The organism is Kitasatospora sp. MAA19 (assembly GCF_029894125.1).
In the GTDB taxonomy this organism is placed as follows: Bacteria; Actinomycetota; Actinomycetes; order Streptomycetales; family Streptomycetaceae; genus Kitasatospora.
In genome coordinates, this window is the sequence record NZ_JARXYZ010000013.1 from 111,936 (window position 1) to 167,500 (window position 55,565).

50 protein-coding genes and 2 pseudogenes are annotated in these 55,565 nt (G+C 74.3%); 21 read left to right on the plus strand and 31 right to left on the minus strand.

What is annotated here, in order from left to right:
- Position 1 precedes the first annotated feature (1 nt).
- A complete protein-coding gene (locus tag P3T27_RS21130; protein WP_280680666.1) occupies positions 2–1,666 on the plus strand; it encodes an alpha/beta hydrolase in 1,665 nt (554 codons plus the stop codon).
- A gap of 91 nt (positions 1,667–1,757) precedes the next feature.
- Here the strand turns inward: P3T27_RS21130 and P3T27_RS21135 are convergent, their stop codons facing one another.
- Together P3T27_RS21135 and P3T27_RS21140 are read right to left on the minus strand one after the other, a co-directional pair.
- Positions 1,758–2,057, minus strand: a complete 300-nt coding sequence (locus P3T27_RS21135; protein WP_280680668.1) for a hypothetical protein — start codon at positions 2,055–2,057, stop codon at positions 1,758–1,760.
- 26 nt (positions 2,058–2,083) lie between these two features.
- Positions 2,084–2,494 (minus strand): hypothetical protein, encoded by a 411-nt coding sequence (locus P3T27_RS21140; protein WP_280680670.1) that lies wholly within the window; start codon positions 2,492–2,494, stop codon positions 2,084–2,086.
- A 382-nt stretch (positions 2,495–2,876) separates the two neighbouring features.
- Here P3T27_RS21140 and P3T27_RS21145 point away from each other — a divergent pair, with 382 nt between their 5' ends.
- Together P3T27_RS21145 and P3T27_RS21150 are read left to right on the plus strand one after the other, a co-directional pair.
- Entirely contained in the window at positions 2,877–3,536 is a 660-nt protein-coding gene (locus tag P3T27_RS21145) for a hypothetical protein (protein WP_280680672.1), read from the plus strand.
- Between the two features lie 210 nt (positions 3,537–3,746).
- Positions 3,747–5,216 (plus strand): lytic murein transglycosylase, encoded by a 1,470-nt coding sequence (locus tag P3T27_RS21150; protein ID WP_280680674.1) that lies wholly within the window; start codon positions 3,747–3,749, stop codon positions 5,214–5,216.
- A 65-nt stretch (positions 5,217–5,281) separates the two neighbouring features.
- Here P3T27_RS21150 and P3T27_RS21155 read toward each other — a convergent pair whose 3' ends face one another.
- Positions 5,282–5,857, minus strand: a complete 576-nt coding sequence (locus P3T27_RS21155) for a MarR family transcriptional regulator (RefSeq protein ID WP_280680839.1) — start codon at positions 5,855–5,857, stop codon at positions 5,282–5,284.
- Positions 5,858–5,928: 71 nt separating this feature from the next.
- Between P3T27_RS21155 and P3T27_RS21160 the strand changes: the two genes are divergently transcribed.
- Both P3T27_RS21160 and P3T27_RS21165 read left to right on the plus strand, forming a co-directional pair.
- Positions 5,929–6,855: an ABC transporter ATP-binding protein gene (locus P3T27_RS21160; protein WP_280680676.1), complete on the plus strand. Its 927-nt coding sequence runs from the start codon at positions 5,929–5,931 to the stop codon at positions 6,853–6,855.
- Positions 6,852–8,516: an ABC transporter permease gene (locus P3T27_RS21165; protein WP_280680677.1), complete on the plus strand. Its 1,665-nt coding sequence runs from the start codon at positions 6,852–6,854 to the stop codon at positions 8,514–8,516. Before P3T27_RS21160 ends, P3T27_RS21165 begins: the two co-directional genes overlap by 4 nt.
- An 89-nt stretch (positions 8,517–8,605) precedes the next feature.
- On the opposite strand, the gene P3T27_RS21170 is transcribed toward P3T27_RS21165, so the two are convergent.
- Entirely contained in the window at positions 8,606–9,193 is a 588-nt protein-coding gene (locus P3T27_RS21170; RefSeq protein ID WP_280680680.1) for a TerD family protein, read from the minus strand.
- A 372-nt stretch (positions 9,194–9,565) separates the two neighbouring features.
- Between P3T27_RS21170 and P3T27_RS21175 the strand changes: the two genes are divergently transcribed.
- Complete coding sequence (locus P3T27_RS21175; RefSeq protein ID WP_280680682.1) at positions 9,566–11,890, plus strand: hypothetical protein; 2,325 nt, start codon at positions 9,566–9,568, stop codon at positions 11,888–11,890.
- Positions 11,891–12,873: 983 nt separating this feature from the next.
- Here the strand turns inward: P3T27_RS21175 and P3T27_RS21180 are convergent.
- Both P3T27_RS21180 and P3T27_RS21185 read right to left on the minus strand, forming a co-directional pair.
- Positions 12,874–13,536 carry a hypothetical protein gene (locus P3T27_RS21180; protein ID WP_280680690.1) on the minus strand — a complete coding sequence of 221 codons (663 nt, stop codon included), beginning with the start codon at positions 13,534–13,536 and terminating at the stop codon, positions 12,874–12,876.
- Positions 13,533–14,168, minus strand: coding sequence for a class I SAM-dependent methyltransferase (locus tag P3T27_RS21185; RefSeq protein ID WP_280680692.1), 636 nt, complete (start codon positions 14,166–14,168; stop codon positions 13,533–13,535). Before P3T27_RS21185 ends, P3T27_RS21180 begins: the two co-directional genes overlap by 4 nt.
- A 281-nt stretch (positions 14,169–14,449) precedes the next feature.
- On the opposite strand from P3T27_RS21185, the gene P3T27_RS41020 reads away from it, so the two are divergent.
- On the plus strand, positions 14,450–16,714 hold the full coding sequence (locus P3T27_RS41020) for a glycosyl hydrolase family 18 protein (protein WP_348534119.1): 2,265 nt from the start codon (positions 14,450–14,452) through the stop codon (positions 16,712–16,714).
- Positions 16,715–16,822: 108 nt separating this feature from the next.
- Here P3T27_RS41020 and P3T27_RS21200 read toward each other — a convergent pair whose 3' ends face one another.
- The 6 genes from P3T27_RS21200 to P3T27_RS21225 form a co-directional block, all read right to left on the minus strand.
- Positions 16,823–17,593, minus strand: a complete 771-nt coding sequence (locus P3T27_RS21200) for a DUF4239 domain-containing protein (protein ID WP_280680695.1) — start codon at positions 17,591–17,593, stop codon at positions 16,823–16,825.
- Positions 17,594–17,714: 121 nt separating this feature from the next.
- The gene (locus tag P3T27_RS21205; RefSeq protein ID WP_280680697.1) at positions 17,715–17,855 is read right to left on the minus strand and encodes a hypothetical protein; all 141 of its coding nucleotides are present in this window, start codon (positions 17,853–17,855) and stop codon (positions 17,715–17,717) included.
- A 1,122-nt stretch (positions 17,856–18,977) separates the two neighbouring features.
- A complete protein-coding gene (locus P3T27_RS21210) occupies positions 18,978–20,387 on the minus strand; it encodes a family 2B encapsulin nanocompartment shell protein (protein ID WP_280680699.1) in 1,410 nt (469 codons plus the stop codon).
- A 452-nt stretch (positions 20,388–20,839) separates the two neighbouring features.
- Complete coding sequence (locus P3T27_RS21215) at positions 20,840–21,352, minus strand: hypothetical protein (protein ID WP_280680700.1); 513 nt, start codon at positions 21,350–21,352, stop codon at positions 20,840–20,842.
- Positions 21,353–21,585: 233 nt separating this feature from the next.
- Positions 21,586–23,040: a PLP-dependent aminotransferase family protein gene (locus P3T27_RS21220; protein WP_280680702.1), complete on the minus strand. Its 1,455-nt coding sequence runs from the start codon at positions 23,038–23,040 to the stop codon at positions 21,586–21,588.
- Positions 23,041–23,139: 99 nt separating this feature from the next.
- A complete protein-coding gene (locus P3T27_RS21225; protein WP_280680704.1) occupies positions 23,140–23,661 on the minus strand; it encodes a universal stress protein in 522 nt (173 codons plus the stop codon).
- On the opposite strand from P3T27_RS21225, the pseudogene P3T27_RS21230 reads away from it, so the two are divergent.
- Both P3T27_RS21230 and P3T27_RS21235 read left to right on the plus strand, forming a co-directional pair.
- Positions 23,660–24,061: pseudogene (locus tag P3T27_RS21230) on the plus strand (transglycosylase family protein); the annotation flags it as partial. The gene P3T27_RS21225 and the pseudogene P3T27_RS21230 sit on opposite strands and share 2 nt — an antisense overlap.
- A gap of 302 nt (positions 24,062–24,363) precedes the next feature.
- Positions 24,364–24,987 (plus strand): DinB family protein, encoded by a 624-nt coding sequence (locus P3T27_RS21235; RefSeq protein WP_280680706.1) that lies wholly within the window; start codon positions 24,364–24,366, stop codon positions 24,985–24,987.
- A gap of 7 nt (positions 24,988–24,994) precedes the next feature.
- Here P3T27_RS21235 and P3T27_RS21240 read toward each other — a convergent pair whose 3' ends face one another.
- A complete protein-coding gene (locus tag P3T27_RS21240) occupies positions 24,995–25,585 on the minus strand; it encodes a pyridoxamine 5'-phosphate oxidase family protein (RefSeq protein ID WP_280680709.1) in 591 nt (196 codons plus the stop codon).
- 318 nt (positions 25,586–25,903) lie between these two features.
- On the opposite strand from P3T27_RS21240, the pseudogene ligD reads away from it, so the two are divergent.
- Positions 25,904–26,782: pseudogene (gene ligD, locus P3T27_RS21245) on the plus strand (non-homologous end-joining DNA ligase); the annotation flags it as partial.
- A gap of 69 nt (positions 26,783–26,851) precedes the next feature.
- On the plus strand, positions 26,852–27,706 hold the full coding sequence (locus tag P3T27_RS21250) for a DNA ligase (protein WP_280680841.1): 855 nt from the start codon (positions 26,852–26,854) through the stop codon (positions 27,704–27,706).
- Between the two features lie 126 nt (positions 27,707–27,832).
- Here the strand turns inward: P3T27_RS21250 and P3T27_RS21255 are convergent, their stop codons facing one another.
- From P3T27_RS21255 to P3T27_RS21300, 10 genes are all read right to left on the minus strand, one after another.
- Positions 27,833–28,414, minus strand: coding sequence for a type 1 glutamine amidotransferase domain-containing protein (locus P3T27_RS21255; RefSeq protein ID WP_280680711.1), 582 nt, complete (start codon positions 28,412–28,414; stop codon positions 27,833–27,835).
- 3 nt (positions 28,415–28,417) lie between these two features.
- Complete coding sequence (locus P3T27_RS21260; RefSeq protein ID WP_280680716.1) at positions 28,418–28,723, minus strand: PRC-barrel domain containing protein; 306 nt, start codon at positions 28,721–28,723, stop codon at positions 28,418–28,420.
- On the minus strand, positions 28,720–29,163 hold the full coding sequence (locus tag P3T27_RS21265; RefSeq protein WP_280680717.1) for a hypothetical protein: 444 nt from the start codon (positions 29,161–29,163) through the stop codon (positions 28,720–28,722). The genes P3T27_RS21260 and P3T27_RS21265 overlap by 4 nt, the downstream gene beginning before the upstream one ends.
- 65 nt (positions 29,164–29,228) lie before the next feature.
- Positions 29,229–29,672: a hypothetical protein gene (locus P3T27_RS21270; RefSeq protein WP_280680720.1), complete on the minus strand. Its 444-nt coding sequence runs from the start codon at positions 29,670–29,672 to the stop codon at positions 29,229–29,231.
- A 246-nt stretch (positions 29,673–29,918) separates the two neighbouring features.
- Positions 29,919–30,518: a GNAT family N-acetyltransferase gene (locus P3T27_RS21275; RefSeq protein WP_280680722.1), complete on the minus strand. Its 600-nt coding sequence runs from the start codon at positions 30,516–30,518 to the stop codon at positions 29,919–29,921.
- A gap of 91 nt (positions 30,519–30,609) precedes the next feature.
- Complete coding sequence (locus P3T27_RS21280; protein WP_280680724.1) at positions 30,610–31,932, minus strand: geranylgeranyl reductase family protein; 1,323 nt, start codon at positions 31,930–31,932, stop codon at positions 30,610–30,612.
- Between the two features lie 229 nt (positions 31,933–32,161).
- Positions 32,162–32,383 (minus strand): transporter substrate-binding domain-containing protein, encoded by a 222-nt coding sequence (locus tag P3T27_RS21285; RefSeq protein ID WP_280680725.1) that lies wholly within the window; start codon positions 32,381–32,383, stop codon positions 32,162–32,164.
- A 274-nt stretch (positions 32,384–32,657) separates the two neighbouring features.
- A complete protein-coding gene (locus P3T27_RS21290; RefSeq protein WP_280680726.1) occupies positions 32,658–33,758 on the minus strand; it encodes an ionic transporter y4hA in 1,101 nt (366 codons plus the stop codon).
- 91 nt (positions 33,759–33,849) lie between these two features.
- Positions 33,850–35,442: a serine/threonine-protein kinase gene (locus P3T27_RS21295; RefSeq protein ID WP_280680727.1), complete on the minus strand. Its 1,593-nt coding sequence runs from the start codon at positions 35,440–35,442 to the stop codon at positions 33,850–33,852.
- Positions 35,439–36,200, minus strand: a complete 762-nt coding sequence (locus P3T27_RS21300; RefSeq protein WP_280680728.1) for a serine/threonine protein kinase — start codon at positions 36,198–36,200, stop codon at positions 35,439–35,441. Before P3T27_RS21300 ends, P3T27_RS21295 begins: the two co-directional genes overlap by 4 nt.
- A 315-nt stretch (positions 36,201–36,515) precedes the next feature.
- On the opposite strand from P3T27_RS21300, the gene P3T27_RS21305 reads away from it, so the two are divergent.
- Both P3T27_RS21305 and P3T27_RS21310 read left to right on the plus strand, forming a co-directional pair.
- Entirely contained in the window at positions 36,516–36,923 is a 408-nt protein-coding gene (locus P3T27_RS21305; protein ID WP_280680730.1) for a hypothetical protein, read from the plus strand.
- A 344-nt stretch (positions 36,924–37,267) separates the two neighbouring features.
- Positions 37,268–38,050, plus strand: coding sequence for a glucosamine-6-phosphate deaminase (locus tag P3T27_RS21310; RefSeq protein WP_280680731.1), 783 nt, complete (start codon positions 37,268–37,270; stop codon positions 38,048–38,050).
- A 74-nt stretch (positions 38,051–38,124) separates the two neighbouring features.
- On the opposite strand, the gene P3T27_RS21315 is transcribed toward P3T27_RS21310, so the two are convergent.
- From P3T27_RS21315 to P3T27_RS21325, 3 genes are all read right to left on the minus strand, one after another.
- Entirely contained in the window at positions 38,125–39,255 is a 1,131-nt protein-coding gene (locus P3T27_RS21315; protein WP_280680732.1) for an aminotransferase class I/II-fold pyridoxal phosphate-dependent enzyme, read from the minus strand.
- Positions 39,252–39,917, minus strand: coding sequence for a PAS domain-containing protein (locus tag P3T27_RS21320; protein WP_280680733.1), 666 nt, complete (start codon positions 39,915–39,917; stop codon positions 39,252–39,254). Before P3T27_RS21320 ends, P3T27_RS21315 begins: the two co-directional genes overlap by 4 nt.
- Positions 39,918–40,028: 111 nt before the next feature.
- The gene (locus P3T27_RS21325; protein ID WP_280680735.1) at positions 40,029–41,639 is read right to left on the minus strand and encodes a YncE family protein; all 1,611 of its coding nucleotides are present in this window, start codon (positions 41,637–41,639) and stop codon (positions 40,029–40,031) included.
- A gap of 339 nt (positions 41,640–41,978) precedes the next feature.
- On the opposite strand from P3T27_RS21325, the gene P3T27_RS21330 reads away from it, so the two are divergent.
- The 5 genes from P3T27_RS21330 to P3T27_RS21350 all read left to right on the plus strand — a co-directional run bounded on the left by P3T27_RS21330 (position 41,979) and on the right by P3T27_RS21350 (position 46,622).
- On the plus strand, positions 41,979–42,434 hold the full coding sequence (locus P3T27_RS21330) for an Rrf2 family transcriptional regulator (protein WP_280680737.1): 456 nt from the start codon (positions 41,979–41,981) through the stop codon (positions 42,432–42,434).
- Positions 42,435–42,525: 91 nt separating this feature from the next.
- Complete coding sequence (locus tag P3T27_RS21335) at positions 42,526–43,704, plus strand: globin domain-containing protein (RefSeq protein WP_280680738.1); 1,179 nt, start codon at positions 42,526–42,528, stop codon at positions 43,702–43,704.
- 97 nt (positions 43,705–43,801) lie between these two features.
- Entirely contained in the window at positions 43,802–44,563 is a 762-nt protein-coding gene (locus tag P3T27_RS21340) for a (Fe-S)-binding protein (protein WP_280680739.1), read from the plus strand.
- The gene (locus P3T27_RS21345) at positions 44,560–45,990 is read left to right on the plus strand and encodes a lactate utilization protein B (protein WP_280680740.1); all 1,431 of its coding nucleotides are present in this window, start codon (positions 44,560–44,562) and stop codon (positions 45,988–45,990) included. Before P3T27_RS21340 ends, P3T27_RS21345 begins: the two co-directional genes overlap by 4 nt.
- Complete coding sequence (locus P3T27_RS21350; RefSeq protein WP_280680742.1) at positions 45,987–46,622, plus strand: lactate utilization protein C; 636 nt, start codon at positions 45,987–45,989, stop codon at positions 46,620–46,622. The genes P3T27_RS21345 and P3T27_RS21350 overlap by 4 nt, the downstream gene beginning before the upstream one ends.
- 45 nt (positions 46,623–46,667) lie before the next feature.
- Here the strand turns inward: P3T27_RS21350 and ddaH are convergent, their stop codons facing one another.
- Together ddaH and P3T27_RS21360 are read right to left on the minus strand one after the other, a co-directional pair.
- Positions 46,668–47,495 (minus strand): dimethylargininase, encoded by an 828-nt coding sequence (gene ddaH, locus P3T27_RS21355; RefSeq protein ID WP_280680746.1) that lies wholly within the window; start codon positions 47,493–47,495, stop codon positions 46,668–46,670.
- A gap of 151 nt (positions 47,496–47,646) precedes the next feature.
- Positions 47,647–48,516, minus strand: a complete 870-nt coding sequence (locus P3T27_RS21360; protein WP_280680843.1) for an MBL fold metallo-hydrolase — start codon at positions 48,514–48,516, stop codon at positions 47,647–47,649.
- 233 nt (positions 48,517–48,749) lie between these two features.
- Here P3T27_RS21360 and P3T27_RS21365 point away from each other — a divergent pair, with 233 nt between their 5' ends.
- From P3T27_RS21365 to P3T27_RS21375, 3 genes are all read left to right on the plus strand, one after another.
- Entirely contained in the window at positions 48,750–49,532 is a 783-nt protein-coding gene (locus P3T27_RS21365) for an SGNH/GDSL hydrolase family protein (protein ID WP_280680747.1), read from the plus strand.
- Between the two features lie 190 nt (positions 49,533–49,722).
- The gene (locus tag P3T27_RS21370) at positions 49,723–50,736 is read left to right on the plus strand and encodes a LysR family transcriptional regulator (protein ID WP_280680748.1); all 1,014 of its coding nucleotides are present in this window, start codon (positions 49,723–49,725) and stop codon (positions 50,734–50,736) included.
- A 69-nt stretch (positions 50,737–50,805) separates the two neighbouring features.
- On the plus strand, positions 50,806–51,564 hold the full coding sequence (locus P3T27_RS21375; protein WP_280680750.1) for a DUF3592 domain-containing protein: 759 nt from the start codon (positions 50,806–50,808) through the stop codon (positions 51,562–51,564).
- A gap of 308 nt (positions 51,565–51,872) precedes the next feature.
- Here P3T27_RS21375 and P3T27_RS21380 read toward each other — a convergent pair whose 3' ends face one another.
- From P3T27_RS21380 to P3T27_RS21390, 3 genes are all read right to left on the minus strand, one after another.
- Positions 51,873–52,721, minus strand: coding sequence for an MBL fold metallo-hydrolase (locus tag P3T27_RS21380; RefSeq protein WP_280680753.1), 849 nt, complete (start codon positions 52,719–52,721; stop codon positions 51,873–51,875).
- A 34-nt stretch (positions 52,722–52,755) separates the two neighbouring features.
- Entirely contained in the window at positions 52,756–54,459 is a 1,704-nt protein-coding gene (locus P3T27_RS21385; protein WP_280680845.1) for an NAD-dependent malic enzyme, read from the minus strand.
- A gap of 337 nt (positions 54,460–54,796) precedes the next feature.
- Entirely contained in the window at positions 54,797–55,537 is a 741-nt protein-coding gene (locus tag P3T27_RS21390) for a hypothetical protein (RefSeq protein ID WP_280680754.1), read from the minus strand.
- Positions 55,538–55,565: the final 28 nt, after the last annotated feature.

A 55,565-nucleotide genomic window follows, 5' to 3' on the forward strand; every position in this document is an offset into this window, starting at 1 on the left:
CGTGAACACCACCGCATCCGACATCACCGCCTCGACGGCCACCGCGTCCCACACCACCGCGTCCCACACCACCGCGTCCCGCACCGCCGCCTCGAACGCGGGCGCCTCGAAGGCCGGCGCACCGAGCGCCACCGCCTCCCGCACCCGGCGCGCCGCCGTGGCCGTCGCCGCCGCCGTCCTGGCCGGCCTCGCCCTGCCGGCCCCCGCGAGCGCCGCCCCGGACACCGCCCGCAACCCGGGTGACGCCGAGGCCGCGCCCGCCCGCTACACCCACCAGACCCTCGACTGGCAGCCCTGCGCCCAGCAGCCCACGCTGGACTGCGCCACCATGACCGTCCCGCGCGACTGGCACCACCCCGACACCGGGGCCGACCTGAAGATCGCCGTCTCCCGGCACCGCGCCGGCGACCCGGCCAAGCGCAAGGGCACGCTGCTGATGGCCGCCGGCGGCCCCGGCGCGTCGGGCCTGCTGCGCCCGGCGGGCCTGGCCACGGCGGCCCCCGCCGTCGGCGCCGCGTACGACATCGTGGGCTTCGACCAGCGCGGCGTCGGCCAGAGCACCCGGGCCGTGTGCCAGACGCCGGAGGAGTTCACGGAGTTCCTGGCCGGCGACTACCGCGATCAGTCCCCGGCGGCGATCGACAAGGTGATAGCCAACTCCAAGAAGCTGGCCGCGAGTTGCCAGGAGCACAGCGGCGACCTGCTGCCCTACCTGAACACCGAGCAGACCGCCCACGACATCGACCTGTTCCGCGGCCTGCTCGGCGAGCAGAAGATCAGCTACTTCGGCCCGTCCTACGCCTCGATGATCGGCGCCTACTACGGGACGCTCTTCCCGCACCGGGTCGAGCGGATGATCCTGGACAGCAACATCGGCTTCGACGGCACCTGGGAGAAGTTCGAGCTGGGCCAGCCGATGAGCTTCCAGCGCCGCTTCGACGAGGACTTCGTCCCGTGGCTGGCCGCCCGGGACGCCACCTACCACTGGGGCTCGACGCCCGAGCAGGTGCAGGCGCACTGGGAGCAGCGCCGCGCCGCGCTGCACGACCAGCCCATCACCGAGGGGTCGTTGACGATCGGTCCGAACCAGCTCGACAACGGCGCGATCAGCGCGATCTACGAGGAGGCCACCTTCCCCCTCCTCGCCCAGTCCCTGACCGCCGTCGACGACTGGCAGGCGGCCGATCCGGCGGCCAAGACGATGGCCGGGCGGGTGTTCGGCCAGTACCTCAGCCCGGAGTTCCTCGCCGAGTACTTCTCGGTGACCTGCGGCGACACCCCGTGGACCAAGGACATGGACACCTGGGTCGAGCGCGGCGCGGAGAACACCGCGCGCTGGCCGCTGGCGGGCGCGCGCACGCTGGCCTTCAGCGCGGTCTGCGCAGCCTGGCCGACCGCGCCCGCCCCGAAGGTCAAGGTCACCGGCGCCCACCTGCCGACGGTGCTGATGCTCAACTCGGTGCACGACCCGGCCACTTACTACGAGGCCGCACTCGGCGCGCACCGCGCGCTGCGCGGCTCCAAGCTGGTGACCGTCACCGGGAGCGGCGACCACGGCCAGTACCCGACCGCCAACACCTGTGTCACCGGCGTGGTCGAGGGCTACCTGCTGGACGACCGCGCCCCCGAGCACGACCTCACCTGCCCCTCCCCGCAGGCGGGCTGACCCCAGCGGGCTCCGGCCAGGCCCCCGACCGGCTCCAGTCAGGTTCGCAGCCGCGACTCAGGTCCCCAGCCCGCCTCGGCCGGACAGGCCCTCAGGTCCGCAGCCGCGACCGCAGCCAGGCGAAGGCGGCGGCCAGCCCGGCGAAGCCCCCGACGGCGAGTTTGATACCGCCCTTGGCGACCAGCCAGCCGATCCAGGGGACACCCCAGCCCAGCCAGTGGAACACGGCCAGCAGCACGACGGCGCCGCAGACGGCGGCGAGCACCGTCACGGCCACGGCGGCGGCCCGCGAGAGCTCGCGCGGGCCGCCGCCGTCCGCGTCCTGCGTCTGCTCCGCCAGGTCACCCGTCATCTCGTTCGCGCCCCCGTCACCCACGGTTCGTACCTCCATGATCCACGGGATGATCATACGGGGGGTCAGCGGCGGGCGCGGTGGGTGTCGCCGAGGTGCTCGCCGGTCTCGTCGTCGGGGAAGCTGACGGCCAGGGTGACGCGGTACTCGTCCACGTCGTGGCGGTGCCCGGGCACCCGGGCCCAGGCGAGCGAGTGCACCTCGGCCTCGGGGGCCTGCCGGCACCACGCGGCGGCCTCCTCCAGCGCGCGGGCGGCCGAACGCCCGGTGCACACCACGGCGGTGTAGGCGGCGACGGCGACGTCCCCACCGCTGCGGCCGGCCCTCGACACCGACCGGACCGCCGCCGCGGCGCGGGTCAGGTCGCGGGCCAGGTCGTCGACCACCCGAGGGGGCGCCGGGAGAACGGCAGCTCCCTCGGCGACGGTATCCGGCAGGTTCGCACTCACGGTCTGGGCCTCCATCCGCATCGTCACGGGGCACAGCATGCCGGGCGGAGATTCCTGGCATGCCCACTTTCATCAGAACGTCACCCGTCCAGGGGCGAGTTGGGGCCGCCCCCTGGCGTCCGGGTGCTCGCCCTGGTAGGGAGCGGCCCCACCGGTGCCGGGCATCCGCGCAGGTCAGGACGGTCGACGACGGGCGCCGCCGGGGAGCCCGGAACGACGCGCACGTACCACCCCCGCGCCCCGAACCGCCCGTCCGGCCGCCGGCACGCTCCGCCCACCGCCGTTACGTCCTCGGTCAACTCCCGTTACCGAACCGGGAGATACCGCCAGAGCGCAGCCCGTAGCATCCCTCCCGTACCGCATCCGCCACCGGCGCCGGGCCGATGGACAGGACCTCTGGGGGACTCGCATGCACACCAACCCGCTTCTCCGGTACGGCCGTCGGCTCGCCTGGCTGCCGGCCGCCGCACTCGCCGCCGCCGCACTCACCGGCTGCTCGTCCTCCGCCCCGAAGCGCGACACCGCCGCAGCGCCCGCCCCGACCACCACCGCCGCCACCACGACGACCGCGACCACCGGCACCCCGACGGCCTCGACGAGCGCCCCGACGGCCGCGTCGACGAGCGCCGCCGGCTCCGCCGGGAAGCGCCCCGACGACGCCTGCACCCTGCTGACCTCCCCGCAGGTCGTCCAGACCGTCGGCACCTCCGGCCCGTTCACCGGCACCCACCCCGACCCGGGCTCCGACGGCACCCGGCCGTGGGGCTGCACCTGGGGCTCCCGCGAGTCCTACGCCTCCATCCAGGAGATGCCGATGGCCAACCTCGCCAGGGTCACGGCGGACCCGGAGCTGTCCGTCACCCCGCTCCCGGTGGTCGGCCAGGAGGCCGTGCTGACGACCCGCAAGGGCACCGGCGCCCGGCCGTTCGTCTACTTCGTGGCGGACGGGCGCCTCTACCTGGTCGAGGTGACCAAGAGCCGCGCCCCGGGCGATGAGGTGAACGCCCCGCTGGAAGGCGTCGCGGAGACCGCCCTGGCCGGGATTTTCGCGAAGCGGCTGGGGGCCTGACGTCCAACGATCTGAGGCGGCCTCACCCCCGCTGAACTGCGGGTGTCAACCGACCGGCGGGGCCCGGGGCCCCTGCCGGACACCCCGGCCCGGTCAGACGGTCGTGATACTAATCGTCCCGGCGGTGGGAGCCGTCAAGCAACGGCAGGCACGATGACGAGGGCTCATCCGTTCCGGGAAGGTCCGGACGGCGACGGGGAGGGGCACGGCATGACGGAGCGGTTCGGCAAGGCCCGGGGCGGGCGCGGGCTACGGCTCGGCAAGCGGGTCACGGGGACGGCGGCGGCCTTCACGGCGCTCGCCGCGCTGACCGGCTCTCAGATGACGGGCTTCGGGCTCGCACCGGTCGCGGCCGCCGACGTCGTGACGGCGCCGGACGCCACCTCCTCCCAGGCCGGCTCACCCGTCGGCGACGGCCCGACCGCCGGTGTCGGCAGCACCTTCGGCACCGGCATCCCGGCCGACGGCGGCGGCACCGTCCAACTGCCGCAGCCCCCGGGCACCGTACCCGGCCTGCCCGGCGTGCCCGGCGTGCCCAACGCCGGCCCGTTCGCCGCCACCGGGGCGGCCCTGCCCGCGACCGTGTTCGCCGCCTACCGCCAGGCCGAGGCCTCGACCGCGCAGCGCTCGCCCGGCTGCCACCTGCCGTGGCAGCTGCTGGCCGCGATCGGCCAGGTCGAGTCCGGCCAGGCCAACGGCGGCCAGGTGGACGCGGCGGGCACGACCTTCACCCCGATCCTCGGCCCGGCGCTGGACGGCAACGGCTTCGCCGCGATACCCGACACCGACGGCGGGCGCTACGACGGCGACGCGCGCTGGGACCGCGCCGTCGGGCCGATGCAGTTCATCCCCTCCACCTGGGCGGTCTGGGGCGCGGACGCCAACGGCGACGGCAAGGCCGACCCGAACAACGTCTTCGACGCCGCCGAGAGCGCCGCCCGCTACCTGTGCGCGGGCGGGCGCGACCTCACCGACCCGGCGCAGCTCGACCGGGCGGTCCTCAGCTACAACAACTCGGGCGAGTACCTGCGGACGGTCCGCAACTGGATGGCCCACTACGGCAGCGGCGCCGTCACCACCGTGCCGAACCGGCCGGCGTCCTTGATCCCGCCGGGCTCCTCGCCCTCCCCGCTCCTCCCGCCGACCGGGACGACGCCGGGCGCCACGGCCGGTACGCCGAGCACGCCCGCGACCACCCCGACGCCGTCCTCGCCGAGCACGCAGCCGAGCACCCAGCCGACGGCGCCGACCCCGAGCCAGTCCCCGTCCGCATCCGCGCAGCCGACGCCCGGTCCGAGCACCACGCCCACGGGCACGCCGAGCACCGCGCCGCCCGCGACCCCGACGACCACGCCGTCGGGCACCCCCTCCGGCAACCCGTCCCCGCCGGCCACCCCGACCGGAACTCCGACGGCCACCCCGACCGGGACGCCCACCGGGACCCCGACCGGGACGCCCACCACCTGCCCGAGCCCGACGGCCACCGCGACCGCCACTCCGACGGGCACCCCGTCGCCGACGGCCACGGCGACCGCCACCCCGACCGGCACTCCCACCGCTCCCGAGTGTGCCACGGCGACGCCCACCGCCACGCCCACCCCGGGCGGCACCCCCTCCGGCGCCGCGAGCCCGACCCCCAGCGCGTCGCTCTCCCCCTCCGCCGCGCCGCCGGCCCGCTGAGACTCCTTCACCGCTGACGGCCCGCACCCCCTGGTGCGGGCCGTCGGCGTTCCCCGTCCCGTCCGCTACTGGCCCGAGCCCGATACCGGCCCTGACCTTGACCCAGGCTCCGGCTCCGCCCCCGCCGCCAGCGTCGCGCGGTGAACGCGCCACCGCGCGAGCATGCCGTGCACCTCATCGACCATGAACGTGAAGAAGGCCGCGCTCTCCCCCAGCCGGTCCCCCGCGACGGTGCCCGCGCCGACGGTGGCCTCGCCGTCCTTGAGCACCCGGATCCAGCGCATCAGGATCTCGTCGCGCCGGGTCATCGACTCGAACCAGACGTCGTTCAGCACCCGGTAGCGGTCCCGCCGCGAGCCCGGCTCGCGCTCCTTGGAGACCAGGCCGACCTGGGTGAGGTAGCCCATCGCGCCGGACACCGCGGCCGGGCTGATCCGCAGCCGTTCGGAGAGCTCGGCGGAGGTCAGCACGCCGCTCTCCTCGGCCATCAGGCAGGAGAAGACCCGGGCCGGCATCCGGCTCATGCCCGCGACCACCAGCTCGGCCGCGAACCGCTCGACGAAGTCCGACACCGCCTGCTCGTCGCGGCCCTTCTCCGGCTCCCGCTCCACCACGTGCGCCGTCCCCTTCCCGGTGATCATCACGTTCTCGACCGAACTTTAACGCCTTCCCAATATTCACGTTTTTCTGAAACTACGGTAGCTTCAGCAGCATGACGAAGGCAATCACCCTGTCCGGCCTCCGCAAGACCTTCGGCCGGACCGCCGCGCTGGACGGCCTCGACCTCACCGTCGAGACCGGCGAGGTGCACGGATTCCTGGGGCCCAACGGCGCCGGGAAGTCCACCGCCATCCGGGTGCTCCTCGGCCTGCTGCGCGCCGACGGCGGCAGCGCCCGGCTGCTCGGCAAGGACCCGTGGCACGACGCCGTCGAGCTGCACCGCCGCCTCGCCTACGTCCCGGGCGACGTCGAACTGTGGCCCAATCTCACCGGCGGCGAGGCCATCGACCTGCTCTCCCGGCTGCGCGGCCGGCTCGACCGCCGCCGCCGGGACGAGCTGATCGAGCGCTTCGACCTCGACCCCACCAAGAAGGGCCGCAGCTACTCCAAGGGCAACCGGCAGAAGGTCGCCATCGTCGCCGCACTCGCCTCCGACGCCGAACTGCTGCTGCTCGACGAACCGACCTCCGGCCTCGACCCGCTGATGGAGGTGGTCTTCCAGGACGTCGTCCGGCAGGCCCGGGGGCAGGGGCGCACCGTCCTGCTGTCCAGCCACCTCCTGGACGAGGTGGAGAAGCTGGGCGACCGGGTCAGCATCATCCGCCACGGCCGGGTGGTGCAGACCGGCAGCCTCGGCGAGCTGCGCCACCTCACCCGCACCACGGTCGAGGCCGAGACCCACCGCCCGGTCACCGGGCTGGAGACGCTGGAGGGCGTGCACGGCGTCCGCACCGAGGGCGCCCGGGTGCGCTTCGCCGTGGACGGCGCCCACCTGGACGCCGCCGTCCGCCGCCTCGGCGAGGCCGGGCTGCGCAGCCTGGTCAGCCACCCGCCCACGCTGGAGGAGCTGATGCTGCGCCACTACGGCGACGAGCTGGCCGCCAACGGGCACCCGGTCGACGGCGAGGCCGCCCGATGACCGCCACCACGACCGCGACCGGCACGCCCACCGCGGCCCCGGGCCGACCGCGGCGCTCGTCCGCCACGCTGGCCGGCACCGCCGCCCTGCTCCGCTTCGACCTGCGCCGCGACCGCGTCCGCATCCCCGCCTGGGTGCTCGGCCTCGGCCTGCTCACCCTCGCCAGCGCCAACAGCGTGCACGCCGTCTACCCGACCGCCGCCGACCGGGCCTCGATCGCCCACGCCTCCGCCGGCCCGGCCGTGCTCGCCATGACCGGCCCGGGGCACTACCTGGCGGACTACACCTGGGGCGCCATGCTCGGCCACCGGCTGCTCGGCCTGCTGGCGGTGCTGGCCGGGCTGATGAGCGTCCTGATCGTCAGCCGGCACACCCGGGCCGAGGAGGAGAGCGGGCGGGCCGAACTGGTCCGCTCCGCCGCCGTCGGCCGGCACGCCCAGCTCGCGGCCGCCCTGGCCACCGCCGCCGTCGCCGACCTCGCGCTCGGCCTGCTGCTCGCCGCCGGGCTGCCCGGCCTCGGCGTCCCCGGGCTCGACACCGGCGGCGCGCTGCTGTTCGGGGCCGCGACCGCCGCCGCCGGGCTGCTGTTCGCGGCGGTGGCCGCCGTCGCCGTCCAGGTCACCGAGCACGCCCGGACGGCCTCCGGGCTGGCCCTCGCCGTGCTCGGCGCCGCCTACGCGCTGCGCGCGGCCGGGGACGCCGGCGCGAACGGGCTCGCCTGGGCCTCCCCGATCGGCTGGCTGCAGCGCACCTACCCCTTCCTCGACGACCGCTGGTGGCCGCTGCTGCCCGCGCTCGCCCTGGCCGCCGCCACCGGCGCGGCCGGCTTCGCGCTGAGCACCCGCCGGGACGTGGGCGCCGGTCTGCGCGCCACCCGCCCGGGACCGCCCACCGCCCGCCCCTTCCTCGGCACCCCGCTCGGCCTCGCCCTGCGCCTGCACCGCGGCCTGCTGGGCGGCTTCGCGGTCGCGCTGCTGCTGCTCGGCGCGATGTACGGGTCGCTGCTGGGCAACGCCGACTCGATGCTCAAGGACGTCGACCAGCTGAAGGAGGCGCTCGCCCGGCTCGGCGGCCGCACCCTCGCCGACTCCTTCGCCGCGATGACCCTGCTGGTGGTGGCCGTGGTCGGCGCGGTCTACGCGGTCCTGGCGATGCTGCGCCCGCGCGCCGAGGAGACCGCCGGGCGGGCCGAACCGGTGCTGGCCACCGGGGTGTCCCGGTCCGGCTGGCTGGGCGGGCACCTCGTGGCAGCACTGCTGGGCTCGACCGCGGTGCTGCTCGCGGCGGGGGTGGGATTCGGCCTGGCGGGGGCGCTGTCCACCGGTGACGGCGGCGCGTTCCCGCGACTGGTCGGCGCGGCCCTGGCGTTCGCGCCCGCCCAGTGGGTGACGGTGGGCTTCGCCGCCGCCGTGTACGGCTGGCTGCCCCGGGCGACGCCGCTGGCCTGGCTCGTCCCGGCGTACGCGTTCGTGATCGGGTACCTGGGCCCGCTGTTGAAGCTGCCGTCGGGCCTGGAACGGCTCTCGCCGTTCGGGCAGGTGCCCCGGCTCCCAGCGGCCGCCATGGACTGGACGCCGCTCGCGGCGCTCACCCTGGTCGCGGCCGCGCTGATCGCCCTGGCGCTGGCCGGGTTCCGGCGCCGCGACCTGGACCTGCGCTGACGCCCGAGCGCCGTTCCGAGCCGCGTCGGGGCCCGGGACGGCGCGCAGACCGGACGGGGCCGGCCGCGATCGGCCGGCCCCGGGCCGGGTCACAAGTGCTTGACCAGCTCCGGCATCAGGTCCTGGAAGGTCCGCCCGCTGGCCGGCTGCCCGATCGCGGTCATCTGCCAACCGCCGGGCGTGCGCTGCACCTTGGCCATGATCTGCGCGGTGTACGGGCCGCCGCCGGTCAGCGTGTACCGGGCCAGCTCGGCGCCGGTCTGCTCGTCGACCAGTCGGCAGAAGGCCGCCTCGACCTCCTGGAAGGTCTGGCCGGTGAAGGAGTTGACGGTGAAGACGATCTGGTCGACCTCGGCGGCCATCCGGGTCAGGTCGACGGTGATCGACTCGTCGTCGGTCGCGTCGCCCGCGCCGCCCACCAGGTTGTCGCCGCTGTGCCGGACCGAGCCGTCGTTGCTGTTGAGGTGCTGGAAGAAGACCACGTCCACCGGCCGCCCCTGGGAGAACAGCACCGCCGAGGCGTCCAGGTCGATCTCCCGGCCGGCGGCCAGCAGCTTGGCGAAGAAGCCCTTGGGCTGTGCGGCCTTCCAGCCCAGGCCCATCCGGACCACACTCAGCTGTCCGCCGCCCGGCTTCTCCAGGCTGATCTTCTGCCCCTTGGCCAGCGAAACGCTCATCGTGCCCTCCTCGTCCCTGCCGCCGTTCCGTGCCGTGAATCTACAGCACTGTCGAATATCCATGATCATCCGACCAGCAGGCTCCGAAGACCCCTACCCCGCACTCCCCCCGCCGTCACCACCGGCGCCGGTCTGCACACTGTCAAGCGCCCCGGGGAGGAGCTCGCCCGACCCGGACGCGCGATCCGGCTCGGTCATCCGGGGAGGCCGCGATCCGACGTCTGACGTAGCCGCGGGCAGGGGCCGAACAGGCGGGCGACCCGCGGTCTACGGTCGGCTCGAAGGCGCCGCCGACCGGGAGAACGGCCGTCTCCGCACCGAGCGTTGCGCGCACGTTCCCGGGATCCGCCAACCCACCCTGGGGGGACCACCATGCCCGAGACCGAAGGAACACCGCCCGCACCCGCCACCGCCGCCACCACCTCGCGCCTCGGCCGCCGCCGCCTGCTGCGGGCCGGCCTGGGCACCGGCGGCGCGCTGGCCGCCGTCCGCCTGCTGCCCGGCGGCCAGGCCTGGGCCGCCGCACCGGCGCCCGCGCCGGAGCCCCTGCCCGCACCCGGCCCCGCCTCCGTCTCCGCGGGCACCGGCACCGCGCAGCCCTGGCCGGACTGGGCCCGCTTCGCGCGCATCGCCGACGGCACCTTCAACGAGCCCGCCGACATGCGGAGCGCCGTCGACGCCCTCAAGGCACAGAACGTCAGCGTCATCGAGCTCGACACCCTGCTCTCCAACTGGCTCACCGACGCCGAGTTCGCCGCCCACATGGCCGAGGTGAAGACCTTCACCGGCCTGGCGCACGCCGCCGGCCTGAAGGTCGTCATGTACTACCCCTCCCTGGAGCTGATCTCCCCCGGCGGCGAGAAGGGCCGCTCGTTCTACAAGAACGACCAGGGCGGCGCCTGGGTGCAGCGCGACCTCGGCGGCAAGCCCAACGTGTTCTACGGCAGCGTGGTGGTGTGGGTCGACCCGGGCGACGAGAGCGTCTGGCTCAGCCCCAACTCGCCCTGGCGGGACTACTACCTCAAGCGGATCAAGGGAGTGGCCGCGACCGGCGTGGACGGCATCTGGCCGGACGTCCCGATCTACTTCGACGGCGTGCTCTCCTGGTGCGACGCCTCCACCTGGGGCGCGGCCGCCTTCAAGGCCGACACCGGCCTGGCCCTGCCCAAGGTCGCCGACTTCGCCGACCCGGTGTTCCGCCGCTACGTCGAGTGGCGCCACCGCAACCTGCTCCGGTTCCAGCTCGACATCGCCGCCGCCGGCCGCTCGGTCAACCCCGATCTGGTCACCTTCGTCGAGACCGTCTCGATGGACTACCGCTACGCCACCTCCATCGGCCTGGACGGCGGCTACCTGCGCCAGGCCGAGGGCGCCGTCAGCCAGGTCTGGGAGGTGGACATCCTCGGCAACTACGACGGCATGCGGCACGCCACCGCCGACGACTGGGTCTGCCTGATCTCGATGTACAAGTACGCGCGCGGCGCCAGCGGTGCCAAGCCCGCCTGGGCGTTCTCCTACGGCTGGCAGCCGGACGACGCCTCGCTGGTGATGTCCCAGCTGATCGCCGCCGGCTGCAACCCGTACGAGGTGAAGACGCCGTACAAGAACGACACCGTGGACGCGGCGATGCGCGCCCGGATGTACCGCTTCGTCCAGGCCAACCAGGAGCGGCTCTACAACGCCGCCCCGGCCGCCCAGGTCGGCGTCTACCACTCCAGCCCGTCCCGGGACTACGTCGCCCCGGGCGCGGGCATCGGGATGTACGTCAACACCACCACCCCGGCCGGAATCACCGACTGGTGGGGCGGCGACGATCCGGAGCAGAGCTGCGCCGCCGTCCCCTGGCTGGGCGAGTTCCGGGGCGCGGTGAAGGCCCTGGTGTACGCGCACATCCCGTTCGACACGGTGCCCAGCCCCGGCCTGGCCGCCGCCGACCTGGCCCGCTTCAAGGTGCTGCTGCTGCCCGACCTCCAGGCGGTCTCGGACGCCGAGGCGGCCGTGCTGCGGGGCTTCGTCGCGGCCGGCGGGACGATCGTGATCACCGGCCCCGCGCCCACCGCGCTCGACGAACTGGGCGGCCAGCGCGCCGAGTTCGCCCTCTCCGACGTGCTCGGCCTGCGCCGGGCCGATCCCCTGCCCGCCGCCAAGCAGAACGCCTTCGGTAGCGGCACCTGCTGGTACGTCCGCAACCGGGCCGGACTCAGCTACCTCAACAAGACCGACCAGGCCTCCGCCGACCAACTGCTCGCCCCGGTCCGCCGGTCCGCACCGCCCGCCGTCACCCTGGCCGGGGACCGGCGGATCTTCCTGGACGCGCGGCGGCTCGGCAACGACACCGTCGTCCACCTGGTGAACTTCACCACCTTCGGCGACACCCCGGCGGCCTTCCTCACCACACCCGCCAACTGCACGCTCTCCTATGCCCTTCCGGCCGGCGCCACCGTCGCCGCCGTCACCGTCGCCACACCGGACGGCACCGACCCGGCGCCCAAGCCCGTCCCGTACACCGTCACCGGGACGACGGTCAGCGTGCCGCTGACCGTCGTGCAGTACTCGGTGGTCACCGTGACCGCGGGTCAGGGCTTGAGGGCGGGCGCGGGGATCCGCCAGAGGGCGGCGGGATCGGCCTCGCCGCCCGGGGAGGACTCGAAGGCGATCCACTTCCCGTCCGGGGACCAGCTCGGCGCGCCGTCGTAGGCCGCGGCCTCGCCGGTCACCCGGACGGGGCGGCCGCCGTCGGCCGCGACCACGAAGACCTGGGCGTTCGGCAGGTCGCCGAGGTTGGAGGAGAACACCAGGTACGTCCCGTCCGGCGACCAGGCCGGGTCGGTGTGCTCGCCGGGCGCGTCGGTGACCTGACGCAGGCCGGTGCCGTCCGGGTGCACCGTCCACAGCGCCCAGCCCTCGCCCCCGGCGGTGCGCCGCTGGAAGACGATCCGGTCGCCCCTCGGGGACCAGTTCGGCTGGCGGTTGTCGGTGCCGGTGCCCCGGCCATCGACCAGCCGGACCGGGTCGCCGCCGTCGCGGCGGACCTTCCACAGCGAGTCCTGCTCGGCGGAGTCCCCTTTCCCGGCGGTGTGCTCCGGTTCCCAGCTCTGCTGGAAGACGATCCACGCGCCGTCCGGGGAGAAGCTCGGCTCGCTGTACCCGCTGCCGTCCTCGTGCCTGGTCACCCGCTCGGGGGTGCCGCCGGGGGTCATCAGCCAGAGCTCGTCGTGCCCGGACTCCCGGTCGGAGGCGAAGGTGAAGGCCCCTGCGGCGGCGTTCCAGCTGGTGCCGGGGAGGTTGACGGCGGCCTTGTCGGGATCCTCCAGGACCTTCTGCGGCGTACGGCTGCCGTCCAGCGGCAGCACGCCGAGGGCGGCGGCACCCTTGTTGTAGCCCTCGCTGAACTCGGTCAGCAGCATCGAGCGGCCGTCCGGGGCGAAGGCCGGGTTCTGCGCGCTGTGCCCGCCCCCGGCCCGGTAGAGCAGTTCGGCACCGTCGGCGCGGCGCTCGCCGCCGGTCGGCACCGTGCCGGTGGCCCTGGTCGGCCGGGGCTGCGGCCCGCCCTCGGAGCCGGAGCCGCCACAGCCGGAGAGCAGCAGCACCGCGACGGCCGCGGCGCCGAAGAACGCGCGAATCCTCATGTCTGTCACGCTAATTGACGGAATATCAGTGCGCGTACACCCACGGGTGGATCAGGCGTCGCCGTCCAGCAGGTGCTGACGGACCTCACGGAAGGTCCAGGCGCCGCCGGCCGCGCGGGCGAACACCCAGACCAGGTCGAAGCGGTCCGGCCAGGTGGCGGGGGCGCCGCTGCCGGCGGCGCCGAGCGCCTCGACGATCCGCGGGATCCGCGAGTGCTCCCAGCAGATCAGGACCGGCTGGGAGCCGGCCAGTGCGGCGCCGGCCAGCGCGGTCTCCTGGGACTCGGCGTAGGCGGTGTCGACGGTCAGCCCGAGCTTGGCGGCGAGCGGGGTGACGGTCTGCCGCATCCGGTGCGCTCCGGCCAGCGGGCCCTGGTCGGCGGCGGCGAGGATCCGGGCGGGCGTGCGCAGGCCGGGGGCGGGCGGGGCGAACAGGCTGGGCAGCGCCCGGGCGCGGGACCAACCGCGCTCGGTCAGGGACTTGCCGTCGTGGCTGCCGTTCTCGTCCAGTCCCGGGTGGGCGCCGTCCGGCTTCTCGCCGTGCCGGATGATCATCACGAAGGCCTCGCCACCGGCGTCGCTCGCCCGCGCCGCCGAGGCGTTCCCACCGGGTTTGCCCGACCTGCCGGAGGAACCCGAGCAGCCCGCCAACAGCGCCGGGACGGCGGCCGCCAGGCCGGTGAGCAGCGTCCGCCGGGCCGGTCGCGCCGTCACTCGGCACCCCGCTCCAGCCGCACCAGCGCGTCCACCGCGACGCCGCCGCCCTCGCCCTTGTGCCCGGGCTCCGCGCCGACCGTCCGGTGCACCCGCTCGGCCCGGACGGTGCGCAGGCCCTGGTCGGCGAGGTCGGCGAGGACGTCCTGCGGGGTGAACAGCACGGCCGGGTCCTGCGGGCCGCCCACGCCCTCGGTGAGGTTGCCGAGATCGTGTCCGACCACCAGCAGGGTGCCGCCGGGAGCGAGTGCGGCGGCCGCGCGGCGCAGCGCGGCCCGGCGGTCCTCCGCAGGGACCTGGAGGTAGGCGACCAGGACCAGGTCGTAGCCGGCGGCCGGGGCCTCATAGCTGCGGGCGTCGCCGTGCCGCCAGGTGAGCCGGTCGGCGACCTCGTCGGGCAGGTCGGCGGTGAGCCGCTCGGCCCGTTCGAGGGCGACGGCGGAGTAGTCCAGCCCGGTGACCTCCCAGCCCTGGGTGGCCAGCCAGATGGCGTTGCGGCCTTCCCCGGTGGCCAGGTCGAGGGCGTGACCGGGGGTACGGCCGGTCAGTTCGCGGACCACCCAGCGGTTGGGTTCGACGCCCCACACCAGCTCGCTCGCGGCGTAGCGGTCGTCCCAGTCCTGGCTGTCCATGGCGAGTCCTCCGTTCGGCGGGCCTGCTCCGTAGCGGTCAACCTACCGGGCCCGGGCGGGGGCGGCCGGGAGCGGTCCAGCGGGCGGACACCCTTGACGGCGAATATTGGTCCAGTCCAATCTGTGATGTCGTGACGCGAGCGGGCCGGTCGGCCCGCCGCGCCCGCGTACCGTCCGTCAGCGCTCCACCCTGCCCGCGCGCCCCCACCGCGTCCGGGCGGCTCCCCCGGCCCACCCGGGCCACGCACCGCCGGAACCCCCACGCATCCGGAGGACACCGCATGCACGACCGCGTCATGCCCGCACGGCCCACCCAGGAGTCCGTCGGGCGCCGGACCGCACCGCGCAGACGGGCCACCGCCCTGGCCCTCGCCGCCACCCTCAGCACCAGCGGCGTCGCGCTCGCCCTGACCCTCGCCCCCGCCTCCGCCGCCCCGGTGAACCTGCTGGCCAACGGCGACTTCGAGGCCGGCACCCTGGCCGGCTGGACCTGCGCCAACGGGTCCGTCGTCACCACCCCGGTGCACGGCGGGAGTTACGCGCTCAGCGGCGCCGCGTCCACCTCCGACACCGCGCAGTGCCAGCAGACCGTCACCGTCCAGCCGAACACCACGTACACCCTGTCCGGCTTCGTCCAGGGCAGCTACGTCTACCTCGGCGCCACCGGGACGGGCGTCAACTCCTCGGTCTGGACGCCCGGCGGCACCGGCTGGAACCAGCTGAGCACCACCTTCACCACCGGCGCCACCGCCACCTCGGTCACCGTCTTCACCCACGGCTGGTACGGCACCGGCACCTACTACGCCGACGACCTCAGCCTGACCGGCCCGGCCGGTCCCACCTCTTCGGGCAGCCCGACCGCGTCCGGCAGCCCCACCGCGTCCGGCAGCCCGACCGCATCGACCAGCCCGACCGCCACCGCCAGCGGCCCGGCCGGGGACGGCAAGGTCACCACGCCGACCGGTGTCACCGTCAGCAAGGTCACCGCGGGCGCCGTGGTGCTCAACTGGCAGCCCTCCACGCTGACCAGCGGTGACGGCCCGGTCGCCTACAAGGTGTGGTCCAACGGCCAGTTGGTCGCCACCTCGATGGGCACCTCGGTCGCCGTCAGCTCGCTGCTGCCCGGCAAGGCCTACACCTTCAGCATCCAGGGCTACTCCGGCGGCCACGCCTCCGCCCAGTCCGCGCCGGTGAGCACCACGACCGCCGCCGCCCCCGCCCAACAGCCGGTCCGCTCCGCCTACTTCGACCAGTGGGGCATCTACGAGAACGCGTACTACCCGAAGAACGTCGACACCAGCGGCGCCGCGGGCAAGCTGGACGTCATCCACTACGCGTTCGCCAACATCGACCCCACCAGGTTCACCTGCTTCCAGACCGTGAAGACCTCCGACTCGGCCAACGAGAACAACCCCAACGCCGGTGACGGTGCGGGCGACGCCTACGCGGACTACCAGGACGGCTACACCTCCGGCACCAGCGTGGACGGCAGCACCGACGACTGGGACCAGCCGCTCAAGGGCAACTTCAACCAGCTGCGCCAGCTCAAGGCCAAGTACCCGAACCTGCGGTTCACCCTCTCGATCGGCGGCTGGACGTACTCCAAGTACTTCTCCGACGCGGCCGCCACCGACGCCTCCCGGAAGACCTTCGTCTCCTCCTGCCTCGACATGTTCCTCAAGGGGAACCTGCCGACCGGCGTCGCCGGGGACGCCTCCGGCGGCACGGCCTCGGCGGCCGGCATCTTCGACGGGATCGACCTCGACTGGGAGTACCCGGCCTCGGCCGGCGGCCACACCGGCAACCACTACTCCCCCGCCGACAAGCAGAACTTCACCCTGCTGCTCAAGGAGTTCCGCACCCAGCTGGACGCGCTCGGCTCCGCCCAGGGCAAGCGCTACCTGCTGACCGTCGCGCTGCCCAGCGGCCAGGACAAGATCGCCCAGCTGGAGACCGACAAGATCGGCAGCTACCTCGACTACGCCGACGTCATGTCCTACGACATGCACGGCGCCTGGGACGCCAAGGGCCCGACCAACCACCAGGACCCCCTGCACGACAGTCCGGCCGACCCGACCACGCCGATCACCCCCGGCACCCGCAAGTACAACGTGGACACCATGCTCGCCGCGTACACCACCGGCCTGCCCGAGTACGGCATCCCCGGCGGCTTCCCCGCCAACAAGATCGTGCTCGGCATCCCGTTCTACTGGCGCGGCTGGACCGGCGTCCCGGCCGGCTCCGACTACGGCCTGTACCAGAGCGCGACCGGGCCGACGGCCGCCAAGCCGCTGAGCCAGGAGGCCGGACTGGCCGCCTGGAAGGAGCTCAACCCGACCGCCGCCACCACCCACTGGGACCCGGTCACCGAGAGCAGCTGGGTCTACGACGGCACCGACTTCTGGACCGGTGACACCCCGCAGGCCATCCAGGCGCGCGGGGCCTACGCCAAGAGCAAGGGCCTCGGCGGCATGTTCGCCTTCTCCCTGGAGAACGACGACGCCTCCGGCACGCTGCTCAACTCCGTGGACGCCAGCCTGCGCTGACGTCCGGCACGGTGCAGGGCCCGCGCGGGATTCCGCGCGGGCCCGGTGCCGCTCGGCGGGGCGGAACCGGGCCCACCCGCGCGGCCCGCACCGCGCGCCCGGGGCGGCTCAGCCCTTGAGCCCGAGGGAGGGGAAGAGGTCGACGAACGGCTGGGTGGTCACCGAGACGCTCCGGCCGAACGGATCGTCGAAGTCCCAGATCATGAAGAGCAGGAACGCGATCAACGCGCTGAAACAGCCTGCCAGGATCAACTCCCGTGGCGTGCGCCGGATCTGCAGGGCGAACAGCATGCCGACGGTCACCACGGCGCCGGTGATCAGGCCGAACCAGACCACCCCGGGCATGGTCGGGCCGGCGTTCTGCCCGCGCGAGTTGCGGGCGTCGTCGACCTGGCCGATCCGGTCCATGATCGGCTGGTAGGACTGCGACTCCAGCTCGGAGGCCGGCGGCCGGGTGGCGACGTCCGCCCGCAGCTTGTCCAGCAGTTCGGTCCCCTTCTCGGAGATCTCGCCGTGCTCGCGCATGTAGTCCCACTCGACGTTCACCACGTACGAGACGTAGGCGTCCACGTCGGCCCGGACCTTGTCGCGGAAGTCGGCCGGGTAGACCACCGCCCGGTCGCTCACCTCCTGGATCGACTGCGCCTCGCGGAACACGTCGTCCTGGGCGGCGCCGCGCGCCTCCCAGACTCCCGCGATGGCGAGACCGAGGACGATCGCGTAGACCACGCCGATCATCATCGTGATGTACTCGATGACGTCCGGGGTCTCCCCCACGTTCTTCTCGGCGCCCACCCTGCGGTGCCGCAGCAGCACCACCGCCACCACGACGGCACAGGCCGCCGCCATGGCGATGGTCAATGCCAGCCACTCGGACATGGGAACTCCCTTCTCTGGCTTGGCTTGTGACGGAACAGGAATGTCGGGTTCGGCCCCGGGCCCCGGCCCGGCCCGACCGGCCTGGCTCAGCCCCGGGGCCGGGCCGCTGGCGGCCGGGTGCTCAGGACCGCCCGGAGCGGCCGCGTCCACGGCCCGGGCGCAGGGCCGCCGCCGCCAGGACGGCGGGCACGGTGACCAGCAGCATGGTGGTGGTCACCGGGGTGTTGTGGTGGTGCTGCGGCAGGGCCAGCGGCTTCGCCACCCGCACGGGGTAGACCGGCGGCACCGCCGGGCTCGGGCGCGCCGGTTCGGACACCACCGGGGCCGGCACGGGTGCGGGCGGTGGTGGTTGGGGCGCGGGCGCCGCCGGGGCCGGGGGTAGGGGCGCGGGCGGCTTCGGCGCGGGGTGCGCGGGGGGTGGCGCGGCCGGCGCCGGTGCGGGCGGCGGCGGAGGTGCGGCCGGCGCCGGTGCGGGCGGCGGCGGAGGTGCGGGCGACGCCGGCGGCGGGGGTACGGGCGCGGGCGTCGGACGAGCCGGCGGCGAGCTCGGTGTCGGAGTCGGCGTGGGGGTCCGCGACGGGGTGGGTGTCGGGGTCGGCGTGGGTGTCGGCATGGGTGTCGGGGTGGTCGGGCAGGGGTGCGGGTGGTGATGGTGGTGAGGCCACCAGTCCCCGTCGTCGTCCCCGTGTCCGTCGTGGCCCTCATGCCCGCCGTGCTCGTCGTCCGGGCGGCCGGGCTGGTGGCGGAGCCCCGCGGCGGCCGACGGCGACGGCGACGCCGGACCGGGCGCGGCACTCGGTGTGTGGCACGGGTGGTGCCAGTGCGGGGGCCTCGGCCCCTGGTGCCGACCGCCGCCCGTCGGGGCGACGGTGACGCCGACCTGGACCTCCACGTCGACGCCCACGTTCACGTCCCCGCCCGGGCCGACCTGCACCGACACGTCCGTCCCGGTGCAGACGCAGGAGTCGACGGCAGGAATGGACGGGCGCTCCCCGCCGTGGTGTCCGGCACCGGCCGCCGCGGCACCGCTGACCAGGGCACAGATCGCGACCACGCCGACCGCGGCGCCGATCACCCGGGTCCGCCGCCCGGAGGCCGCGCCCCCACCGCCGTCCTGCGATATCCGTCGGGACTGCCGGCGCTGCGGCATGGGCTCCACTCACCTCTCGGGTCGCCAGGGGACGGAACACGGTCGGAACGGGGTCGGACGGAATCGGAGCAGGGTCTGACCAGGGCCGGACACGGCACAGTCGACCGTCCCGCAGTCGGATTCGGTCAGGCACGATCAGCCGGACGGCCCGCCTTCGAGGGGCGGGCCGTCCGTCATCAGGTCAAACGATCTTCGGGCCGACCGGTTACGGCCCGGGCCCGGCGGAGGCCGTCGTCAGTGGCGGCGGTGCGCGATCTCGACGTTCTCCAGGACGCCGACCGCGTCCGGCACCAGGATCGCGGCCGAGTAGTAGGCGCTGACCAGGTAGGAGATGATCGCCTTCTCGTCGATCCCCATGAAGCGGACCGACAGCGACGGCTGGTACTCGTCCGGGATGCCGGTGTGGTGCAGGCCGATGACGCCCTGGTTGTCCTCACCGGTACGGATCACCAGGATCGAGCTGGTGTTCTCCTTGGTGATCGGGATCTTGCTGCAGGGCAGGATCGGCACCCCGCGCCAGGCCGGCACCTGCTGCCCGCCGAGGTCGACATGGTGGGGGTACAGGCCACGGGCGTTGAACTCGCGGCCGATCGCCGCGATGGTCCGCGGGTGGGCGAGCAGGTAGTCGGGGTCACGGCGGCGGTTGAGCAGCTCGTCCAGGTCGTCCGGGGTGGGCGGGCCGGAGTGGGTCTGGATCCGCTGGTCGAAGTCGGCGTTGTTGAGCAGGCCGAACTCCGGGTTGTTGACCAGCTCGTGCTCCTGGCGCTCGCGCAGCGCCTCGATGGTCAGCCGGAGCTGGTGCTCGGTCTGGTTCATCGGCTCGTTGTAGAGGTCGGCGACGCGGGTGTGGACCTTGAGGATGGTCTGCGCGACGCTCAGCTCGTACTCGCGGGGCTTGAGCTCGTAGTCCACGAAGGCGCCGGGGAGCTCGTACTCGCCGTGGTGGCCGGCCGACATGGCGATCTCGGCCTCGCCGCGCTCGTTCTGGGCCTGCTGCGGCAGGGCCAGGAACGACAGCAGGTGCGCCTGGAGGCTCGGCGAGTTGTCCCGGATGGCGGCGAAGGCGCTGCGGGTCAGGGTGAGGGCGACACCGGCGGTGGCGGTCGTCGCGGTGTACTCCCAGACGGCGTCCGGGTTCAGCAGGGCGTCGTCGCCGAAACGGTCGCCGTCGCCGGCCACGCCGACCACGGTGTCGTCACCGTACTTGCCGGTGCCGATCTTGTTGATCTTGCCGTGCGCGATCAGGAAGATCCGGTCGGCCGCCTCGCCCTGGGTGGTGAGCACCTCGCCGGGGCCGAAGTCGCGCTGCTCGCAGCGGTCGGCGAGGGCGGTGAGCACCTCCTCGTCCTCGAAGCCCCGCAGCAGGGCGAGTTCGCCCAGCTCGGCGGGGATCACGCGGACCTGGGAACCGGTCTTGATGAACTCGACCACACCGTTGCCGACGGTGTAGGTGAGCCGTCGGTTGACGCGGTAGGCGCCACCTGCGGCCTGCACCCAGGGCAGCACCTTGAGCAGCCAGCGGGAGGTGATCTCCTGCATCTGCGGCGCGGACTTGGTCGTGGTGGCAAGGTTGCGGGCAGCGGCCGTCGTGAGGCTGGACTGCTGCGTGACCTGCTGTGTCTCCGGGCTCGCGTCCACGGGCATCGGCAGGATCTCCATTCGTCTGGTCGGATCACGCGGTCAGGGCCGTACGGCGTCGGAGTCGTACCGGTCCACCCTGGCTGATGTCATGACGGATCATCAGATGCGCGTATTGGTGGGGGTGTTGGCGATCTCATCGCGATCACGGGCCCCGTCTCCCGGCGGCCCATGCGGAACCCTAGATCACCAGGACCCGGCCAGGCCCACGCGGAGGCCGACTACCCCCCGATAGGGTGAATCTGGAGCAGTCCGACCCCGGTCGGCCCCAGAGCGCGAGAACATCCGTTCGCCCTTGCACCTGCGCCTCCGGCACCCGCCGTCCGCGCCCGCACACGCAAATGGCCCGTCAGGTGCCGGTACGGGGGCGGCCGGCACCTGACGGGGGAACGGGGAGATGCGCAGTGGGGGGTGCGACGGGGATGCGACGGGGAGGGAGGGCCGGGCCGGGCGGTGCGTCAGGCGCAGGCGATCTGGCTGCCGGGGATGCCGACGATGCCCGAGTTCTTGGCCTCGCCTCCCTGGTACTCGTAGTACAGGTACGAATAGAAGTCGATCCGGGTCTGAGCACCGCAGGCCGAGTCCGGCGCGACGGTGTAGGTGACCGTGAAGCTGCTCGTGGCGCCCGGGGCCAGCGGCACGTTGTACCGGGCGATGCCGCCGTGGACGTTGTCGCTGCACCCGTTGGTCTGGGTGCCGCAAGCCGTGGCGGTGAACTTGAGACCGTTCTCCAGACTGGTCTGGTAGGTCGGCTGGACGCTCTGGTACACGAACTGGATCGGCGTGTCGTACGGGTTGCTGAGCGTCAGGGTGAGGGTGAACTCGCCGCCCCGGACGGTTGTTTGCCGGTCGGAGACGGCCGTGAACGGCAGCGGGGTGTCGGCCTGGGCGGGCGTGGCGGAGAGGAGCAGACCGACGGCGAGGGCCGGACACGCGGCGAGGGCGGCACGGCTCAAATGTGTTCTGCGCATGACCAAGGAGCGTAGGGGGCGGTACCGCTTCCGTTGCCCCGCTCCGCCCGGATCCGTACCGACGCACGAGCCGGGGGCGGACACCGTGGACCGTCCCGGACGCGTTCCGCCCCCGCCGTCCCGCCCGGGGCCCTATCCTTCGCCGGCCACCTGAGCCCGGCTGCCCGAATGCGGCTGCCCGAACCCGGCCACCCCGAGCCCCTACCTGAAGCCGGCCGCCCGACCCGACCGGTTCAGGCGAGCGGCGGCAGGATGTCGCAGAGCGCGGCGAGCGCCGCCGGGTAGGCGTGGTCGGGCGGCGCGGCGTAGCCCACGACCAGGCCGTCCGCGGCCGGCATGGCCTCCGGCCCGATCCCCGGGTGCCGGTAGTCGGCGAGCCCGTCGAGGGCCAGGCCCCGGTAGGCGGCGGCCTGGAGCACCGAACGCTCGGTGCCGGGCTCCAGCCGCAGGACGGCGTGCAGCCCGGCCGCGATGCCGGAGACCCCGATGTGCGGGGCACTCGCCGCCAGGGCGGCCACCAGGTGGTCGCGGCGCTCCCGGTAGCGGCGGCGCATCCGCCGCACGTGCCGGTCGTAGCCGCCGGAGTCGATCAGCTCGGCCAGGGTCAGCTGGTCCAACGCGCTGGCCCAGCCCTCGCGTTCACCCTTGGCGGCGAGCACCCGGTCGACCAGGTGGTCCGGCAGCACCATCCAGCCGAGCCGGATCGCGGGCGACAGGCTCTTGCTGACGGAGCCGAGGTAGACCACCCGCTCGGGGTCGAGCCCCTGGACGGCGCCGACCGGCTGGCGGTCGTAGCGGAACTCGCCGTCGTAGTCGTCCTCCAGGATCAGTCCGCCGCGCCCGCGCGCCCAGTCGACCACGGCCGCGCGCCGGCCCGCGTGCAGCGGCCCGCCGGTCGGGAACTGGTGGGCGGGGGTGAGCAGGACCGTCCGGACGTCCTGGTGGTGCGCCAGCTCGTCGACGTGGGCGCCGTGATCGTCGATCGGCAGCGGCGTGGTGGCGACCCCGGCGGTGGCCAGCAGCCCTCGGTGGAACCCCAGCCCGTACGCCTCGACGGCCAGCCGCCCGTTCGCCTCGGGCGGCAGGACGGGCGCCCCGCCGTCGAACAGCAGCCGCAGTGCGTGGGCGAAGCCGGAGCAGACCACGATCCGGTCCGGGTCGGCGCGCACCCCGCGGGCGCGGGCCAGGTAGTCGGCGAGGACGGTGCGCAGCTCGCGCCGCCCCTGCGGATCACCGGGCCCGAAGGCCTCGTGGGGCGCCATGGTGAGGGCCCGGCGGGCGGCGGCCAGCCAGGCGGTACGCGGGAAGGACGCGGCGTCCGGCTGGCCCTGGCGCAGATCGTGCACGGGCCCGGGCCGTACCGAGGGCCGGCGGGCCCGGGTCGGCGGGACGGGCTCGGCGCGCTCGGCCACGGCGGTGCCGGAGCCCTGACGAGCGGTCAGCCAGCCCTCCGCGACGAGTTCGGCGTACGCCTCGGCGGCGGTGTTGCGGGCCAGGCCGAGGTCGGCGGCGAGCACGCGGTACGGCGGCAGCCGGGTTCCGGGGGCGAGCCGGCCGCTGCGGATCGCCTCGCGCAGGGCCGCCATCAGCGCGGCGCGGCGGCCGCCGCCGGCGGGGAGGTCGAGGTGCAGGTCGCTGCCGGTCGGGTGGGCGGACCCGGTGGGGTGCGCGCCCGGCGTTTCCGTCATGGTCACGCACCCTACCCGCCGCCACCCGGCCGCCCGCCGGGCGGCCCGGACCGGCCCACGACCCACCCCTCCGATCGCGCCGGACGCGCCGGACGGGCGCTACGGGACGACGGTGACCGGCCAGCGGCCCGACTTCACCAGCCGCACGGCCACCGAGCCGATCACCCGGTGTCCGGCCTGCTCGGAGGCGCCGACCACGACGGCGTCGGCCCGCAGCTCGTCCGCGAGCTTGGCCAGCCCCGTATAGGGGTCGCCACGCATGGTGAGGAAGCGCCATTCCACCCGCCACACCTCCCGCACCCGGTGCTCGGCCTCGCGCAGCGCGGCCAGCAGTTCGTCGGCGATCTCCTGGGTGGTCTCCTCCACGGCGACCCCGGCCAGGGCGGTGGCGGCGGCGAGGACGGGCTGGACGTACGCGACCGCGAGGGCGGCGCCCTGCCTGCGGGCCAGTCCGGCGGCGTACGCGATGGCGCGCCAGGAGGAGTCGGAGCCGTCCAGCCCCGCCAGGATCACCTTGGGCCCGTCGGTCCCCAGCTCGAAGCCCGCGGGGGCGACCGCCACCCCGGGTTCGTCGGCGCCGCCGACGGCCGCCACATCCTCTGCATCGCTCTCGTTGCTCATGGCCCTGAGGCTATGCCCGCCACTGCGCGTGGGTGGAGGGGGCACTCCCGGTGAGGGCTGTGGCGCGCGCCACCCGGAGCGCCGACCGGCGCGGCGATTTCCGCACCGAAGGCGGGCGGTTCGTCACGCGCCGTCGACCATGTGGGCGGCCGCCGCGCCGGCCGGGGTCTGGGACAAGGTCGCCGCGTGCGAGGCGACCGGTAACTGGGCCGTGAACTCCGGCAACGGCTTCTACGGCGGCCTGCAGTTCACCTCCAGCACCTGGGCCGCCTTCGGCGGCACCGCGTACGCTCCGCAGGCCCACCAGGCCACCAAGGACCAGCAGATCGCCGTCGGCGAGAAGGTCCTCGCCGCCCAGGGCCCCGGCGCCTGGCCGATCTGCTCCGTCAAGGCCGGCCTGGGCAAGTAAGCCCGTCCGTCCCGGGCACCCCGACGCCGCCGCACCCCTCTTCCGGGGTGCGGCGGCGTCGTCGTGTCCGCGGACCGTCCGTGCCGGTGGCGTTCCGGCGACCGTCTGCGGCCGCTCGTCGGACGGCTGGTCACCCGCACCGCGCCGCGCGTCGGCGAGGCCTGCCCGTGGCGCGCCGCAACTCCCCGCCCTCGGGCCGGAAAACCGGTCGCGGCCGCGCGGTCGGGTGTGGCAGCGTGCGCCGGGTCCTGCCCACCGTCCGTACGTCCGTACCCGCGCCCAGGAGCCGCCCGATGACGCTGCCACCCCGACTCGTCCCCCTGCTGTCGGAGTTCGACTTCGCCCGCACCCGCCTCACCGAACGGCTGGCCGGTCCGACCCTGGACAGCGGCAACGGCACCCGGGTGGCCGTCACGCCGCTCACGGACGAGGAGTACCGGTGGGAACCGGTGCCCGGCTGCTGGTCGGTGCGGCGACACGCGGACGGGCCCGGCGAGGGCGCGACGCAGCTGGTCGGCGGCGGCGAGTGGGGACGGGACGGCGCGGGCTACCCGCCCCCGGAGCCCGCCCGGTTCACCACCCTGGCGTGGCGGCTGAGCCACCTCACCGAGATGTTGCTGCTGCGCGCCGACCACGCAGGCGGCAGTCGCTCGCTCACCAGGGACGACTACCGGGCGAGCGGCGACGCGCAGTCCGCGATCGCCGCCTTCGACGCTGCGGCCACCGCATGGCGGGCGGCCGTGCTGGCCGCGGACGACGCCACGCTGGACACCGTCGGGTACTGCGGCTACCCGTACGGCGGCGACGCGGAGGAGCCGTTCTGGGAGATCGTCTGGTGGGTCAACCAGGAACTGCTGCACCACGGCGCCGAGATCGCCCTGCTGCGCGACCTCTACCGCTGGTCGCCGGAGCTCTGACCGTCGGTCAGCTCTCGAAGGGGCGGGGTGGCAGTGGCAGCGGGAGCGCGGGCAGGCCGTCGATGCTGGTGCCGACGTACTGCTTGCCCTCGCAGTAGGCGCTGAACTCCTCCTCGCCCTTGCGGTCGAAGTACTGCGCGTGCAGGTCGCGGTCGGCCCGGTAGTCCATCAGCGGGACGGCGAACCCGCAGGAGTCGCTGACCCGTTCGGCCTTCACCAGCACGATCGCGCGCAGCCCCGACCCGTCGGTGTCCGGCGCGAAGCGGCCCAGCAGTGCGGCGAAGCGCGGGTCGTCGCGGAACACCGGCTCGCCCCGGCCGTGCACCCGCACCACGGTCGGCGGGCCGTCGAAGGCGCACCACATCAGCGTGATCCGGCCGTTCTCCCGGAGGTGGGCGATGGTCTCGGCGGTGGATCCGCCGAAGTCGAGGTAGGCGAGGGTGAGTTCGTCGATCACCACGAGCGTGCCGGAGCGGCCCTTGGGCGAGACGTTGACGTGCCCGTCGGCGGAGAGGGGCGCGGTCGCGACGAAGTAGACGGGCTGCCGTTCGATGAATGCGCGCAGCCGGCCGTCGATGCTCTCGTACTGCTTTCCCATGTCCGCCAGTGTGCCCCCATCTCGCCTGGCAAGAAAGGATGATCCACCTGCCGAGACGAAGATCGCCCCATCCGGGCACCCGCAGGATGGCTCGTGCACCTGCCACCGGCCCGTCCTGCCACGGGAGTCGAGACGGCCCGGGACGTCCTCGCCGCGACGGCGCTGCGCCCGTACGCGGCCTGGTGCTCCGGGTACCGCCGGCTCGGCATCCCGCCCGCCGTGCACCCCGGCCCGCCGCCCCCGCACAGGGGTGAGCGGGCGCCCCCGCCGCCGCCCGGGCAGACTGGCAGCGGGGGCCGCAGGCTTCGGAGAGGGCTCATGCCGCAGCTCACGGTGGACGGGCGCACCCTCGCGCTCTCCCACCTCGACAAGGTGTACTACCCGCGCACCGGCACCCGCAAGGGCGAGGTGCTGCGCTACTACGCCGCCGTGCACGACGCCCTCCTCCCCCACCTGCGCGACCGCCCGGTGTCCTTCCTGCGCTGCCCCGACGGCGTCGAGGCCGAGGTGTTCATCGCCAAGAACCCGCCCGCCGGTACCCCCAGCTGGGTACGCACCGTCGAGGTGCCGAGCAGCGGCGGCGACCTGCGCCAGGTGGTCCTCGACGACGGCGCCGCCCTGCTCTGGGCCGCCAACCTGGGCTGTCTGGAGCTGCACGTCCCGCAGTGGCACGCGGCCGCGCCCGGGCTCGCCGACCGCCTCGTCCTGGACCTCGACCCCGGCGAGGGCGCGTCCGTCCTCACCTGCCGCACCGTCGCCCTACTGCTGCGCGAGCGGCTCGCGGCGGACGGCCTGACGGCCTGGGTGAAGACCTCCGGCGCCAAGGGCCTGCACCTGCTGGCCCCGATCGAACCCACGCCCAGCGCCCGGGTCAGCGCCTACGCGAAGGCGCTCGCCGCCGCGCTGGAGGCCGACCACCCGGACCTGGTCGTGCACACCATGGCGAAGGCCCGGCGGGCCGGCCGGGTGCTGGTCGACTGGTCGCAGAACCACGCCAGGAAGACCACCGCCGCGCCGTACACCCTCCGGGCCCGGCCGTTGCCGACGGTCTCCACCCCGCTCTCCTGGGCCGAGCTGGAGCGCGCCCACGCCGTGGACGACCTGGTCCTCACCCTCTCCGAGGTACCGGACCGGCTGGCCGCCCACGGTGACCTGTTCGCCCCGCTGCTGGACCCGGAGCAGGCCCGGCCGCTCCCGGCCGGGCCTGCCGCCTCGGCGAAACCACCGGAGCGGCCCCGCCAGGTGCTCCGCCCGCCGGTCGAGGTGATGCGCCCGGCCGCCGTCACCGCCGTCCCGCCGTCCGACGGCCTGGGCGGCGCAGGCGTGCAGTACGAGCTGAAGCTGGACGGCTTCCGCTGCGTGGCCTTCGCCCGCGGCGACCGCCCGCCCTTCCTCCAGTCCCGCACCGGCCGCGACCTCGCCCCCGCGTTCCCGCCGATCGCCGCCGCCGTCGCCCGGCTGCCCGAGGGGCTGGTGCTGGACGCCGAACTCGTCGCCTGGCGGGCCGGCCGGTTCGCCTTCGGGGAGCTCCTGCGCACCCGCCGGGCCCGGGGCGCCGCCCCGGACGTCGCCCTCGGCCTGATCGCCTTCGACCTGCTCGCCCTGCCCGGCCGCGACCTGCGCGGGCTGCCGCTCGCCGACCGCCGCCGCCTGCTGCTCGCCGCCCTCGCCGACGTCCCGCCGCCGATCCAGCCGGTGCTGGCCACCACCGACCGGGCGGAGGCGCTGGAGTGGATGGCGGGCCTCGCCGACACCGGCGTCGAGGGCCTGGTCTGCAAGGCCGTCGGCTCCCCCTACCGCCCGCGCGGCACCGGGCACGCCTGGGTCAAGTACCGGCGCGGCGACACCCTCGACGCCGCCGTCCGCGCCCTCACCGGCCCGGCCGCCCACCCGCACGCCCTCGTCCTCGAACTCGACGACGGCCGGGTGTTCCTGACCACCCCCCGGCTCACCCCGGTCCAGGCCCGCGAGGTCGCCGAGGCCGCCGGCGCCCTCCTCGGCCCGCCCGTCACCGACCCCGACCACGGCCCGGTCCATCCCCTCACCACCCCCCTGCGTGCCGAACTCACCCTCACCGGCCGCCCGCCCACCGCCACCTTCGTCCGCCTCCGCGGCGACTGAGCGCCCCCGGCTCACCGCCCTTGGCGGGCCGGAGCGACCGGGGTCCGCGCGGCGCCGGAGCCCCCGGGGGTCGGCCCGCTGCCGCCACCCGCCTCAACTCCGCGACGGGGTAACGGGGTAGCCGGGTTACCGCTTCCGCTTGGCAGCGTGGGCGAACACGGTGACCAGGGTGTCGTTGAAGACCGGGAGGTCGGCGGGTCTGCGGCTGGAGACGAGGGGGCCCGGGCCGTCACGGCAGGTGTGGACCTCCTCGTCGACCCAGTTCGCTCCCGCGTTGCGCAGGTCGGTGCGCAGGCTGGGCCAGGAGGTGAGGGTGCGGCCGCGGACGGCGTCGGCCTCGATCAGGGTCCAGGCGGCGTGGCAGATCGCGGCGACCGGGCGGCCGGAGGCGCACCAGGCCCGGACGAACGCGACCGCGGCCTCGTCCAGCCGGAGGCGGTCGGGGCTCGCAACGCCGCCGGGCAGGACCAGGCCGTCGAAGGAGGCGGCGTCCGCCTCGGCCACGACGGCGTCGACGGCGAAGGTGTCGCCCGGGGTGTGTCCCCGGACGGCCTGGACGCGCCCGGGCGCGGTGGACAGCAGCCGCGGGGTGCCACCGGACTCCTGCACCGCCTGCCACGGCGAGGTCAGCTCGACCTGCTCGGCCCCGTACGGCGCGACCAGGAAGGCGATCGTGCGGCCGGTGAGCGTGGTGGACGGCCAGCCCATGGCTCAGCGCGGGCGCGGGTGGCGGCCGGCCAGGTCGACGGCGACGGACGGGGCGGCGCTGAGCCGGGCGCGCGGACAGTCCAGGTGGACGATCAGTTCCAGGTGGTCGATCCGCGACACCAGGCCGACCGGGACGGACACCCGGGCGCCCGGCACCCAGGGCCCGGCGTCGACCAGCAGGTGGTCCCCGGTGTCCTGTTCGACCCGCCCGAGCGGGCCGTCGGTCGCCTGCACCTCGTACCCGGTCAGGCTCAGTTCGGCGGCGTGGTGGGGGCCCGGGCGGTACTCCCACAGGTCAGTGCTCATCATGCCTCCGGCCGATCCCAGGGGCGGCGTTCGCGGCGCTCGTCCCGATCGGAGGGCCCGGAACCGCGTTCGCCTCCGTCCCGCCCTGCGGCTCCCTCGTCTCCCCAGCCCTCGCCCCGCCCCGCGCCCCGGCGGCGCAGCAAGGCCGCGGTGGCGACCGCGACCGCCACCGAGGCCGCCCAGACCACCCCGAGGCCGGTCAGCACCCCGGTGGTCGGGGTCCGCACGCCGATACTGAGGCAGATCGCCGCCATCACCAGCGCGGTCAGCACCACCCCGGCGGACACCCGGCGCCCCACGCCCCGCAGCACGCCCCGGACCCGGCCCGGCCGCTTGGCACCCATCGTGCTCAACTTCCGGTCGAGGCGCGTGTCCTGGCGCAGATCGGACTCGATCTCCGCAAGGAGCCGCCGCTCCCATCCGCTCAACGCGGGTCCGTCCATCTCGGTCACCTCCGACACTTCCGGTGACGTGCTCGCACCCGGCGGTTGCCCGGTACGGGCCGGCGCTAACCGCTCGGGGGGCCGCCGGTTCCGGCGCCCACGGGGCCGAAGGCCCGGGGCCGGGCCAGCAGGCTGTCGTCCAGGACCCGCATCAGGGCGTCGAGGTCGCGGTGGACCTCGACCGCGCCCGCCGCCCACAGCTCCGGACCGGCCTCCGCACCGGCCGCCACGGCGACGCACGGCACCCCGACCCGCCGCGCCGCCAACACCTCACGCACACTCCCGGCCACCGCCACGGCGTGCGACGGCGTGCCGCCGACCAGCTCCAGCGCGGCCCGCAGCGGGTCGCTCCCGGGGGCGGCCACGGTCAGGGCGGGCGCCCCGCCCGGCCCCGGGCCGGTCAGGACGACCGTCCAGCCCCGGGCGGCGCACTCGCGCAGCAACTCGGCGGAACCGGTCGACGCAGACCGCCAATCGGTACCGAAGAGAGCCGCCGAGATCACCGTCATGGCCCACCGCTTTCGTTCCCAGGCCACGCGCCGTACGCGCCCTTCCAGGTTAGGCCGCTCCCCCGCCCCGCGCGCAGCCTGCCGCCCAGGAACCTCCCGGGGCTCGGAAAACCCGCTTGGCCCCCGACCTGGCCCGGGCACGGTGCGGGCAGCCGGCCTGCGCCGGCTCGGGGAAGGCTGGGTGAGCCCGGCGTCGCGGACCCGGCAGGATCCGCCGGACCGGCCCGAGCGAGGGCCTGTCCGGCCCTACCCCTCGTCCGGGTCGGTGGCGAGGCGGGCGTGGAGGTGTTCGTCGACGTAGTCGCCGTCGACGTGGCGGTAGGAGGCCCGCAGGGTGCCCTCGTACGGGAAGCCGCTGCGGACGGCGACCCGGCAGGAGGCGTCGTTGTCGACGTCGTGGCAGAGCTCGATGCGGCGGGCGTCGGCGGTGGTGACGCCCCAGCGGGTGACGGCGACGGTGGCGCGGGTGGCGATGCCCCGGCCCCGGGCGGTGCGGAGCAGCCAGTAGCCGACCGTGGCGAGGCCGTCCGCCTGGTTGGTCCAGAGCAGGGCGACGTTGCCGAGGAGGGTTCCGTCGGCGGCGTCGGTGATCGCGAAGGCCGCCGTGGTCCCGTCGGCCCAGCCGGTGTCGCAGCGGTCGAGGTAGGCCTCGGCGGCGGCGGGGTCGGCGGCGCGCAAGGGGTTCCAGCGGGCGATCTCCCGGTCCGCCGAGGCCGCCGTCAGGGCGGGGACGGTGCCGCCGGGCAGGTCGAGGGCCCTCCCCCAGGGGCGCAGCAGGACGTCGCCCAGGTCGAGGGTGGCGGGGTGGAAGACGCGCCGGTCGGTGGAGGTCTCGGTGGCACTCATCCGGCCTTCGTACCCCGCCTGCTCCGGCGCCCGCCAGCGAATTTTCCCCGCGCGGGAGGACCCCGACCCGAGCGGACCGGCCCCGACGCCGTCACCGCCCCGGCGCGACCCGCCCGACCAGGTGGAGCAGCCGGTCCAGGGCGTCCTTGGAGTTGGGTTCGGTGAGGTTGACCATCAGCCGGAACGCCACCTTCAGCAGCGCCGGGTGCCCGAGCCCCACGGCGCCGGCGGCGCCGAGCAGCCGGGGCCGGCCGAGCAGGTCGGCGGCGAGGCGGCCGAGCGCGAAGTAGCCGGCGTAGGCGGAGCGCAGGGCCTGCGGGTAGGCGGCCAGGGCGAGTTCGCGACCCCGGTCGGTCCGGCGGGCGAGGGCTTGGACGATGGTCTCGGCGGCGTAGCGGCCGGACTCCATGGCGTAGGCGATGCCCTCGCCGGTGCCCGGGCTGACCGTGCCGCCGGCGTCGCCGATGAGCAACAGGCCGTCGGCGTAGTGGGGTCGGCGGTTGAGGCCCATGGGCAGGGCGGAGCCGCGGACGGGTTCGGTGACGGCGTCGGGGCTGTAGCCGTACCCCGGCGGCAGGCCCTCGCACCAGCGGCGGAGCAGGTCCCGCCAGTCGAGGTCGATGTCGGCGGTGTCGAGGACGCCGAGGCCGACGTTGGCGGTGCCGTCGCCCATGCCGAACACCCAGGCGTAGCCGGGCAGTAGACGCCGGGCGGGGTCGGTCGGGTCGCGCAGGTCGAGCCAGGCCTCCAGGTAGCGGTCCTCGTGCCGGGGGGTGGTGAAGTAGGTGCGGTAGGCGACGCCCATGGCGCGGTCGGTGCGGCGGTAGCGCTTCATCGCGACGGAGAGGCGGGTGGAGTTGCCGTCGGCGGCGACGACGACCGGTGCCCGGTAGCTGACGGGTCGGCGCTCGTCGCCGAGTTTCGCGGTGACGCCGGTGATCCGGCCGGTCCGCTCGTCCACCAACGGGCCTGCCACGTTGGCCCGTTCGACCAGTCGGGCGCCGGCCGAGGCGGCCCGGCGGGCGAGCAGTTCGTCGAAGTCGGCGCGCCGCCGGACGAGTCCGTAGCCGGGGAAGGCCGACAGCTCGGGCCAGTCGAACTCCAGCACGCGCCGGCCGGAGATCAGCCGCAGCCCCTGGTTGTGCAGCCAGCCGGCCTGTTCGGAGACGTCGATGCCGAGGTCGGTCAACTGCTTGACGGCGCGCGGGGTGAGGCCGTCCCCGCAGACCTTCTCGCGCGGGAACGCGGACTTCTCCAGCAGCAGGACGTCCAGGCCGGTGCGGGCGAGGTGGTAGGCGGCGGTGGAGCCGGCCGGGCCGGCGCCGACCACGATGACGTCGGCGCTCTCCTCGGGCCGGGCGGGCCGGGGGGCCCGGTCGCCGTCTGCGGGCACCTGCTGCTCTGGGCCGGGCATCACGCACTCCCACGGGTCGGATCGGCTGCGAGCCCGCCGGAGCCGGGAGGGCCCGGACGGACTCGAACTGACACGGACTGACACGGACGGGTTCCTGCGGACCCGCCGAACTGGGCCGTCCGAGACGGACGATAGAGAACCACGGTGCCCGCCCGCCGCCCCGACACGCGGGCCCGTCCCGATGACCGGTCAATACCGGCCACCGGGGCGGGCGCCGGGCGCCGCCGGGTCAGAGCCCGCCGTTGACCACCGCGCTGGAGACGGCGCCCGGGCCGACGTTCCACTTGGCGAGGATCGTGTCGTACGTACCGCCGCGGATCACCTGGTCGAGGGCCTTGGAGATCACGTCCCGCAGGTCTGGTACGTCCTTGGCGACGGTGATGCCGTACGGCCCGGACTGCAGGAAGTGGGTGTTGGCGAGCTGGAACCGGCCGGCCCGCTCCGGGGTCATGGCTGCCGGGGTACGCAGCGCGGACCTCGTCGCCGTGTGCCCGGATCGGGCCGCCCAGGGGTACGGGGGCGGCCGGTCGGCGGAGGTCCGCCGTCGGGGGCGGTCGGGGGACATCCTCGCACCCCGCGCCGCGGGGCCGGTCGGCGGGCCGTGCGTCGACGCGTGGCGACCGGGAACCGCTTCGGGAACCAGAGAGCCCCTGTCCTCGACGGCACCGTCGAGGACAGGGGCTCCCGCAGCCTGCTACGGCCGGAACGCCGTCACGGGTTCACCGTCAGGGGTTCACCGCCAGCACCACGTATGCGGCCAGGACCGCGAGGTGCACCGCGCCCTGCAGCGGGGTGGCCCGGCGCGGGATGACCGTCAGGGTGCCGAGCACGATGGTCAGGGTCAGCAGCACCATGTGCGCCGGGTCGAGGCCGAGGACGAGCGGGCCGGAGAGCCAGGTGGAGGCGATGGCGACGGCCGGAATGGTCAGGCCGATGCTGGCGAGCGCCGAGCCGAGGGCCAGGTTGAGGCTGGTCTGCACCCGGTTGCGCAGGGCCGCGCGCAGCGCCGCGATGGTCTCCGGCAGCAGGACGAGCATGGCGATCACCACGCCGACGACGGAGGCCGGCAGTCCGGCCTCGTCCACCGCGGACTCGATGGTCGGCGAGACGCCCTTGGCGAGGCCGACCACCGAGACCAGGGCCACGCCGAGCAGCAGCAGGCTGAGCCAGGCGGCCTTGGCGGTCGGCGGCTCGGCGTGCTCCTCCTCGATGAACCCTCGGCCCTCGACGGTGACCGACAGGAAGTAGTCCCGGTGCCGGAAGGTCAGGGTGGCCACGAACAGCCCGTACAGCACGAGCGAGGCGGTGGCCGCGAAGACGAGCTGGGTGGTGGAGAACTGCGGGCCCGGGGAGCTGGTGGTGAAGGTCGGCAGCACCAGGCTGAGGGTGGCGAGGGTGCCGATGCAGGCGAGCGCGGCGCCGGTGCCCTCGGCGTTGAAGTCGGCCGTCCGGTACTTGATCGCGGTGACGAGGATGGACAGGCCGAGGATGCCGTTGCAGGTGATCATCACGGCGGCGAACACCGTGTCCCGGGCCAGGGTCGCGGACTTGCTGCCGCCGTCGATCATCAGCGTCACGATCAGGGCGACCTCGATCACGGTGACCGCCACCGCGAGCACGAGCGATCCGAAGGGCTCTCCGACGCGGTGCGCGATCACCTCGGCGTGGTGCACGGCGGCGAGCACGGCGCCGGCCAGGAAGCAGGCGACGATGCCCACCACCCACCCCGGCAGGTCCCGGTGCCAGGTCAGGGCGAGGACGACGAACGACACCACCGGAACGACGACGGTCCATTGCGCGGTGGCCGCGCGGAGCTTCGTGATCATGCGGCCGAGCATCCCAGACCGGGACCCGTCCACCCGGCTGCCCGCGCCGGGGTATGGACGGATCTGGCATAACTCATCCCGATATGGGCGTTCACCCACCGTAGTCGGCCAGATACCGAAGCACCTTGTCGACATGCGGGCGGATCCGCTCCGGGACGCCGCCGGCGTCCGCCACCGTCTTGTCACTGGTCCGGTAGGCGGCGGTGACCAGGGCCGGCAGGTCGTGGGTGAAACCGCGGTGCTTGAGCTGCTGGTCAAGCCAGCAGACGTAGTTGCCCATCGCGGCGATCGCGTCGCCCGGGTCCAGGTAGGACGTGGGACCGTCGTGGGCGGCGGCCTTCGCCCAGGCCGCGAAGACGGCGGGCGTCCACATGGCGATGCCGTACTCGCCGGTGTCGGGATTGGCCGCGTTCGGGTCGAAGCCGCTCTCGGCCTTCAGCATGGCGGCCAGCAGCACCGGGGCGATCTCCGGCTCGGGGCAGCGCCGGGCGGCGTTCTCGATCACGCCCCGGTAGGCCACCGGGACGTCCGAGCCGGCCGGGATCGCACCGGGCAGCGGGGGCGCGGCCGGGCGGGCGGCCGACCCGACCGCACCCAGTCCCGCGCCGTCCGGCTCGGGAGTACCGGTCAGGGCGAGGACGGTGGCGGTGCAGGCCAGCAGACAGGCGCCGGCCCGCAGCGCCGCGCGCCGACGGCCGGGCGGACCGTCGGCGGCCCGGGCGACCAGCGCGGCGAGGTCGGTGCGGGTCCGCTCCTCCCGGCCGGGGGTCAGGCAGGCGGCGACCACGACCCGCCAGGGCCCGGGCAGCGTCTCGTCCAGCCGCAGCGGCGCCGCGCCGCGCGCGTAGGCCTGGGCGGCCAGCGAGCGGGCCCGGGCGGTGGCGCCGAGGAACGGGTGCAGACCGCCGGTGAGCAGTTGGTGGGCGATCACCCCGAAGGCCCAGATGTCGGCGCTGGGCCGCAGGACGACGCCGCGCGCCCCGGTGCGCTGGGACCACCACTCGGGCGGGACGTGGTCGGGCGAGCCGAGCGGCGGCGCGTAGGCGTGGGTGCCCTCCAGCTCGGCGGTGAGGCCGAAGTCCGCGATCTTGGCGGTGCCGTCGGGCATCAGCAGGATGTTGGCCGGTTTGAGATCCCCGTGCACCCAGCCGACCCGGTGCATGTGGGTGAGCCCGGCGCAGACCTCGGTGAGCACGCGTTCGGCGCCGGGCACCGGGGCGCCGGGGCGGGCGGCGGCGAGCACGTCCTGGAGGCTGCGGGCGGCGCGTTCCATCACCAGGGCGACGGCGCCGTCCAGGCCGGGGGCGGCCGGATCGTCGACGACTGTCACCGCGAGGGTGCGGATCAGGTGGGGGTGGTCGGCGCGGCGGCTGAAGCGCATCTCGCTGCGGGCGATCTGGGCCATGGTCCGGCGCTGGCCCGGGCTGAGCCGGGCGGGGCTGAGCAGCTTGACGGCGGCCGGGGTGCCGTCGGGGCCTTCGGCCGCGTACACGCTGCCCCAGGCGCCCTCGCCGAGGAAGGCGCCGGTGCGGTAGCCCGCGAGCGAGTAGCCGGGCGGGACCTCGAACGGCCGCTCCGGCGGCTGGTCGGAGGGCTGATCGGGCTCCGGTGAGGTCCGGCCTGCCGCCGGCGGGGGCCGGTCCGGATCCGGCGGCCGGTCGTGCTCCGGGTCGGCGGGCCTCACGTTCGGGCGACCGGGCGCCGGGGCGGGAGCAGGGCCAGGTGCTCCTCCCGGACCAGGTCGAACTTCAGTGCCAGGGCGACGAGTTCCTCGCGCTTGCCCCCGCCCGGGCCGTCCTCGTACGGCTCGCGCAGCCGCAGTTTCGTCCACACCAGGTAGTCGATGTGGTAGTTGACCGCCGAGCGGGTCAGGCCGCGACAGGAGGGCAGGGCGCGCAGCCGGGCCAGCACGTCGGTGACGCCGGGGACGGCGGCGGCGGAGGGCGAGCGCAGCCGGGGCTCGCAGAGCGCGAGCAGCACCAGGAAGTACTTGGCGGTCGGGTCGAGGGCGAACGGGCTGACGGTGCGTTCGCCCTCGGCGCCGCCGGACCGGCCCTCCAGGTAGGCGTGTTGCGGGGCGAAGACCTTGAACGAGGCGGGTTCGCCGAGGGCCGGCAGCAGCACCCGGGAGAACTCGAACGGGACGGGCGCGCCGAGCCGCCCGGGCGCCACCTTGACGTACTCGCCCGCGCCCTCCAGGTTCTCCACCACATAGGTGGCGGAGGTGCTGAAGTTGGAGAGCCGCCAGTAGTCCTCGGCGGCGGTGACCTCCCCCGCACGGCGGGACACGCCCTGGTCGGGCAGCGGGATGGGGACCGGCCGGCCCGGCTCGCCGCGTCCGAACACCGCAGCCTCACCGGGGCCCATCCGCAGCAGGCCGGGCGGTGCGCCGGACGCCACCACAGGCCCCCGGTCGGGCAGTTGCACGATGACCGTGTCCACGCAGACACCTCCGCGGTTCGGGGTCGATGCTATCCGCCCGATTCGCCCCGACGGCAGTTCGCCACCCGGACGAGTGAAGGAACGCGGCCAATCCGGACCGGGCCTCGCGGAGTTGCCGACCGCCGGACTGATCATCCGTCAGGCGCCCGCCTGACGCCCGCCGGACGGGCCGCCGAACAACCGGAGCGGATGGTTGCACTACGTAATTGAACGATCACCATGAGTGTGACGCAACACACACTCGACATGTCCACGTTCTATGCAAGACTCATCTCAAGGAGTGAGATCCCCTTAATTTCCAAGGAGGTTCATATCATGCGCGCTCGGATCGCAGCTGTGATGATGGCAGTGGCAGGGATCGCAGGCCTGACGGCCGGACCGGCCACGGCGGCCGCGGCGACGACCGAGAACGACACGGCGACCTGCACCGCAGTGGTCAACACGCCGTGCATCTCCCACCAGCACGACGGCGAGGGCGTCTTCGGCGTCGCCCAGGTCTCGGCCGACCCGGGCCAGTTGACGGTGGTCCGGGTCGAGGTCCGGACGCAGAAGGCCTGGGGCAGCCCGTGGGAGACGGTCGCCTCCGCCACCACCGTGCGACTCGGCTCCGCGAAGGCGGTCACCCCGCGCGTCATCACCACCGACCTGCGGATGATCTGCGCCACCGCCGGCCCGGCGCTGGAGGCGACCCAGCGGGTCACCACCTGTACCAACCCGTTCTGACCGACCGGGTTCCTCGACGAGCGTCGGGTCGTCAACGGCCACCCGGTCGTCAACGGCCACCGGCTCGACAACGGCCACCGGGCCGTCGCGGAACCTCACGGACCGGGTGAACCGGGGCGCCCGCGCCCCGGCTCCAGGGCCGGCCGCCACCGCACGTGGCGGCCGGCCCGTCGGCGTCCGTGCCCCCGCCGATCGGTGCCGGATCGGTGCCGGGCAGGCCGCCCGCAAGCCGGACGGACGGCGTTGACCAGGCCCGGGTGGACCTGGGGCACCCGTTCACGGCAAACTGGTCTAGACCTCAAAGGAGGTCTAGACCAGAAATCCGGCTAGAACGGTGGACCAGTATGGAAATCGTGATCGTCCCTGACGCCTCAGCGGCCGGCGAACTCATCGCCGCGGCGATCACCGATCTGCTGTCCGGCAAGCCCGAGGCCCTGCTCGGCGTGGCGACCGGCTCGACCCCGCTGCCGATCTACCAGGCCCTCGCCGAGCGGGTCCGCGACGGCCGGCTCGACGCCCCCCGGGCGCGCATCTGCCAGCTCGACGAGTACGTCGGCCTGCCCGCCGGCCACCCCGAGTCCTACCGTTCGGTGGTGCTGCGCGAGGTCGTCGAACCGCTCGGCCTGACCGAGGACTCCTTCCTGGGCCCCGACGGCAACGCGACGGACATCGCCGCGGCGGCCGCCGCCTACGACCGCGCACTGGCCGCGGCCGGCGGCGTCGACCTCCAGCTGCTCGGCATCGGCACCGACGGCCACATCGGCTTCAACGAGCCCTGCTCCTCGCTGGCCTCCCGCACCCGGATCAAGACGCTCACCCGGCAGACCCGCGAGGACAACGCCCGGTTCTTCGACAGCCTCGACGAGGTCCCGCACCACGTCATCACCCAGGGCATCGGGACCATCCTGGAGGCGCGGCACCTGGTCCTGCTCGCCACCGGCGAGGCCAAGGCCGAGGCCGTCGCCCTCGCCGTCGAGGGTCCGCTGTCCGCCGCCGTCCCCGCCTCGGCGCTGCAGCTCCACCCGCACGCCACCGTGGTGGTCGACGAGGCCGCCGCCTCCGGCCTCAGGCTCGCCGACTACTTCCGCGACACCTACGCCGCCAAGCCGGCCTGGCAGGGTCTCTGAGGTCCCCCGGGCCGGTACCGGAAGCGGTCGCTTCCGGTACCGGCCCGGATGACGTCCCGGCCCCACCCCGACGGTCAGCGCCTGCGGAGCCAGTCGGCGAAGTCCGCCAGGGCGGGGCCGGGGTCGCGACGGCCGAGGCCGATCCGGAAGCGGTCGGCGGGGGTGGGCGTCAGCTCGGAGCGGTACATGCTCGCGGGCAGCAGCAGGACGCCCGCCTGCTCGACCAGCGCGGTGCAGAAGTCCTCCACCCCGTCCGCCCCGAGGTAGCGCGGGTAGGCGACGCAGCCGCCGTCCGGGGCGCGCCACTCGAAGAGGTCGGCGAACTCGGCGAAGAACGCGTCGAACTGCGGCAGGTTCTCCGCGATGATCGCGCGGTTGCGCGCCAGGATCCGCTCGCGGGCGTTGATCGCGATCCGGGCCAGCACCTCGCTCGGCGCCGAGTTGCAGATCGTGGTGTAGTGCTTGGCCCGCTCCAGCCGGGAGCGCAACTCCCGGTCGCGGCAGGCGATCCAGCCGATCCGCAGGCCGGGCAGGCCGAGCGACTTCGAGGTGACGTTGAGCGAGAGGGCGCGCTCGGAGAGGTCGGCGGCCTGCGGCAGGGCGCGGGCCGGATCGCGCTCCAGGCCGCGGTAGACCTCGTCCGAGAAGAGCCGGATGCCGCGTTCCTCGCACAGCTCCACCAGGCGCCCGAAGTCGGCGGCGTCGATCACCTTGCCGGTCGGGTTGTTGGGGAAGTTCACCGACAGCACCCGGGTGTTCGGGCGCAGCGCGGCCGTGACCGCGTCGAGGTCGAGCGCCCAGTCGTCCCGCTCGTCCAGGGCGACGCCGGTGACCTCGCAGAGGGAGAGCGGGATGGTCTCGGCGGACTGGTAGTTGGGGGTCACCACCACGGCGTGGTCACCCCGGTCGAGGAGCACCTGCATGGCGAGGTTGAGCCCCTCCTGGGCACCGCCGAAGCAGATCACGTCGTCGGCGTCGACCTCCTGGTACATCCCCGCGATGGCGCGGCGCAGCGCCGGGTCCCCGTAGCTCTCGGTATAGCCGAGCGCGAGCCCGTCCCAGGCCTGCCGGTCCTCGGGGCCGGCCAGGGCGAGGAGTTCGGCCATCGTCATGGTCTGGGCGTCGGAGGCGGTGAGGTGGTGTCGGGCGGTGAACTCCCAGCGCGAGAAGTAGGTTTCGAGCCGGAAGTCGGGGAGCATGGTCATTTCTCGTCCTGGTTCTGGTGCGCGTTCCGGCGGGCGGGGGCCTGCTTGAGCTCGGCGAGCAGGGTGTAGACGGTCGAGCGGGAGATCCGCAGCGCGGTGGCGACGGCGGGAGCGGCGCGGCGGACGGCGAACACCCCGGCCTGGTCGAGTTCGCGCAGCACGGCGAGCCGGTCCTCGCGACCGAAGCGTTCGAGCGGGCGGCCCTGCGCGCGGACGTAGCCGCCGATCACGTCGTTCATCCGCTCGGTCCAGTCGCGCTCGAAGAGCGGTTCGGGGCGGGGCGCGGTGGGCGCGGCGAAGCCCGCCAGCAGGGCGGCGGCCTGCTCCAGCGGGCCCCGGTCGAGGTTGACGCACAGCATCGCCGAGGGCCGTCCGGCGTCGTCGCGCAGCACGGCGCTGACGGAGGAGAGCCGGCGCCCGTCGGGCAGCAGCTTCTCGTAGGGGCCGTAGACGTCGGGGGCGGAGGGGTCGAGGGCGTCGAGTTCGCCGAGCATCGACGGGTCGCCGGGGGCCCGGGGGGTCATCGGGTTCCAGACGGCCAGCACCCGGTCGGTGGCGGCGTCGTGCAGCACCACCTCGGCGTACGGCCCGAGCAGCAGGGCCACGGCGCGGCAGGCCGGTCCCCAGGTCCGGACCCGCGGGTCGGGGGTTTCGGTGGTCATGCCTGGACTGTACGTCCAGTCCGGACGATTCGTCCAGAGCTGGACCGGCGAAGGCCCCGCCGACTCCTGGAGTGCCATGGGCCGGGCGGGGCCGTCGGTGCGCGGGGGCGATCAGTGGCAGGTGATCAGCATGCCGAGGACGGCGGTGCAGCTGCGGGTGTCCCGGCTGGTGGCCGGGGACGGGTCGGCGGGCGCACCGGCGGTGCGGGCCACGGTGACGTCGAAGCTGCGGATCAGGCTGAGCAGGCCGACCGAGATCGAGAAGTGCCGGGTGGTGCTCGCGCCCTTGGCCAGCGGCGCGGCGAGCGTGCAGGTGAGCTTGCCGCCCGCGATCGCGCAGTCACCGGAGGTCGCCGCCAGCCCGGCCGGGAGGTCGGCGGAGACGGTGGCCGCGGTGACCGGGTCGGGACCCTGGCCGGTCAGGGTGACGGTGTAGTCGACCCGGCCGCTCAGCAGGTTGCCCACCGGCGTGGCGGTGAGGGCGACGCCGAGGTGGGCACTGGGGGCCGTGTAGGTGAAGCGGTCGGCGGCGACGGCGGCACTGGTGCCGCCGGGCGTGGTGACCTGGACGTCCACCGGCCCGGTCACCGTGGTGGCGGGGGCCGTGGCGGTGCAGCTGGTCTTCGTGCAGCTGAACGCGGTGGCGGCCCCGGCCGCGCCGAAGGTCACGGCGGTGGCGCCGTTCAGGTCGGTGCCGGTGACGGTCACCGTGGTGCCGCCGGTCCCCGAGCCGCCGGACGGGCTGATCGCGGCGACGGCCGGGACGGGCAGCGGGAACTTCAACACGTCGACGGCGTTGCCGGTGAAGTCGGCGAGGTAGCCGCGCCGGCCGTCGCCGGTGACCGCCAGGGTGTACGGGCTGGCGCCGACCGGGACGGTCGCGGTGACCGTCCGACTGGCGGTGTCCACCACGCTGACGGTGTTGTCGGCGTAGTTGGAGACGTACGCGGCGCTGCCGTCCGGGGCCAGCGCGACGGCGTACGGACCGGAGCCGACGGCGACGGTGCCGACCAGCGTGTTGCCGGTGGTGTCGACGACGCTGGCGGTGCCGTCGTCGGCGTCGGCCGCCCAGAGCCGGGTGCCGTCCGGGCTGAGCGCGAGGCCGAAGACGCTGTGGCCGACGGGAACGGTGGCGCTCACCGTGCTGCTCACGGTGTCGACGACGCTCACCGCCTTGGCACCGGTGGCCGCGACGTAGAGCCGCTTGCCGTCCGCCGAGAGGGCCAGCCCGTGCGGCTCGGCACCGACCGGGACGGTGGCGGTCACGGTGTTGGTGGCGGTGTCCAGCACGCTCACGGTGTCGGCCCCGGCGTTGCCGACGTAGGCGCGCGAGCCGTCCGCGGAGAGCGCGAGGCCCCACGGCTGGGCGCCGACCGGAACGGTGGCGGTCACGGTGTTGCTCGCGGTGTCGACGACGCTGACGGCGCCGTCGAGGTGGTGGGTCAGGTAGGCGCGGTGCCCGTCGGGCGAGAGGGCGACCGCGTAGGAGCCGGTGCCGGCGGTGAAGGTGGCGGCCACCGTGTTGCTCGTGGTGTCCAGCACGCTCACCGCGCCGCTGCTCTGGCTGGCCACGTAGGCCCGGGTGCCGTCCGGCGTGAGCGCCAGGCCCGCCGGGTAGGGCGCCACCGGCACGTGGGCCGTGACGGTCGGCGGCGGGGTGACGGCCTCGGCGGCGGCGGGCTGGGACAGCAGTGCGGCCGTGGCCGCAGCTATCGCGGTCACGGCCGTCCAGGCGCGCCCAGGTGCACGACGTGTTCTCACGGGTCTCTCCAGGATGGTCGGTCAAGGGATGCAACGCCGGTCGCTCCGACCCCCTGCGGATCCGGAGCCGCACGAAGCGTAGAAGCCGGTATGACCATCCGTCAGGAGCTGATCGGTAATGTCGTCAACTGTTCAGATTCGACCGGGATTCGGCCGTGGCGGCCCCCGGTCGCCCCTTCCGTCCCGGCGCCCGCCGCCGGCCGCGAACGCCCGGGAGCCTGCCGAGGGGGGCTCCCGGGGGCCTCCGGGGGGCGTGCAGAAAATTGGAGTTCCGGAGTCGTATTCGATAGCGTTTCGAACGTGAGGCTGACCAAGAGCACCGACATCGCCCTGCGGATCGCCATGCGGCTGGCCGTGCTGGGCGAGGACGCCAACCCGACCACCCGCGAGGTGGCCGAGGCGGTCGGCGTGCCGTACACCCACGCGGCGAAGGTGGTCAGCCGGCTTCAGCACCTCGGGGTGGTGGAGGCCCGGCGCGGGCGCGGCGGCGGGCTGCTGCTCACCTTCGCCGGGCGCACCGGCTCGCTCGGACTGCTCCTGCGCGAGCTGGAGGGGGTCGGCGACGTGGTCGGCTGCGAGGACGACCCGCCGTGCCCGCTGCGGGCCGCGTGCCGCCTGCGCGGTGCGCTGCGGACCGCCCAGGAGGCCTTCTTCGCCGCGCTCGACCCGCTCAGCATCGACGACCTGGTGGCCTCCCCCACCGGACCGGTGCTGCTCGGCCTCACCACCCGCCCCGCGAACCGCTCCACCGACTGAACCCCGCCCACCCCATCGGCCGACCCCGGCCGGGCCGCGCCTCCGCACGGCCTTTAATACGAATCTTACATACCAGTTAGGAGCCCGACTGATGCTGTCCACCAAGTCCGCCGAGGTCGTCGAGGCCACCCTGCCCATCGTGGGCGCCGCCATCGGGGACATCACGCCGCGCTTCTACGACCGCCTGTTCGCCGCGCACCCGGAGCTGCTGCGCGACCTGTTCAACCGGGGCAACCAGGCCAACGGCGCCCAGCGGCAGGCGCTCGCCGGGTCGATAGCCGCCTTCGCGAGTGCGCTGATCGCCCACCCCGACCAGCGGCCCGACGCGATGCTCGCCCGGATCGCGCACAAGCACGTCTCCGTCGGCATCACCGACGACCAGTACCGGATCGTCCACGAGCACCTCTTCGCCGCCATCGTCGAGGTGCTCGGCGAAGCCGTCACCCCCGAGGTCGCGGCCGCCTGGGACGAGGTGTACTGGCTGATGGCCAACGCGCTCGTCGCCATCGAGGACCGGCTGCGCGCCGAGACCGCCGCCGGCGGCGACCCGGCCGACCTCTGGCGCCCCTACACCGTCGTCGCCCGCTACCAGGAGACGGGCGACGTCACCACCTTCCTGGTCCGCCCGGCCGACGGCGGTCCCACCCCGGCCTCCCGCCCCGGCCAGTACGTCTCGGTGCGCACCCGCCTGGCCGACGGCGCCCGGCAGATCCGCCAGTACAGCCTCTCCGGCAGCGCCGACGGCGCGCTGCGCTTCACCGTCAAGCGCGAGCCCGGCGGCGAGGTCTCCGCCCACCTGCACGACCACCTGCACACCGGCGACACCGTCGAACTCGCGCCCCCGCTCGGCGACATCGCCCTCGCCGACGGCGACGGGCCGGTGCTGCTCGCCTCGGCCGGCATCGGCAACACCCCGATGACCGCGATGCTCGACCACCTCGCCGCCGCCGGCTCCCCCCGGACCGTCGTCTCGGTGCACGGCGACCGCGACCAGCTCACCCACGCCTTCCGCGCCGACCTCGCCCAGCTCACCGCCAAGCTGCCGAACGCCACCGCCCACGTCTTCTACGAGCGGCCGCTCGGCGACTGGCCCGCCGAGCGCACCGGGCTGGTGGACCTGTCCACCGTCGACGTCCCGGCCGGCACCACCGCCTACCTGTGCGGGCCGCTGCCCTTCCTGCGCGCCGTCCGCGAGCAGCTCCTCACGGCGGGCGTCCCGGCGGCGGACATCCACTACGAGGTGTTCGGCCCGGACCTCTGGCTCGCCTGAGGTCCCACGCGGGCTCACCCGAGATCCCGCGCCCGCCGCGGCCCGCTCGGTACGATCACGAGCGGGCCGACGACGGCGTCGGACGAAGGGAGGGCCGATGCGGGTCGCGCTGTTCGCCACCTGCGTCAACGACGCGCTGTTCCCCGCCACGGCGGTCGCGACCGTCCGGCTGCTGGAACGCCTCGGCGTGGACGTGGACTTCCCCGCCGGGCAGACCTGCTGCGGGCAGCCGCAGTACAACACCGGCTACCGGCAGGCCTGCGAACCGCTGGTCCGGCGCACCGCGCGGGCCTTCGCCGGGTACGAGCACGTGGTGACGCCCTCCGGCTCCTGCGTCGCGATGGTCCGGGACAACTACCCCCGGATCGGCGCCCGGGCTGCCGCCGACGGCCGGGGCACCGAACTCGCCGAGGCCGCCGACGCCTTGGCGCCCCGGGTCCACGAACTGACCGAGTTCCTCACCGACGTGCTCGGCGTCGAGGACGTCGGCGCGTACTTCCCGCACACCGTCACCTACCACCCGTCCTGCCACGGCCTGCGCGTGCTCGGCCTCGGCGAGCGGCCGCTGCGGCTGCTGCGCGCCGTCCGGGGGCTGGAGCTGGTCGAGCTGCCCGGCGCCGAGGAGTGCTGCGGCTTCGGCGGCACCTTCGCGGTCAAGAACGCGGCGGTCTCGGCGGCCATGGCCGAGGACAAGCTCGCCCACGCGCTCGGCACCGGCGCCGACGTCCTGTGCGGCGCCGACAACTCCTGCCTGCTGCACCTCGGCGCCACCCTGCACCGCCGGGGCGAGGCGCTGCGCCCGCTGCACCTCGCGGAGATCCTCGCCAGCACCGAGCAGCACCCGTGGAGGCCCTCGTGACCGGCACCTTCCTCGGCATGCCCGCCTTCCCGCAGGCCGCCGCGGCCGCCCTCCGGGACGGGCGGCTGCGCGCCAACCTGCGGCACGCCACCCACACCATCCGGGACAAACGCGCCCGCGCCGTCGCCGAACTCGACGACTGGGCCGAGCTGCGCGCCGCCGGCAAGGCGATCAAGGACCACACACTGCGCCATCTCGACCGCTACCTCGTCCAGTTGGAGGAGGCGGTCGCCGCCGCCGGCGGCGCCGTGCACTGGGCGGCCGACGCCGAGGAGGCCAACCGGATCGTCGCCGACCTGGTCCACGCCACCGGCGAGACGGAGGTCGTCAAGGTCAAGTCGATGGCCACCCAGGAGATCGGGCTCAACGAGGCACTCGCCGCCGAGGGGATCACCGCCTACGAGACCGATCTCGCCGAGCTGATCGTCCAGTTGGGCGACGACCGGCCCTCGCACATCCTGGTGCCCGCGATCCACCGCAACCGCGCCGAGATCCGGGAGATCTTCGCCGAGCGGATGGCCGCCTGGGGCCGCCCCGCGCCCGCGGACCTCACCGACTCCCCCGCCGAACTCGCCGAGGCCGCCCGGCTGCACCTGCGGGAGAAGTTCCTGCGCGCCCGGGTCGCCGTCTCCGGCGCCAACTTCATGGTCGCCGAGACCGGCACCCTGGTGGTCGTCGAGTCCGAGGGCAACGGCCGGATGTGCCTCACCCTGCCGCGCACCCTGATCTCCGTGGTCGGGATCGAGAAGGTCGTGCCCACCTGGCGGGACCTGGAGGTCTTCCTGCAACTGCTCCCCCGCTCCTCCACCGCCGAGCGGATGAACCCGTACACCTCGCTGTGGACGGGGCTGGGGCCGTCGAAGGGGGCCGACGGCGACGGCCCGTCCGCGTTCCACCTCGTGCTGCTCGACAACGGGCGCACCGCCGCGCTCGCCGACCAGGTCGGCCGCCAGGCGCTGCGCTGCATCCGCTGCTCGGCCTGCCTCAACGTGTGCCCGGTGTACGAGCGGGCCGGCGGCCACGCGTACGGCTCGGTCTACCCGGGCCCGATCGGCGCCATTCTGACGCCCCAACTACGCGGCATCACAAGCCCGGTGGACGCCTCGCTGCCGTACGCCTCCTCGCTCTGCGGGGCCTGCTACGAGGTGTGCCCGGTGGCGATCGACATCCCCGAGGTGCTGGTGCACCTGCGCGAGCGGGTCGCCGAGCAGGGCGGGCACCCGCTGGAGCGGGCCGCGATCGCCGCCGCCGGGTACCTGTTCGACCACCCGGCGGCGCTCGCGGCCGCCGAACGGCTGGCCGGGCGCACCCGGGCCCTGCACCCGCGCCGGCTGCCCGGCCCCGGCCGGGCCTGGACCGACACCCGGGACCTCCCGCAGGTGCCCGCCGAACCGTTCCGCGACTGGTGGCGGAGGAACCGCTCATGACCTCACGGGAGTCGATCCTCGCCCGGATCCGCGCCGCCCTCGCCGACCCCGCCCCGGCACCGGAACAGCCGATTCCCCGGGACTACCTGCGCACCCACAGCCCCGACGATCCGGCGGCGCTGCTCGATCTGCTGCACCACAACCTGGCCGACTACCGGGCCCGCGTCCACCGCTGCACCGAGGCCGAACTCCCCGGCGCCCTGGCCGGGTTGCTGGCCGAGCGCGGCAGCCGTACGGTCGCCGTGCCGCCCGGTCTGCCGCCCGCCTGGCTCGGCGCCGCCGCCGTCACGGCCGTCCCGGACGACGGCACGCTCACCGCCGCCCGGCTCGACACCGTGGACAGCGTCGTCACCGGCTGCGCGCTCGCGATCGCCGAGACCGGGACGATCATGCTGGACGGCGGACCGGGCCAGGGGCGGCGGCTGCTCAGCCTCGTCCCGGACCACCACCTGTGCGTCGTCCGGGCCCCCGGGCAGGTCGTCGCCTCCGTGCCGCTCGCCCTGCCCCGGCTCGACCCGGCCCGCCCGCAGACCTGGATCTCCGGGCCCTCCGCGACCAGCGACATCGAACTCGACCGGGTCGAGGGCGTGCACGGCCCGCGCACCCTGGAGGTCCTGCTGGTCGAGGGCTGACCGGCGGCCGCCGCAGCGTCACCGGACCGGACTCGTGCGAACGGCTCACCGCGGGCGGAGCTCCAGCGTGCAGCACTTGGCCCCGCCGCCGCCCTTCAGCAGTTCCGAGACGTCCACCGGGACGGGCTCGTAGCCGTGCTCGGCGAGCCGCCCGGTCAGGTTCTTCGCCGCCTCGGGCAGCAGCACCCGGCGGCCGTCCGAGACCGCGTTGAGGCCGAAGACCTCGGCGTCGGCCCGGTCGGCGAGGATCGCGTCCGGGTACAGGGTGCGCAGCACGGCCCGGCTGTCGGCGTCGAAGGCCTCCGGGTAGTACATGACGTGGTCGTCGGCGAGCACCGCCAGCGCCGTGTCCAGGTGGTAGAAGCGCGGGTCGACCAGGGTCAGGGTCACCACCGGGACGCCGAACACCTCGCCCGCCTCGGCGTGCGCGGCCCGGGAGGTGCGGAAGCCCGTCCCGGCGAGCAGCCGGCGGCCGGCCACCAGGTGGTCGCCCTCGCCCTCGTTGACGTGCCCGGCGCGGCGCACCTCCCGGTAGCCGTGCGCCCGGAACCAGGCCTGGTAGGCCTCGGATTCGGCGGCCCGCTCCGGGTAGCGGAAGGTGGCGACCAGCGCCCGGCCGTCCAGCACGGTCGCGCCGTTGGCGGCGTACACCATGTCGGGCAGGCCGGGCACCGGGTCGATCAGCTCGACGGTGTGGCCGAGGCGGCGGTAGAGCCAGTACAGCCGCTCCCACTGGCAGACGGCGAGCGCGGTGTCGGTGGGCTGTGCCGGGTCCATCCACGGGTTGATCGCGTAGTCCACGGTGAAGTGGGTCGGTCGGCACATCAGGTAGCGCCGCGGCCGGGCGGTGCGCTCCGGGGTCTGCGTGGGCATTGCTCAACCGTCCTCGGTTGCGGGGGAGTTCGGGGATTCCGTTCCACATCGGCTGCCCCGTCGATGCCGTTCGCACACCCGCGCGGGCGCCCCCGGCGGGCGCAGGCCCCCGCGCACCCGGCGCGGGCACCGGCGCACGCGTGCCCGGGTGTCACCAGCGGACCGCGCCGAAGTCCACCGGCGCGGTCCGCCGACCCCGGCAGCGGTCGGCGAGCGCCCGCAGCCGCACCGCCGCTTCCTCGGCGGGCATCCGGCGCCGCTCGCCGTGGCCGGGGAGCAGCCACTCGAAGCGCAGCGCGCCCAGGCTGCGGTCCAGCGAGGCGGAGAGCTCCTCGATCGAGTACCAGGTGACGGTGTCGTACACCTCCAGGTCCCCGGTGGTGCGGGACCAGTACAGGGTGTCGCCGGTGAAGCAGTAGCGCTCGTCGGCCAGGTACAGCACGCTGCCGCGGGTGTGGCCGGGGAAGGGGTGGGCGGTGACGCCCGGGGCGATCTCCACCGGGTCGACGCCGCGCAGCACCCGGTCGGCGTCGGGCGCGGCCTCCAGGTCGCCCTCGTGGATCCAGAGCCGGGCGCCGAACCGCTCGGCGTACGCCCGGCCGTGCGCGGCGTGGTCACGGTGCGTCAGCAGGACGTCGGTGACCGGGCCGAGCGCCTCGTAGCGGGCGGCCAGCGGCTCGGCGTAGCGGGGCGTGTCGACCATCAACCAGCCCGTGGCGCGGCGCAGCAGGTAGGAGTTGGCCCCCGCGGTGTGGCGGGAGTTGTGGCCGAGCAGCAGCAGGCTGTCGTCGAGGGCGAGCGGGAAGGGGTCGGTGGCCGGGTCGAGCGGGCCGGTACCCGGGCGGATGGAGCGGGTGGGGCAGGCGTGGGCGGCGGCGAGCAGGCTGCGGTGCTCGGCCTCGTCACGCGGCTGGCGGACCAGCTCGGAGCGGCCGGCGTGCTCGCGGATCAGTCCGGGCGCGAGCTGGCGGGCCACGTCGCAGTTGGTGCAGCGGTCGTCGACGGACCACTGTCCGGGCATGCCGGAGGTCGGGTTCATAGCCATGGATGTGTTCCCCCTGGAAGGACGGCGGCCGCGTCGGCCGCACCCTTCGAGGATCGTCCGGGCGGGCCCAAAAGCGGAAGGGGGCGGGGATCTTGTGGTTTCCGGGGCCCGGCGCTCTACGAGTCGGGTGGGGCACGTGGCCCATCTCACGTGCCGCCGGGGGCACCTACGGTGGCGTAGGTCACTTGAATAGGTGAACTATCTCCTTCATGCCGAACCTCCAGGAGACCCTTGACCTCAGTTCGTATGCCGCCCTCGGCGACAGCTTCACCGAGGGTCTGAACGACCCCGGCGCCGACGGCGCCTTCGCCGGCTGGGCCGACCGCCTGGCCGGACTGCTCGCCGACGGACGGCCGCCGGGCGGGTTCCGCTACGCCAACCTCGCGGTGCGCGGCCGGCTGCTGGACCAGATCTCGGCCGAGCAGGTGCCGCAGGTCCGCCGGCTCCAGCCCGACCTGGTCACCTTCTGTGCCGGCGGGAACGACATCCTGCGGCCCGGCAGCGACCCGGACGAGGTCGCCGAGCGCTTCGAGGCCGCGATCGTCCAACTCACCGAGTCCAGCGGGACGGTGCTGATCTGCACCGGCTTCGACACCCGCGACGTGCCGCTGTTCAAGCACCTGCGCGGCAAGATCGCCACCTACAACGGGCACATGCGGGCGGTCGCCGACCGCAACGGCTGCAAGGTCGCCGACCTCTGGTCGCTGCGCGCCGTCCAGGACCGCCGGGCCTGGAGCGAGGACCGGCTGCACCTGTCCCCCGAAGGCCACCAGCGGGTCGCCCTGCTGGCCGCCCGCTCGCTGGGGCTGCGCACCGAACAGGACCCGGAGGCGCCCTGGCCGGCCACTCCGGAGCTGTCCGCCGCCGACCAGCGGCGCGAGAACCTCCAGTGGGCCCGCGAGTACCTGCTGCCCTGGGTCGGCCGACGGCTGCGCGGGGAATCCTCGGGCGACCACGTCGAGGCCAAGCGCCCCGATCTGATGCCGCTCTGACGATCCGTCAAGCATCCTCAGGTGCTGCGGCCCGGGTGATCCGCGTGGTCCACACGGCCCACGCCGCCCACGCGGTCCGCAGCACCCGGCGCCCCGGCGGCGACGGGGCCCTGACCGAACTGCCCTCCGCTGCGGGCTCTGCCAGGATGGGCGTCCGCCACCTCGGGCGGCGCGAAAGGACGGCGGTGCGGTGGAGCTCGACCCGAAGAGACTGCTGATCCTGCGCCGGATCGCCGACGCCGGCAGCGTGGCGGGCGCCTCGCGCGCGCTGGGCCACACCCCGTCCGCGGTCTCCCAGCAGCTGGGCCGCCTGGAACGCGAGGTCGGCGTCCCGCTGGTGGACCGCACCGGCGGGCGGGCCGAACTCACCGCCGCCGGGCGCCTGCTGGCCGGCCACGGCGACCGGATCGGCCAGGCGCTCCAGGACGCCGCCCGCGACCTGCGCGCGCTCGGCGGCGCCGCCGCCGGCCCGGTCGCCATCGGCGTGCCGCCGCCCGCCATCACCTTCTTCGCCACGACCGCCGTCCACGTCCTCGCCCGCACCCACCCCGACCTCGCCCCCCGCCTGGTGGAGAGCGACCGGCAGGACGGACTGCGCGCGCTGCGGCTGGGCGAACTGGACCTGCTGGTCATCGAGGACGACCAGCAGGAACCGACCCCGCTGCCGAACGGCGTGGAGGCGAGCGTCATGGTCGAGGATGCCTACCGCCTGGTCGTCCCGCACGACTGGCCCGCGCCCACCGACGCCGCCCACCTGTCCGCCCGCCCCTGGATCGGCGCCCCGGCCGGCTCGCCCCGGCAGCTGGCCTTCCAGCGCCTGGCCGCCCAGCACGGCATCGCGCCCTCGGTCGAGCACACCGCCCGCTACCGCTTCGCCGTCTACAGCATGCTCGCCGCCCGCCTGGGCGCCGCGATCCTGCCCGCCCACGCGGCCGCCCTGATCGGCCCGGGCGCCGGCACCGTCACCACCCTGCCGGTGCCCGGCACCTACCTGGTGCGCCTGCTGCGCCGCACCGGTCCGTGGGGGGCGCCCCCGGCGGTGCTGGCGGCGGCCGAGGCGCTGCAGAGCGCGCTGCTGATGGCGAGCGAGCGGCTGGCGGCCCAGGGGCTGACCGAGGGCGAGCCCCGCGTGAACGGGCACCTGGTCGACCCCAGCGAGCAGGCCGCACCCGACGGGCAGGGCCCGCCCACCGTGACGCCGTAAGCGTTGCTGAACGCCGGGAGTGAGCTGTGCTTTCTGGTGCCCGGCGCGGCCCTCTGCCAGCGTGGCCGGGTGACCACGATCGCGGACGCGCCGCCTCCTGTCCCCGAGGACCGCAGGCCCTCCACCGTTCCGGAGGACCACCGGCCCTCCAGTGCCCCCGTCGGGCCCCCCGCCGTGGCCCCGGCCGCTGGAGCGGGCCGGGCCGGGCGGCTGCGCGAGCGGGCGCGCCGCGCCACGCGCCCGCTCCAACGCGTGGCCTGGGCCGCCGTCCTGGTCGGCGCGGCGGCGACGGCCTTCGCGCCATGGGGATCGACCACCTGGTACGACGGCTGGATCGGCGCGGCCGCCGCGGCCGCATTCGCGGCACTGGCCGCACCGGCGCGCCTGCTGCTGCGCCGGGGCCCGCGCCCCGGCGCCGCACTCCTCGCCCTGTTCAACGGCACCCTGCTCGCCCTGATGCTCTGCGTCTTCGCCGGCTGCTTCGCCTTCGCCCTCAGCGACTGGTCCCACGAGCGCGACCGCGACCACGCCGCCACGCTGCGGGTGACGGCCACCGTCACCGGCTGTCGGTCCACCGGCGACTCCAGCACCGAGTGCACCTACCACTGGTCGGTGGGCGAGCACGAGTACAGCACCAGCGAGGGCGCGGACCACCGGTGGCCCGACGGGCACCGGGTGAGCGTACGGATCGATCCCGCGCACCCGCAGCGGGCGGCCGTGGTCAGCGGCGTCTACTGGGCGCTGTGGATCGCGATTGCCGTGGGCGGGCTCGGCACCCCGTGCGTGCTGTGCGTCTGGTGGCTCCTGGAAGCCCCCACGGACGACTGACGCCGGACGCCGCCCTGGGCGCCCCCGGATACCCGGTCAGGTACCGGACGCCCGGTCAGCTCCCGGTCGACGTGGAGGCCCGGGACTTCCCGTTGTGGAAGCAGCCCGGTGCGCCGGACAGGCCCATAGTGAGGAAGGGCTGATCGTGGCCCTGCACCAGCGTCCTTCCCCGCCGGTTCCCGCTGGTCCACACCGGTTCGAGGTTCCAGCTGACGTCCTGGGAGCGGGTGACGGCGTGCCCGATACCGGGGCACACGTGGAGGACCGGCTGCCGCACGCGGACCGGGACGAGCAGGAGATGACGGCGGTCAGCCTTTGGCCGATCTGGCCGAGCCCCAGAGCGCGCCCCGGTTGACCCGGGTCGGGTGCAGGTCCAGCATGCCCTGGTAGAGCTCCAGGGTGGTTGTGGTGCGCTCGGCGACCGTCTCGAAGTCGTGGATGTACTTCGCGGTCTCGGCGATGTTCGCCGGGTCGTCGGGGCTGCCCGGGCGCTTGTGCCCTGCGATGACCGCCTGTGGGTCCAGGGCGGCGATGGTGTCGAGTGCGTGGAGCCAGGCCTGGCGGCCCTCGGCGGACGATTCGGCGAGGTAGAGGTGGACGTCGTTGTAGACGGCGTCGCCGGCCACGACCAGGCCGATGGAGGGCACGTGCAGACACGTGGTGTCGTCGGTGTCGGTGTGCCCGAGCCCCACGACGACGAGGTCGTGGCCTTCCAACTCCAGCCGGTCGCCGACCAACGGCTCGGCCACGACGAGCCTGTCAGGGATCTGGCCGGGGAAACGCGTGTTCCAGAGCGACGCGACGGACTCCGGCGCCATCTGCTTCCCCATCTGCGCCACCACGGCCGGCGTGGCGACGGCGCGGGCCTGCGGGAAGCGCTCCAGCAGGATGCCCAGCCCGAACCAGTGGTCACCGTGCCCGTGGGTCACGAAGACCGTGGTGAGGTTCTCGCCGCTGGCGGCGACCCGGTCCGCCAGGTGGCCGGCCTGCTCGGTGGTCATCAGCGCGTCGACCAGCACCGCGTCGCGCTCGCCGGTGATGAGCGTCGCCGTGATCGGTGACCACATGCGTCGGGGCAGGCCGGGCGGCAGGTCCGAGGTCTCCGTGGGGATCGACGGCGCGGTGTGGACACTCCAACTCAGCGGTGTTCCGAGCATGATCAGTTCCTTTGCGGGCTTCCGGTTGGTGCGGTCAGATCGCGTGCACCGGAGGGTAGTTCGGCTGCCACATGGCCGCGCGGACCCGGGCACCGATGTCGTCGCCGACGGTTGCGCGCGCCACCCCGTCGTGGGCGGCGCTCCGGGCGACTGCCGCGGCCACGGCGGCGGAGGTCTCCCGCAGCTGCAGGGTGGGTGGGAGGAGCGGCGCTCCGGGGGTGGTCGAGTCGACCTGTGCGGCGACCGCGTGGGCCGCGGCGGTGAGCATGCCGTCGGTGATGCGGGTGGCTCGGGCCACAATGGCTCCCAGGCCGAGACCGGGGAAGATCAGCGCGTTGTTGGCCTGTCCGATCCGGTGGGTGATGCCGTCGTGGGTCACTGGTGCGAAGGGGCTGCCGGTGGCTACCAGGGCCTGGCCGTCGGTCCAGGCGATCAGGTCGGCGGGCGTTGCCTCGGCGAGCGGTGTGGGGTTGGACATGGGCAGGATGATCGGGCGTCGTACGGCTGCGGCCATCTCGCGGACGACGGGTTCGGTGAAGGCGCCGGCCTGGCCGGAGGTGCCGATGAGCACGGTCGGTTCGACCCGGTGCACGACCTCCGCCAGCGCGATGCCGCCGACGTTCGGGTCGCGTGCCCAGCCGACCACCTCGTCCGCGGGGCGTGCATAGGGGGCCTGGAAGTCCCGCATGCCGGTCGTGCCGTCCGTGAGCAGGCCGTGCCGGGCGATGCACCAGATGCGGCGGGTGGCCTCGCCCGGCGTCAGACCGTCAGCGATGAGCGCGTCACGCAGTTGGTCGGCGATGCCGACACCCGCCGTGCCCGCACCGAAGATCACCACCCGGTGCTCCCGCAGTGGTGTGCCGCTCGCCCGCACGCCGGACAGCACCGCCGCCAGGTTCACCGCACCCGTGCCCTGGACGTCGTCGTTGAAGGTGAGCACCTGGTCGCGGTAGCGCGCCAGGATGCGCCGCGCGTTGTCCGGCCCGAAGTCCTCCCAGTGCAGCAGGGCGCCGGGGAAGAGCCGGGTCGCGGTGTCCGTGTAGGTCTGGACGAAGGCGTCGTAGGTCTCCCGGTCGACCCGGGGGTGGCGGTTGCCGAGGTAGAGCGGGTCGTCCAGCAGTTCCTCGCGGTTGGTGCCCACGTCGAGCATGACGGGCAGGGTGCGAGCCGGATCGATGCCGCCCGCGGCGGTGTACACGGCGAGCTTGCCCACCGAGATGTTGATGCCGCCCACCCCCCAGTCGCCGATGCCCAGGATCGCTTCGCCGTCGGTGGCGACGATCAGGTCGACCTCGTCCGGTCCCAGTCCGGTGGCCCGCAGCGAGCGTTCGACGTCCTCGGGCGCGTCGACCGACAGGTAGACCCCGCGGGGTCGCCGGTACTGGGAGCTGTAGCGCTCGATCGCGGTGCCGACGGTCGGGGTGTACACGATCGGCAGCATCTCGTCCAGGTGCTCGCCGACCAGCCGGTAGAACAGCACCTCATTGCGGTCCTGTAGAGCGGTCAGGTTGACGTGTTTGGCCAAGTCGTCGGGCTGTGCCCGGAATTGCGCGTGGGCGCGGGAGGACTGTTGCTCGATCGTGAGCACGTGCGGCGGAAGCAGGCCGACGAGGTCGAGCGCCTGCCGTTCGTCCTCGGTGAAGGCGGTGCCCCTGTTCAGCCGGGGATCGGCCAGCACGGCGCGGCCCCTGGCCGCCGTGTCCCATCGCCGGTAACGGGCGTTCCAGCGGGTCGGCATCGGATTCATGGCTTCCTCCTCGGGGGTGCTCCGATGCCGTGCGGCACCGGGATGCGTGATTCAGAGGTCCGAGCCGGCGCGACGACGTCGGGCGGGTCAGCGGCCTGACCGGCCGCGTTGTCGACCCGGGCAACGCGCTGTCGTCGACTCCGGCGGCAAACGGCGAGCTCGCGCCAACCGAAAGGGATCGCGTCGACCGGCGACTCCTCCGCCCTCGTGGTGCGCCGGCGGGTTGTGCTCATCCCGGTCCGGTGAGTTGCTCACGGAACCAGTCGGTGGAGGACGACGAACCCGGCCCGGCTGAAGCGTTCCGCATAGCCCTGCAGGCTCTGGTACTTCACACCGGCGAAGCCGTGCGCCATGGTGATCGCCGGAAAGGGACCGTTGCCCGTGGGCGGGCGGAAGACCCAGGCGTGCAGCTGTACGTTGTCAGCGGCGGGCACGAATACCTCCTCGAAGCCCATGAACCTTCACCTCTCTGTGCGGTTGCGATCCTGTCCACGAAGTCTGTGAGGATGCGCGCCACGGCTGCGGGTTGCTCGACGTGGGACCGGTGTCCGGCGCCGGGGACGCAAGCGCTCTCGCAGTGCCGCATCCTGCTCAGCCAGCTGCCCGCCGCGTCCAAGGAATCCGCCGTCGTCGGCGCGTACTGAATGCCGACGATCCGCCAGCCGGCGGATTCCCGGGCGATCTCGAAGTGAACGGCGAGACGCTCGATCTCGCTGCCGTCCGAGCGACGCCGTGACCAGATCGCCTCGATCGCCGCTCCGGCATCGTGGTAGACCGTCACCCTCCGGTCCGGCACGGCCGTGTAGGAATAGCCCTGCGCCTTCAGTGGGGCCTGGTTGCTCTCGAGCAGCCCGATAACGGCCTCGCTGTCGAGGAGCCACTCCCGTGACGCCGGCGAGCTGTGGTGCAGCGGCACGGCCCAGTAGTCGAGGATGAACTCCGGCCCGCGGGGGATCGCGCCGCTTCCCACTCCTACCCAGGTCGGCAGGTAGTCGTCGAAGAACCACTGCGTGACCTCGGTGCGGACCGCATCGTCACGCGCGCCCGCCACGTCAGTGCCGCCGTTCATCGTGGCAACCTGCCCGTTCGGGCACGAG

What these genes read in the sequence shown, in the direction of transcription:
- P3T27_RS21135 (WP_280680668.1), bottom strand. Translation starts at nt 2,057, where the DNA reads ATGGAGGTACGAACCGTGGGTGACGGGGGCGCGAACGAGATGACGGGT.
- P3T27_RS21145 (WP_280680672.1), top strand. Translation starts at nt 2,877, where the DNA reads ATGCACACCAACCCGCTTCTCCGGTACGGCCGTCGGCTCGCCTGGCTG.
- P3T27_RS21150 (WP_280680674.1), top strand. Translation starts at nt 3,747, where the DNA reads ATGACGGAGCGGTTCGGCAAGGCCCGGGGCGGGCGCGGGCTACGGCTC.
- P3T27_RS21155 (WP_280680839.1), bottom strand. Translation starts at nt 5,857, where the DNA reads ATGATCACCGGGAAGGGGACGGCGCACGTGGTGGAGCGGGAGCCGGAG.
- P3T27_RS21160 (WP_280680676.1), top strand. Translation starts at nt 5,929, where the DNA reads ATGACGAAGGCAATCACCCTGTCCGGCCTCCGCAAGACCTTCGGCCGG.
- P3T27_RS21165 (WP_280680677.1), top strand. Translation starts at nt 6,852, where the DNA reads ATGACCGCCACCACGACCGCGACCGGCACGCCCACCGCGGCCCCGGGC.
- P3T27_RS21170 (WP_280680680.1), bottom strand. Translation starts at nt 9,193, where the DNA reads ATGAGCGTTTCGCTGGCCAAGGGGCAGAAGATCAGCCTGGAGAAGCCG.
- P3T27_RS21175 (WP_280680682.1), top strand. Translation starts at nt 9,566, where the DNA reads ATGCCCGAGACCGAAGGAACACCGCCCGCACCCGCCACCGCCGCCACC.
- P3T27_RS21185 (WP_280680692.1), bottom strand. Translation starts at nt 14,168, where the DNA reads ATGGACAGCCAGGACTGGGACGACCGCTACGCCGCGAGCGAGCTGGTG.
- P3T27_RS41020 (WP_348534119.1), top strand. Translation starts at nt 14,450, where the DNA reads ATGCACGACCGCGTCATGCCCGCACGGCCCACCCAGGAGTCCGTCGGG.
- P3T27_RS21200 (WP_280680695.1), bottom strand. Translation starts at nt 17,593, where the DNA reads ATGTCCGAGTGGCTGGCATTGACCATCGCCATGGCGGCGGCCTGTGCC.
- P3T27_RS21210 (WP_280680699.1), bottom strand. Translation starts at nt 20,387, where the DNA reads ATGCCCGTGGACGCGAGCCCGGAGACACAGCAGGTCACGCAGCAGTCC.
- P3T27_RS21215 (WP_280680700.1), bottom strand. Translation starts at nt 21,352, where the DNA reads ATGCGCAGAACACATTTGAGCCGTGCCGCCCTCGCCGCGTGTCCGGCC.
- P3T27_RS21220 (WP_280680702.1), bottom strand. Translation starts at nt 23,040, where the DNA reads ATGACGGAAACGCCGGGCGCGCACCCCACCGGGTCCGCCCACCCGACC.
- P3T27_RS21225 (WP_280680704.1), bottom strand. Translation starts at nt 23,661, where the DNA reads ATGAGCAACGAGAGCGATGCAGAGGATGTGGCGGCCGTCGGCGGCGCC.
- P3T27_RS21235 (WP_280680706.1), top strand. Translation starts at nt 24,364, where the DNA reads ATGACGCTGCCACCCCGACTCGTCCCCCTGCTGTCGGAGTTCGACTTC.
- P3T27_RS21240 (WP_280680709.1), bottom strand. Translation starts at nt 25,585, where the DNA reads ATGGGAAAGCAGTACGAGAGCATCGACGGCCGGCTGCGCGCATTCATC.
- P3T27_RS21250 (WP_280680841.1), top strand. Translation starts at nt 26,852, where the DNA reads ATGCGCCCGGCCGCCGTCACCGCCGTCCCGCCGTCCGACGGCCTGGGC.
- P3T27_RS21255 (WP_280680711.1), bottom strand. Translation starts at nt 28,414, where the DNA reads ATGGGCTGGCCGTCCACCACGCTCACCGGCCGCACGATCGCCTTCCTG.
- P3T27_RS21260 (WP_280680716.1), bottom strand. Translation starts at nt 28,723, where the DNA reads ATGATGAGCACTGACCTGTGGGAGTACCGCCCGGGCCCCCACCACGCC.
- P3T27_RS21265 (WP_280680717.1), bottom strand. Translation starts at nt 29,163, where the DNA reads ATGGACGGACCCGCGTTGAGCGGATGGGAGCGGCGGCTCCTTGCGGAG.
- P3T27_RS21270 (WP_280680720.1), bottom strand. Translation starts at nt 29,672, where the DNA reads ATGACGGTGATCTCGGCGGCTCTCTTCGGTACCGATTGGCGGTCTGCG.
- P3T27_RS21275 (WP_280680722.1), bottom strand. Translation starts at nt 30,518, where the DNA reads ATGAGTGCCACCGAGACCTCCACCGACCGGCGCGTCTTCCACCCCGCC.
- P3T27_RS21280 (WP_280680724.1), bottom strand. Translation starts at nt 31,932, where the DNA reads ATGCCCGGCCCAGAGCAGCAGGTGCCCGCAGACGGCGACCGGGCCCCC.
- P3T27_RS21285 (WP_280680725.1), bottom strand. Translation starts at nt 32,383, where the DNA reads ATGACCCCGGAGCGGGCCGGCCGGTTCCAGCTCGCCAACACCCACTTC.
- P3T27_RS21290 (WP_280680726.1), bottom strand. Translation starts at nt 33,758, where the DNA reads ATGATCACGAAGCTCCGCGCGGCCACCGCGCAATGGACCGTCGTCGTT.
- P3T27_RS21305 (WP_280680730.1), top strand. Translation starts at nt 36,516, where the DNA reads ATGCGCGCTCGGATCGCAGCTGTGATGATGGCAGTGGCAGGGATCGCA.
- P3T27_RS21310 (WP_280680731.1), top strand. Translation starts at nt 37,268, where the DNA reads ATGGAAATCGTGATCGTCCCTGACGCCTCAGCGGCCGGCGAACTCATC.
- P3T27_RS21315 (WP_280680732.1), bottom strand. Translation starts at nt 39,255, where the DNA reads ATGACCATGCTCCCCGACTTCCGGCTCGAAACCTACTTCTCGCGCTGG.
- P3T27_RS21320 (WP_280680733.1), bottom strand. Translation starts at nt 39,917, where the DNA reads ATGACCACCGAAACCCCCGACCCGCGGGTCCGGACCTGGGGACCGGCC.
- P3T27_RS21335 (WP_280680738.1), top strand. Translation starts at nt 42,526, where the DNA reads ATGCTGTCCACCAAGTCCGCCGAGGTCGTCGAGGCCACCCTGCCCATC.
- P3T27_RS21340 (WP_280680739.1), top strand. Translation starts at nt 43,802, where the DNA reads ATGCGGGTCGCGCTGTTCGCCACCTGCGTCAACGACGCGCTGTTCCCC.
- P3T27_RS21350 (WP_280680742.1), top strand. Translation starts at nt 45,987, where the DNA reads ATGACCTCACGGGAGTCGATCCTCGCCCGGATCCGCGCCGCCCTCGCC.
- ddaH (WP_280680746.1), bottom strand. Translation starts at nt 47,495, where the DNA reads ATGCCCACGCAGACCCCGGAGCGCACCGCCCGGCCGCGGCGCTACCTG.
- P3T27_RS21360 (WP_280680843.1), bottom strand. Translation starts at nt 48,516, where the DNA reads ATGCCCGGACAGTGGTCCGTCGACGACCGCTGCACCAACTGCGACGTG.
- P3T27_RS21365 (WP_280680747.1), top strand. Translation starts at nt 48,750, where the DNA reads ATGCCGAACCTCCAGGAGACCCTTGACCTCAGTTCGTATGCCGCCCTC.
- P3T27_RS21380 (WP_280680753.1), bottom strand. Translation starts at nt 52,721, where the DNA reads ATGCTCGGAACACCGCTGAGTTGGAGTGTCCACACCGCGCCGTCGATC.
- P3T27_RS21385 (WP_280680845.1), bottom strand. Translation starts at nt 54,459, where the DNA reads ATGCCGACCCGCTGGAACGCCCGTTACCGGCGATGGGACACGGCGGCC.
- P3T27_RS21390 (WP_280680754.1), bottom strand. Translation starts at nt 55,537, where the DNA reads ATGAACGGCGGCACTGACGTGGCGGGCGCGCGTGACGATGCGGTCCGC.